At 36.8% G+C, this 57671-nt stretch carries 43 protein-coding genes (1 of these 43 running past the window's edge); 22 read left to right on the top strand and 21 right to left on the bottom strand.

Going from position 1 to position 57671, the window contains the following annotated elements; genetic code table 11:
• Positions 1-2052 (top strand): penicillin acylase family protein (locus tag B0X80_RS17400; RefSeq protein WP_175623977.1); only part of this gene is annotated, 2052 nt, incomplete at its 5' end.
• A 114-nt stretch (positions 2053-2166) separates the two neighbouring features.
• Entirely contained in the window at positions 2167-3942 is a 1776-nt protein-coding gene (locus B0X80_RS17405) for a M14 family metallopeptidase (protein ID WP_175623978.1), read from the top strand.
• A 220-nt stretch (positions 3943-4162) separates the two neighbouring features.
• Here the strand turns inward: B0X80_RS17405 and B0X80_RS17410 are convergent, their stop codons facing one another.
• Positions 4163-4396: a DAK2 domain-containing protein gene (locus B0X80_RS17410; RefSeq protein ID WP_077342620.1), complete on the bottom strand. Its 234-nt coding sequence runs from the start codon at positions 4394-4396 to the stop codon at positions 4163-4165.
• 73 nt (positions 4397-4469) lie between these two features.
• Positions 4470-4889, bottom strand: a complete 420-nt coding sequence (locus B0X80_RS17415) for a tetratricopeptide repeat protein (protein WP_175623979.1) — start codon at positions 4887-4889, stop codon at positions 4470-4472.
• A gap of 184 nt (positions 4890-5073) precedes the next feature.
• On the opposite strand from B0X80_RS17415, the gene B0X80_RS17420 reads away from it, so the two are divergent.
• A complete protein-coding gene (locus B0X80_RS17420) occupies positions 5074-5859 on the top strand; it encodes a PhzF family phenazine biosynthesis protein (protein WP_077342624.1) in 786 nt (261 codons plus the stop codon).
• A 73-nt stretch (positions 5860-5932) separates the two neighbouring features.
• On the opposite strand, the gene nhaD is transcribed toward B0X80_RS17420, so the two are convergent.
• The 4 genes from nhaD to B0X80_RS17440 all read right to left on the bottom strand — a co-directional run bounded on the left by nhaD (position 5933) and on the right by B0X80_RS17440 (position 10355).
• The gene (gene nhaD, locus B0X80_RS17425) at positions 5933-7174 is read right to left on the bottom strand and encodes a sodium:proton antiporter NhaD (RefSeq protein ID WP_077342626.1); all 1242 of its coding nucleotides are present in this window, start codon (positions 7172-7174) and stop codon (positions 5933-5935) included.
• A gap of 252 nt (positions 7175-7426) precedes the next feature.
• Complete coding sequence (locus B0X80_RS17430; RefSeq protein WP_076420156.1) at positions 7427-7618, bottom strand: hypothetical protein; 192 nt, start codon at positions 7616-7618, stop codon at positions 7427-7429.
• A 152-nt stretch (positions 7619-7770) separates the two neighbouring features.
• Positions 7771-8934 carry an anhydro-N-acetylmuramic acid kinase gene (locus tag B0X80_RS17435; RefSeq protein ID WP_089024910.1) on the bottom strand — a complete coding sequence of 388 codons (1164 nt, stop codon included), beginning with the start codon at positions 8932-8934 and terminating at the stop codon, positions 7771-7773.
• A complete protein-coding gene (locus B0X80_RS17440) occupies positions 8934-10355 on the bottom strand; it encodes a peptidoglycan DD-metalloendopeptidase family protein (protein ID WP_425439718.1) in 1422 nt (473 codons plus the stop codon). The genes B0X80_RS17435 and B0X80_RS17440 overlap by 1 nt, the downstream gene beginning before the upstream one ends.
• 140 nt (positions 10356-10495) lie before the next feature.
• Here B0X80_RS17440 and tyrS point away from each other — a divergent pair, with 140 nt between their 5' ends.
• The 4 genes from tyrS (at position 10496) to B0X80_RS17460 (ending at position 16741) form a co-directional block, all read left to right on the top strand.
• A complete protein-coding gene (gene tyrS, locus B0X80_RS17445; RefSeq protein WP_076420154.1) occupies positions 10496-11695 on the top strand; it encodes a tyrosine--tRNA ligase in 1200 nt (399 codons plus the stop codon).
• Between the two features lie 192 nt (positions 11696-11887).
• A complete protein-coding gene (locus tag B0X80_RS17450) occupies positions 11888-12256 on the top strand; it encodes a DUF2946 domain-containing protein (protein ID WP_139345346.1) in 369 nt (122 codons plus the stop codon).
• A 64-nt stretch (positions 12257-12320) separates the two neighbouring features.
• A complete protein-coding gene (locus tag B0X80_RS17455) occupies positions 12321-13547 on the top strand; it encodes an efflux RND transporter periplasmic adaptor subunit (RefSeq protein WP_077342632.1) in 1227 nt (408 codons plus the stop codon).
• Positions 13548-13564: 17 nt separating this feature from the next.
• Positions 13565-16741 (top strand): efflux RND transporter permease subunit, encoded by a 3177-nt coding sequence (locus B0X80_RS17460; protein WP_077342634.1) that lies wholly within the window; start codon positions 13565-13567, stop codon positions 16739-16741.
• 34 nt (positions 16742-16775) lie between these two features.
• On the opposite strand, the gene B0X80_RS17465 is transcribed toward B0X80_RS17460, so the two are convergent.
• Positions 16776-17336, bottom strand: a complete 561-nt coding sequence (locus tag B0X80_RS17465; RefSeq protein WP_077342636.1) for a helix-turn-helix domain-containing protein — start codon at positions 17334-17336, stop codon at positions 16776-16778.
• 69 nt (positions 17337-17405) lie between these two features.
• Here B0X80_RS17465 and B0X80_RS17470 point away from each other — a divergent pair, with 69 nt between their 5' ends.
• Positions 17406-18563 (top strand): benzoate/H(+) symporter BenE family transporter, encoded by a 1158-nt coding sequence (locus tag B0X80_RS17470; protein ID WP_245825491.1) that lies wholly within the window; start codon positions 17406-17408, stop codon positions 18561-18563.
• An 80-nt stretch (positions 18564-18643) separates the two neighbouring features.
• Entirely contained in the window at positions 18644-19888 is a 1245-nt protein-coding gene (locus tag B0X80_RS17475; protein WP_077342640.1) for a glycerophosphodiester phosphodiesterase family protein, read from the top strand.
• A 2-nt stretch (positions 19889-19890) separates the two neighbouring features.
• Here B0X80_RS17475 and B0X80_RS17480 read toward each other — a convergent pair whose 3' ends face one another.
• The 3 genes from B0X80_RS17480 to B0X80_RS17490 all read right to left on the bottom strand — a co-directional run bounded on the left by B0X80_RS17480 (position 19891) and on the right by B0X80_RS17490 (position 21899).
• Positions 19891-20697 (bottom strand): arylamine N-acetyltransferase family protein, encoded by an 807-nt coding sequence (locus B0X80_RS17480; protein WP_077342642.1) that lies wholly within the window; start codon positions 20695-20697, stop codon positions 19891-19893.
• Between the two features lie 22 nt (positions 20698-20719).
• Positions 20720-21175 (bottom strand): DMT family transporter, encoded by a 456-nt coding sequence (locus B0X80_RS17485; protein WP_077342644.1) that lies wholly within the window; start codon positions 21173-21175, stop codon positions 20720-20722.
• An 88-nt stretch (positions 21176-21263) separates the two neighbouring features.
• Positions 21264-21899: a Crp/Fnr family transcriptional regulator gene (locus tag B0X80_RS17490; protein ID WP_245825492.1), complete on the bottom strand. Its 636-nt coding sequence runs from the start codon at positions 21897-21899 to the stop codon at positions 21264-21266.
• A 229-nt stretch (positions 21900-22128) separates the two neighbouring features.
• On the opposite strand from B0X80_RS17490, the gene B0X80_RS17495 reads away from it, so the two are divergent.
• The 5 genes from B0X80_RS17495 to B0X80_RS17515 all read left to right on the top strand — a co-directional run bounded on the left by B0X80_RS17495 (position 22129) and on the right by B0X80_RS17515 (position 31439).
• On the top strand, positions 22129-25671 hold the full coding sequence (locus tag B0X80_RS17495) for an Ig-like domain-containing protein (protein ID WP_077342647.1): 3543 nt from the start codon (positions 22129-22131) through the stop codon (positions 25669-25671).
• A gap of 84 nt (positions 25672-25755) precedes the next feature.
• A complete protein-coding gene (locus tag B0X80_RS17500; protein ID WP_077342649.1) occupies positions 25756-26457 on the top strand; it encodes a hypothetical protein in 702 nt (233 codons plus the stop codon).
• A 177-nt stretch (positions 26458-26634) separates the two neighbouring features.
• Positions 26635-27099 (top strand): hypothetical protein, encoded by a 465-nt coding sequence (locus B0X80_RS17505; protein ID WP_077342651.1) that lies wholly within the window; start codon positions 26635-26637, stop codon positions 27097-27099.
• A gap of 108 nt (positions 27100-27207) precedes the next feature.
• Positions 27208-27708, top strand: a complete 501-nt coding sequence (locus B0X80_RS17510) for a DUF3016 domain-containing protein (protein WP_077342653.1) — start codon at positions 27208-27210, stop codon at positions 27706-27708.
• A gap of 149 nt (positions 27709-27857) precedes the next feature.
• Positions 27858-31439, top strand: a complete 3582-nt coding sequence (locus B0X80_RS17515) for an EAL domain-containing protein (RefSeq protein ID WP_175623980.1) — start codon at positions 27858-27860, stop codon at positions 31437-31439.
• A gap of 85 nt (positions 31440-31524) precedes the next feature.
• Here the strand turns inward: B0X80_RS17515 and B0X80_RS17520 are convergent, their stop codons facing one another.
• Both B0X80_RS17520 and epmB read right to left on the bottom strand, forming a co-directional pair.
• Entirely contained in the window at positions 31525-31836 is a 312-nt protein-coding gene (locus B0X80_RS17520) for a hypothetical protein (protein WP_076420144.1), read from the bottom strand.
• Between the two features lie 85 nt (positions 31837-31921).
• Positions 31922-32923 (bottom strand): EF-P beta-lysylation protein EpmB, encoded by a 1002-nt coding sequence (gene epmB, locus B0X80_RS17525; RefSeq protein WP_089024913.1) that lies wholly within the window; start codon positions 32921-32923, stop codon positions 31922-31924.
• A 353-nt stretch (positions 32924-33276) separates the two neighbouring features.
• Here epmB and efp point away from each other — a divergent pair, with 353 nt between their 5' ends.
• Together efp and B0X80_RS17535 are read left to right on the top strand one after the other, a co-directional pair.
• Positions 33277-33846 (top strand): elongation factor P, encoded by a 570-nt coding sequence (gene efp, locus B0X80_RS17530; RefSeq protein WP_076420143.1) that lies wholly within the window; start codon positions 33277-33279, stop codon positions 33844-33846.
• A 173-nt stretch (positions 33847-34019) separates the two neighbouring features.
• Positions 34020-36386 (top strand): right-handed parallel beta-helix repeat-containing protein, encoded by a 2367-nt coding sequence (locus B0X80_RS17535; RefSeq protein ID WP_077342736.1) that lies wholly within the window; start codon positions 34020-34022, stop codon positions 36384-36386.
• A 26-nt stretch (positions 36387-36412) separates the two neighbouring features.
• On the opposite strand, the gene B0X80_RS17540 is transcribed toward B0X80_RS17535, so the two are convergent.
• The 3 genes from B0X80_RS17540 to B0X80_RS17550 are packed head-to-tail and all read right to left on the bottom strand — an operon-like array spanning position 36413 to position 41077.
• Positions 36413-37753 carry a hypothetical protein gene (locus B0X80_RS17540; RefSeq protein WP_077342659.1) on the bottom strand — a complete coding sequence of 447 codons (1341 nt, stop codon included), beginning with the start codon at positions 37751-37753 and terminating at the stop codon, positions 36413-36415.
• 2 nt (positions 37754-37755) lie between these two features.
• Positions 37756-38583 (bottom strand): outer membrane lipoprotein-sorting protein, encoded by an 828-nt coding sequence (locus B0X80_RS17545; protein ID WP_077342661.1) that lies wholly within the window; start codon positions 38581-38583, stop codon positions 37756-37758.
• A 1-nt stretch (position 38584) separates the two neighbouring features.
• Positions 38585-41077, bottom strand: coding sequence for an efflux RND transporter permease subunit (locus B0X80_RS17550; RefSeq protein WP_245825493.1), 2493 nt, complete (start codon positions 41075-41077; stop codon positions 38585-38587).
• A gap of 209 nt (positions 41078-41286) precedes the next feature.
• On the opposite strand from B0X80_RS17550, the gene B0X80_RS17555 reads away from it, so the two are divergent.
• Positions 41287-41577, top strand: a complete 291-nt coding sequence (locus tag B0X80_RS17555) for an ArsR/SmtB family transcription factor (protein WP_076420177.1) — start codon at positions 41287-41289, stop codon at positions 41575-41577.
• 5 nt (positions 41578-41582) lie between these two features.
• Here the strand turns inward: B0X80_RS17555 and B0X80_RS17560 are convergent, their stop codons facing one another.
• Positions 41583-42590 carry a GlxA family transcriptional regulator gene (locus B0X80_RS17560; RefSeq protein ID WP_077342663.1) on the bottom strand — a complete coding sequence of 336 codons (1008 nt, stop codon included), beginning with the start codon at positions 42588-42590 and terminating at the stop codon, positions 41583-41585.
• A gap of 136 nt (positions 42591-42726) precedes the next feature.
• Between B0X80_RS17560 and B0X80_RS17565 the strand changes: the two genes are divergently transcribed.
• Complete coding sequence (locus B0X80_RS17565) at positions 42727-44628, top strand: beta-ketoacyl synthase (RefSeq protein ID WP_077342665.1); 1902 nt, start codon at positions 42727-42729, stop codon at positions 44626-44628.
• Between the two features lie 192 nt (positions 44629-44820).
• Positions 44821-45225 carry a hypothetical protein gene (locus tag B0X80_RS17570; protein ID WP_077342667.1) on the top strand — a complete coding sequence of 135 codons (405 nt, stop codon included), beginning with the start codon at positions 44821-44823 and terminating at the stop codon, positions 45223-45225.
• A gap of 196 nt (positions 45226-45421) precedes the next feature.
• On the opposite strand, the gene B0X80_RS17575 is transcribed toward B0X80_RS17570, so the two are convergent.
• The 3 genes from B0X80_RS17575 to folE2 form a co-directional block, all read right to left on the bottom strand.
• Entirely contained in the window at positions 45422-46837 is a 1416-nt protein-coding gene (locus tag B0X80_RS17575; RefSeq protein WP_077342669.1) for an FAD-dependent oxidoreductase, read from the bottom strand.
• Positions 46838-46865: 28 nt separating this feature from the next.
• On the bottom strand, positions 46866-51332 hold the full coding sequence (gene gltB / locus B0X80_RS17580) for a glutamate synthase large subunit (RefSeq protein ID WP_077342671.1): 4467 nt from the start codon (positions 51330-51332) through the stop codon (positions 46866-46868).
• A 499-nt stretch (positions 51333-51831) separates the two neighbouring features.
• The gene (folE2, locus tag B0X80_RS17585; protein WP_077342673.1) at positions 51832-52758 is read right to left on the bottom strand and encodes a GTP cyclohydrolase FolE2; all 927 of its coding nucleotides are present in this window, start codon (positions 52756-52758) and stop codon (positions 51832-51834) included.
• Positions 52759-53067: 309 nt separating this feature from the next.
• Between folE2 and B0X80_RS17590 the strand changes: the two genes are divergently transcribed.
• Positions 53068-53415 carry an Hpt domain-containing protein gene (locus B0X80_RS17590; protein WP_077342675.1) on the top strand — a complete coding sequence of 116 codons (348 nt, stop codon included), beginning with the start codon at positions 53068-53070 and terminating at the stop codon, positions 53413-53415.
• A 30-nt stretch (positions 53416-53445) separates the two neighbouring features.
• Here the strand turns inward: B0X80_RS17590 and arcA are convergent, their stop codons facing one another.
• Complete coding sequence (gene arcA / locus B0X80_RS17595) at positions 53446-54147, bottom strand: two-component system response regulator ArcA (RefSeq protein WP_077342677.1); 702 nt, start codon at positions 54145-54147, stop codon at positions 53446-53448.
• A gap of 330 nt (positions 54148-54477) precedes the next feature.
• Entirely contained in the window at positions 54478-55509 is a 1032-nt protein-coding gene (locus tag B0X80_RS17600; RefSeq protein WP_077342679.1) for a methyltransferase, read from the bottom strand.
• A gap of 213 nt (positions 55510-55722) precedes the next feature.
• Here B0X80_RS17600 and B0X80_RS17605 point away from each other — a divergent pair, with 213 nt between their 5' ends.
• A complete protein-coding gene (locus B0X80_RS17605; RefSeq protein WP_077342681.1) occupies positions 55723-56928 on the top strand; it encodes a DsbA family protein in 1206 nt (401 codons plus the stop codon).
• Between the two features lie 27 nt (positions 56929-56955).
• Positions 56956-57671, top strand: the 5' portion of a protein-coding gene (locus tag B0X80_RS17610; RefSeq protein ID WP_077342683.1) for a succinylglutamate desuccinylase/aspartoacylase family protein. It continues 412 nt past the right edge of the window; the window shows 716 of its 1128 coding nt (coding positions 1-716); it begins with the start codon at positions 56956-56958; the stop codon falls past the right edge of the window.

Here is a 57671-nt window from a genome sequence, read left to right on the forward strand (position 1 = left end):
ATCGATGAGGTAAATGCTGACCCAGAGAATAAAACGCCGATTGAGTTTATCCGTTGGGGTATCGAGCCAACGCGTTGGAGCCTTGTAGAATATCTCGCAATGATCGCTTCATTGCCACAAGGCCGTGATACGTTTGAGATCAACAACTTGAAATTCCTCACTGAAATGATAGCTCGCTACGGGGAGAAGCAGGGCTGGCAGATTTTCAACGATGTTGTGCCAATTTCCGACCCTGATTCCCCCACCGTCATCGCTGAGGGTGAAGATCTTGCGCCAACGCGGCCAATGCCAAAACCCGTTTTTTCACCTGTTCAGCTTGGACAGAAAAAAGGTGCCGACTTAACCAATGTTCGGACGTTACAATCCGATCTGCCTTCGGAAGCAAGCCGTTGCCTAGTGATAGGTCCAGAAAAATCCGCCAGCGGCAAGGTGCTGATGTTGCAAGCGACGTCAGATGGCCCTGAAATCCACCTCAAAGGTGGAGGGTTTGATAACGCAGGTTTTGTTACGTCAAACATAGGCTTGCCAATTATGGGCCGCGGTGCACAGCATGGCTGGCTGATGGTTTCAGGAAAGAGTGAGGCTGACACGGTATTCGCCGAAAAGCTCAATCCCAACAACCGCTATGAATATTGGTACAAGGGTGCTTGGAAAAAGATGGAGCATCGTACGGAGACTATTCAGGTTAAAGATGCTGCGCCGGTTACTCATGAGGTGGCAAGAACAATCCACGGCCCAGTGATCGCGTGGGATGTGAGCAATGGCGTCGCCTATTCTGAAAAGATGGGTCTGCATGGTAAGCAACTTGATACTTGGGCTGCTATGGCCGAGATGGGTCGGGCAAAAAACCTTGAAGACTTCAAAACCAAGGGCGTGGATAAAATGGGCTGGAATGTCGGCGTTTGCTACGGAGGCGAAGATGGACAGATTGCCTATTTTGAGGTAGGTGCCATTCCAAAGAAGGCCGCCAATGTTGATCCGCGGCTTCCGACTCCCGGTACTGGCGAATATGAATGGACAGGTTTTTTTACGCCAGATGAGAAACCAAGGGTAATCAACCCCAGTCAAGGTTACATTTACGCGTGGAACAGTAAGCCAACTACTTGGATGCCGGAGGGGAATAACTCCCGTTTTGGTGCGACTTTTCGTACCTGGCTCGGTGATCGCTTGGCGTCTACTGAGCAGCCACTGACCCTTCTTGATATGCGCGAATTTAATCGCAAAATATTCAGCGCTTTTGGTGCCATCGACCGCAACTTGGCTTCGCCAGACTTTTTCGCGCCTTATATAAGTAAAGCGATTGAGGTGAGCGACGATCCTGAGGTTAAGCAGGCAGGTGAGTTAATGCTGAGCTTTGATGGGCTGTATCAAGACCTTAATTTAGACCAGAAGTATGACAACCCCGGCTTGACGTTATACCGAACTTGGCTCGAAGTTGCGCCGAGTATGATATTTGAAGACGATATCGGCACTTGGTGGAAAACGATCGATGAGGGGCGTTATCTGACCTACCAGTCTAGCTTGTTGCTTCGTGCTTTCCAGGGCCGTGACGCGGGCGCACCACTTGGAGTTGATTATTTCAATGGACGGGACAGAAACGAGCTTATCGTCGATACGATCAAGGCAACTATTGCCAAAGTTAGCGGAGAATTTCCGAATAAGGATATGGCGGAATGGAAATTGCCCATCTTCTGGAAGTATTACGACCCTTCGGCGAAGACGCCTGAACGGAAGTCCGTTGATAATAATGCACGCAGAACACGTCTGTTTTCACAGCTGGGCCTCGGGCCAGCAATGGCACCTCACAACGGTGGCGAGTACTGGATTGGATTAATGGAGATGGACAGTAAGAATAGAGCGCTTTATTCGGTGGTAGAGACAGGAGGTCAGAGCAAGTTCATCGATCCTCAAGGCCGTGGTAATCCTCACCTTATGGATCAACTGCGGATGCATGAGGGAAGTGATTTAAAGAGAATTCCGCTTGAGGCCCGCGGTATAATATCCGCCGCCGAGTCGACCGAGACTCTCGAATATAGACCAAAGAAAAAATAATCTATATTCACGATAAAACGAGGCTCAAAGGTATAATTGCAGTTCATATTAACTTGTGGACTGCTCTGGAGGCCAAATGCCCTTGTAATGATAAACTACTCTGAGGAATTACTAATGTTGGCGAATATAGGTTCTAAAGCACGTGTCTTTTGGTTATCACTGTTGTTTTCTGCTCTGTTTAGCATACATACTGGCGTTGTGGCTCAGGACGTTCAATGGGCGGACTACATGGATTATAAGGAGATGACTAATTCTTTAAAAAATTGGACATCCAATAATCCAAAATTAACCTCGCTATCTTCCATTGGGAAAAGTTACGAGGGCAGAGAGCTTTGGCTTGTCACTGTTACGAATTCAGAAAAAGGGGCTAGTGAGGACAAGCCAGCGTTGTATGTACAAGGCGGCATTGACTCAGATGAGATAATTTCCACGCAGTCGGCAATGTACTTACTTAACAAATTATTGACCAAATACGGGATTGATGAAAATATCACCAGACTGGTTGACAATTATACGTTGTATCTTTTGCCAAACCTTATTCCGGATCAATCGGAGCGCTATCATCACCTTCCTATTAGTGTTCGGGATTCTACTACGCGTCCGTACGATAATGATAACGATGGTCTCTTTGACGAAGATGATCAGGAGGATATCGACGGTGACGGTCGCGTACTACAGATGCGTGTAAGAAACCCACAGGGCGCGTACCAGCTGAGCAAAGAAGATTCTCGTGTCATGGTTACTCGTGATCCTTTAGCTGTGAATCACGATGGCCCTTTTTATGATTTGTATCCACGAGAAGGGATAGACAACGACCAAGATGGATTGATTAATGAGGATGCTGTAGGGGGGGTTGACCCAAATAGAAACTGGCCAGCACATTGGAGGCAAGAGTATGCGCAGGAATGGGCTGGACCCTACCCGCTTTCTGAAATTGAGACTCGAAGTCTGGCTGAATTTTATTTTGATCACCCAAATATCGGTATGATTATCGATCTACATTCGACGGGAAACCATTTATATCGGCCCTCATCCGTCAATACTGACGACATGATGGATCTGCAAGATTTAAACTACTATAAAACTCTGGGAAAACTATATTCCAATGTTACTAATGGGCCCGTATGGACACCGTGGGAAAGGAGTAAGTCTGGAGGGAAACCAGGAACACCCCGTACGGGCATATTGATGGACTGGGCTTATGAGCACCTTGGTGTATTTTCTTTTGTACCGGAGTTGTGGAATTTCCCATTTGATAAAAATCAAAAAGCGTTAATCGGTGCACCAGAAGGCGAAAAAATCGATTGGGCGCTTAAGAATTTTGGCCGCGAGGTATGGACTGACTGGTATGAAGTTAAGCATCCTGATTTAGGGAAAGTTGAGCTAGGAGGTTGGAACAAACCCATGCCCAATAACCCAATGGGAAAATATGTGGAGCGGGTCGCTGATGAAATTACCACTTGGTTGCTACAAGTGTGGCAAAAACTCCCTTATTTAAAAGTTGATACCGATGTTAAAGTTTTAAAGAAAAATCAGTATAAAATAATCGTGAAAATATCGAATACGGGCTTTATGCCCACTAATGTAACAAATCGCGCGCTCACCACAGAAATGGTTATGCCAATATTTCTAACAGTGGAAAGTTCCGGTGCTTCTGTATTGGCTATGACAGGAGCAGAGACTGGTAAACTATATGGTCGTTCTGGATTAGTGTTGGGTCATTTGGCCGGTTGGAAAAATGCGAAAGTTACTCAGAAAAATCGTACCGAAGGTGGAAGAAACATTAAGTTTGTTGAATTGATTGTAGAGAAAACAAACGATGCGTCTGAAATTGAAATTACGGTAAATGGACAACGCGCAGGAGTAGTGCGTGAAGTAATCGCCTTATAAAGAAGATTTTATGAGGGGATTTGAATCTAATATCTAACTACTGCGAAATTAGGGAACTTATCTTGGACGTTAAATAGGGTTTTTCTTCAGCGATTACTGGAGTCAAACCCTAATTAAATGAAAGCGGTTTTGGTAAATTAATAGCTCATAGAATAACCGCTAATGTCTTATTTAGCATACTCTAAATTTGTGTCACTGGTTGTCGGTACCCATTCAGTTTTCAGGCATCTAAAAACTCTTTCCATAGGAGCGTTATCCTAGCCGTTACCACATCATTCGTTTGCGCTTTGTCCATTAATACAATCATCTCGCTGATAGAATCCAATACTGTTTTATCGCCTAAACTAGCGCCACCACGGCTCATCATTGCATCGAGTGCTGCCTGTAGTAATTTAGGAACCTCTGTTACCTTAATCGATTTTTGACCTTTAATTAATTTACCTGCAGCTATCATTGATGTGTCATTAAGGTACCAAAGCTTGAACCAAGTACTTTTTGGATTTTAGTATAATTACTGGGTTTTCTGTTTATGAATTTTTTAATTCTTCCAGTAAATCATGAATCTCAGCTTTTAATTCTTTATCTACAATTTTATTACAGCTAATTTTTGCTTTTTCTAAATGTTCAATAGCACCTGTTTTATCACCTAGTTCTATCTTTAATGTTGCAATTGAAAAGCTGATCGATGATCGAAAATCTTTAGAATTAATCGCTTCAGCTTTTAATAAGGCGCGTTCATAAATAGTAACCGCTAGAGTTAAGTCGTCAGTAAAATCACCAAGGGTTTCCCACTGTACAGGATGGTCTTTATCTGTATTGTCATGTTCTTCACACAGTTGTTTTAACTCTAAATAATAACCATCAAATCTTGTTTGATTTTCTTCTTCAGCAGCCGACATTAAGTTATCAGTGAGCGAAAGTACTCTTTTATATATTTTAGTATTCATGATTGTGGCCTTTTTAATTATGGTTAACGAAGAATCAAGTGATTATAGATGTTTTACCCAAAGTAAATAGGAACTTATTGAGATTAGCGCATAATAATAAAAGTATTGTGTACTTATATGTCTTTAGGTGAGGATTTTTATTATGCTATTTGATATTAGTAAATAAGCGAATGAATAAACTCTTATGAAATTGAAAATTTATCAAGTTGATGCTTTTGCATCGAATGCTTTTGAAGGCAATCCTGCGGCTGTTTGTCCGTTAACTGAATGGCTAGATGACGAACTACTACAAAAAATAGCGGAAGAGAACAACTTATCTGAAACGGCATTTTTTGTCATGTCAGAACAATCAATTCACCTACGTTGGTTTACGCCAATGGAAGAGGTTGATTTATGTGGTCATGCGACTTTAGCTACAGCGTATGTGCTTTATGAATACTTGGGTTTTACTAAGTCAGAAGTTACTTTTATAACGAAAAGTGGCGAGTTAGTGGTCAGTAAAAGTGCTCAGGGCTTTAGTATGGATTTTCCTGCCTCAATGCCCCAAACAGTAAAGGCTTCATCAGCATTATTAAAAGGTTTAGGAATAAATACTTTACCTAAACAGGTGATGGCTGCTTTTGATTATATTGTTGTGTTAAATAGTGAAGAAGAGATACGCAAGCTTACGCCTGACTTTTCAAAATGGTTAGATCTGGATTTACGTGGTGTGGTTGTTACTGCTGAAGGTAATAAGGCAGATTTTGTTAGCCGTAGCTTTTTTCCAAAATTAAGAGTGAATGAAGATCCTGTTACAGGTTCTGCTCATTGCGAGCTTGCTCCATATTGGGAGAAAGAATTAGCAAAGTCTAAACTTACAGGCGCACAAGTTTCAAAAAGAGGTGGAACTGTATTATGTGAAGTAAAAGCTGAACGTGTAGTTTTAACTGGAACCGCTGTAGGCTATATGGTTGGCGAAATTTTTATTTAATCTCGGCTGAGTGAATCATTATTTATAACGATAAATACCTCACATTCGTGAGGTATCAATCCTATTTGATCGCCTAATAGATATATTGCGCTAACCCTATAGTTACTAAATAACCAAAAGCGTAAGCTAAAAATAAAGCGGGTATGTATTTAGAGTATGACAAAAAGGTAATCTCTTTCATTTTGCTCATGGCAATAATACCTGCTGCAGAGCCTATAACAAGTAATGAACCACCTACACCCACCGCATAAGTTAAGCCTAACCATTCAGGTGTTGTTAACGTTGGTTCCGCTTTTAATAACGCGGCAGTTAAAGGAACATTATCAAGTAAAGCAGAGCCAATACCGGCTAAAAAGCTTGAAACATTAGGATCAAATTTGCTGTAAATTTCAGTGATTAATTCTAAAACCCCAATCTCTTTCAACATACCAACAATTAATAAAATGCCTAAAAAGAATAATAAAGTGTCGTATTCTATTTTGCGTACGTAATCTAATATTTCTGTTTCTTCAGTATCGGTTCTGTATGTTCTTCCCACTAAAAACATAATAGAAAGCCCCCCCATAAAGGTTAAAACGGGTGGTATTTTAAAGAAAATATTCAGTGCCATGGTTAATACGATCGTACTAAAAAAGATAGCAGCAATAATAATGTCAACTGGCTCATAGCTTCTTTCACAAGGCTCTATGGAGGCTTGACCTTTAGTTCCAAAAGAAAGAATAATCGCTAAAAAGAACACACTTGCTACGGCAGGAACAAGCAATATAAGTAATTCAGAAATTTGTAAGTGGCCATCTAAAAATATCATCAAGGTAGTAACATCACCCGTGATTAATGAAACACCGCCAGAGTTCACGGCAAAAATAGTTAATACTGCCATTTTGAGTTTGGTTTTTTTATCTAAATCGAAAGATTGCAATAAGGTTAAGGTAACTAGCGTAGCAGTTACGTTGTCGCAAATAGCAGATAAAACGAGTGAGAAGAGGGCAACTAATAGCATCAACCTGCGCTTAGATAGCTTAGCTGGAAATAGTTTTTGCACCGCTGTTTGTATTACGCCTTTTGCATTTAAATATGCAACAAAGGTCATTGTAGACATTAAGAATAACCACAATACTGCTATTTCTAATAGGTTTTCTTCAAGTTGATGATTAAGTAGTGAATGCTCTCCTGGTTGTGCATTGATGAATAATGCTATCCATGAAATACACCCAAAAAATAATGTTGTTTTAGCTTTATTTATGTGTGTTATTTCTTCAAAAACAATACTTAATAAAGCAAGGATAGCAAAAGAAATAAGAAGATATTCAACCATTTTAGTTAACTCTAAGTAGATGCGTTTTATAAGAAAAATAGTCCTAAAAAGGAGGTCTATTTTGAGTAGCGCGATTAGAGCATATATTCTAAAGTTATGCGAAATAATTAGAATGTATTTTTAATATTATTAAGGAATATAGGGTGTGATATTTAGATATAAGCATTAAAAATGCCCTTAGGTGATTTATAAACACTTAAGGGCATTGTCAGAATTCATTAATAGAGCTATTTTTGTGGGTGTTACTGTAAATTAATAGTAAGTATCTTCTCGGTTATGGGCTTGTGGATCGTCGATTAATTCTTCAAAATCAACGTCAAAATTTTTATTATTATTTGTATCGGCCATGTAAATTCTACGTGTTGAACCATCAATCCAGGTAACTGTACCACTACCTTTCTTGCTCCCGCATTTCATTCCTATGTGAATATCGTTAAATTGCATTGTTCCTCCTCAACCTTAATTATCATTAATTGCTAAAGGTACACATTTAGATTGTGAGTAATAATAATAGTTCAATCTAACCGCAATGTGCGTCTGTTTTTTAAACAGGGACAGATCATTATAGAGATAAAACTTTTTATATCTAGGCTTTTTTAAGGTTGGTATTCAATACCCAAGACGGCTTCTTTTCTAGCCCCTGTTACCGCTGGAATGTTGCCTGTAATTTTTTTATCAAAAGCATAGGCAAACCAAGCAAAAGCAGAAGCTTCTAATGCATCACTATTTATATTAATTGTGTCGCTACTGGTAACGTTAAAATTGATAAGATTTTGTTTTATAAGGTTAAATAGGTATGTGTTTAGGGTGCCACCACCGCATAAGTATACGTTGGCTTTCGTACTTAATAATCGTACTTGATCGGTTATGGTTTGCGCAGTTAACGCCGTTAATGTGGCTTGAATATCTTCAGCTAGTAGCTGTTTTTCTTGTGCTAAATTTGATGCGGAACTTTGTAAAAACTGAGATATATTCTTATTAACCCAGTCCATATTAAAATACTCTCTGCCTGTACTTTTGGGGGCAGACAATGTGAGATAATCGTCCTTTAGAAAGTGATTTAAAAGCGCGGTATTAACGTTACCTGATTGTGCCCATTCGCCATTATTGTCGAACCTTCCTTGTTTGTGAGTTTTATACCAATCGTCGATTAACGCGTTTCCAGGGCCTGTATCAAAGCCGAGTATAGATTTGCTTTTATCTACCGGGAGAAAGGTCACATTAGCAATTCCACCAATGTTTATAACAAAAACATCTTGTGGTTCGTTAGGAAACAAGGCTTTATGAAAAGCTGGCACTAGAGGCGCTCCTTGACCACCTAACACCATGTCTTTGGTTCTAAAGTCACCAATGACTTTTATGCCTGTTAAGGTAGCTAAGGTTTGGTTACAGCCTATTTGTAGTGTAAAAGGGGTGGCTATTTCTGAGGTGATACTTGGTCTGTGCCTGATGGTTTGCCCATGGTTACCAATAGCGGCAATTGTGTTTATATCTATATTTTCTTGTGAAACAAACTGGTTGATAGCTTGTGCAAACTGTTTGGCTAACAACACATCTAAAGTAAAAGCTTTATCTATTTCATTAGTATTAGGCTGATAAAGCTCAGTAATTTTTTTGTAGGTTGTTTCGTTATACCCTTGGTAATAGCTGGAAATAAGCTTAGGTTTACCTGTAGAAAAGTCAACTAAAGCTAAATCTATACCGTCAGCACTTGTGCCAGACATAATACCAATATAAAGCTGACTTTGGTTTACAGTCATTACGATTTAGAATCAGCTTTTTGCATCGTTAACATTGCTTGACGAGAGCCTTCAAGCTCAGCCATACGTCGTGCAGCTAAAGCGGCAAACTCTGCTTTATATTTTTTATCTAATGGATTGGCATTAGGTAATTTTACAGTTCTAGGGTTACGGTGTACGCCATTGAGTAAAAATTCGTAATGTAAATGCGGAGCTTGAGACATACCTGTAGAACCAACGTAACCAATAACTTGCCCTTGTTTAACACGTTGTCCTGCTTTAACTGTGCGTTTTGAAAAATGCAGGTATTTAGTCACAATGCCATTACCGTGCTGGATAAATACGTAGTTACCGTTGTATTTGTTATAGGTTGAATGAGTAACCTTGCCGTTACCCGCGGCAACAACAGGTGTACCTGTTTTAGCTCGATAGTCAGTGCCGTTATGTGGTTTAACTCTTTTTTGAATAGGGTGGAAGCGTTTAGGGTTAAAGTTAGAGCTTATGTATCTGAAATTAACAGGCGCACGTAAAAACGCTTTACGCATACTTTTACCCGTTGCAGAGTAATACTCTCCATCACTAAAACGTATTGCTTGAAAAGGTTCGTTTTGGTTAATAAATTCAGCCGCTAATATTTTACCTGCCCCAATAAATTCGCCATCCACATATTTATTTTCATAAACTACGTGAAAGCTGTCACCCGATCTTATGTCTAAAGCAAAATCGATATCCCAACCAAAAATATTTGCTAGGTTTATAATTTGTGCATCGTCTAAACCAGCAGCAATACCTGCACTCCAGAAATTAGACTTGATAACTCCATGCGCTGTTGCTTCTCTAATTTCAACAGTTTTTGTTTCAATATGAGACTGATATTGTTCATCTATCCAATTAACAAATAAGGTATCAGTTTTAGTTAGTGGGTAAGTAAGAGCAACGAGTTTACCTGTATCGTCTTTAGCAATATGAAGTGTGTCGCCTATATTTAATCTTTTTAGTAATTTTGTATCTTTACCTTCAGCAATACTTAGCTCATAGGTTGTGCGTGCGCTATAGCCTAAACGTTTAAGAATTTTAGCTAAAGAATCACCACTTTTTACTTTAGCGGTATCCCATGTATAAGTTTCACTAGCATCTTCAATAACCGTTTCAGGTTCTTGGTTATTATTAGGTTCATCTGTTTTTGTTGAATCGAGAGAATCGTTATTTGAACCAACAACTGTTTCATCTAACACAGGTACACCTGATTCAGGCACCGTTAATTGATATCTTTTACCTATTTCTAATGCGGTTTCTTGAGATTGACGACCGGCTTTAGCCTTTTCTGAAGGCAAAATTAGCAATACCATGAATATAGCAGTACATACGCTAATTATAATTTTATGTTTTTTAGGTAACTCTAAAAAGTAATTCTTTATAATATTCAATGATTTAACTTCTATTGTATAGGTTTTGTGTTTTGGCGAACTACTAACTATAACAAAAAAAAGCAAATACAACAGCTATAGGGTTTTATCCTAAGCAAAAAGTGCAGTAGAATTCGCCTATAAAATCTTACAAATTATCCCAATTGGAGCCATTAATGACTGATGTCAGCCAAGCGTTTGCCGAAATTAAACGCGGTGCAGAAGAAATCTTGCTAGAAGATGAATTACTTGCAAAATTAAAGAAAGGTAAACCTTTAAAAATTAAAGCGGGTTTTGATCCTACAGCACCAGATTTGCATTTAGGCCATACGGTTCTTATTAATAAGTTGCGTCAATTTCAACAGCTTGGACACGAAGTTATTTTTTTAATAGGTGACTTTACTGGTATGATTGGCGACCCAACGGGTAAAAATGTTACTCGTAAGCCGTTAACAAAAGAAGATGTGCTATCAAACGCTGAAACGTATAAAGAGCAAGTGTTTAAAATTTTAGACCCTGCTAAAACTACCGTAGCTTTTAACTCTACGTGGATGGATAAGTTAGGTGCGGCTGGTATGTTAAAGCTGGCTTCTCGTCAAACTGTTGCTCGAATGATGGAACGTGACGATTTTAAAAAGCGTTATGCTGGCGGCCAAGCAATAGCTATACATGAATTTATGTATCCGTTAGTACAAGGTTGGGATTCTGTTGCTTTAGAATCTGACGTGGAATTAGGCGGTACTGATCAAAAATTCAATTTATTAATGGGTCGTGAATTACAAAAGTCTGAAGGGCAACGTCCGCAAACTGTATTAATGATGCCGTTATTAGAAGGTTTAGACGGCGTTCAAAAAATGTCTAAATCATTAAATAACTATATTGGTATTACTGACAGCCCTACAGAAATGTTTGGTAAAGTTATGTCTATTTCTGATGTACTCATGTGGCGTTACTTTGATTTATTAAGTTTTAGGCCAATAGCTGAAATTGAAGCGTTTAAAACCGATATTGAAAATGGTACTAATCCTCGCGATATTAAAATTACGTTAGCGAAAGAATTAATCACTCGTTTTCATGATGAGAGTGCAGCAGAAGCCGCTCATCAAGAGTTTATTAATCGTTTCCAAAAGGGGGCGATGCCAGATGACATTCCTGAAGTAGACGTAACGGCTGAAGATGGAAGTATTGCTATCGCTAATTTATTTAAAGACGCAGGGTTAGCAGCAAGTACGTCTGAAGCGATGCGCATGATCAAACAAGGTGCAGCAAAAATTGACGGCGAAAAAATTGTAGATAACAAACTTGCCGTTGAAGTAGGCACGTGTGCTGTGTTTCAAATAGGTAAGCGTAAGTTTGCAAAAGTTACGGTAAAATAAGCTCTATTTTATCATTTAGCTGTACGTAACTTATCCACTAAAGCCAGTAATTTTACTGGCTTTTTGTTTTAAGCTTCTTTGACATACTTTGTAATTATTCTTTGTTGTTGAATATATCGCGACAGTGTTATGCTCAAGTCGTTGATTCTTAATACTCCTTATTTTATTACTACGTTTTTATAATTAAATTTTATGATTAAATCGTGCTTACATTACCTATTACTCTGCTGCATCGCTATGCAGTCGTTTATTGTGTTGGCCAACAATCAAGAAATTCATCAACCTGATTTACAGCATTTAAAGATAGAACACTCCCACCAAAGCCATTTAAATTCAAAATACTCTTCAGAACAAAGTTCATTAACGGGTAGTACTGATAGTGCCGACCACAATGAAAAAGATTGTCACCATTGTGGTCATTGTCATGGTTCTCATATGCATTGGGTACATTCAACTTCAGCTTTACCTGATGAAGTGCTTAACGGTGCCTTTGCTTTTTACTATATAGAATTAGCCAGAACCCATATTGTAGATAATAAGCTACGCCCTCCTATCGCTTAATTTAAATAAAACCAGTGGTTATCGAAAGTTAATCATCCTTTTTATATAAATTAAGAGAACAATCATGAACAACAAATTTGCTAATGGCTTATGTCGAGTCCTTACGTTATCTATAGTTTTACCTATTGTATGCGCTATTGTGCCAGCGGTTTCAGTTGCACAAGATGAACACCAGCATGATCATAATGATCATGCTGTAAAAAAAGAAACTAAAAGCACAACACCAAAAGAAGTTAATTACACTGAAAGTACGCCTGACGAACATGAAGAGGCTGGCGTTAAATTATCGTCAGAGCAAATAACTCTGGCTGAAATTAAAAGCGAAGTGGTTATCGCTAAACATCAAAATAGTCGTGTTTATGCGCCTGCCGAACTTAAAGCAAACGGTTATACAACCTATGTTGTTTCACCTAGAGTTGATTCGGTAGTAATAAAACGTCATATATCGTTAGGAGAGCATGTTAGTTTAAATCAGCCTCTTGTCACTTTATTCAGTGAAGTTATTGCACAAGAACAAGCTGATTATCGTATTAACTTTGCCGAATATAATCGGGTGAATAAACTAAGCACACAAGTGGTGAGTGAAAAATACGCTTCAGACGTTAAAACTCGCTACGAAGCATCTACCGCGCGTTTAAAAGCCTTTGGTTTAACAGATAAGGCAATTAAGCAATTGTCTGCTAAAAAAGACTCGCCATTAGGTGAATACACCTTAGAAGCTCAACAGACTGGACTGGTATTAAGTGATGAGTTTCAACAGGGACAACGAATGGAAGCAGGGCAGTCGTTAGTTGTACTGGCTGATGAAAGTTCGTTGTGGGTAGAGGCAAGCTTATCCCCCAATACTAAGTTATTACTAAGTGCTGGAACGGAAGCTGAATTAGTGGTGAATAACGCTATTTTTACTGCACAAGTTATTCAAGAAACTCACACCATAGATCCTAAAACAAGAACTCGTATTGTTAGGCTTTTAGTTAAAAATAATAACCATCAATTACATTCAGGTATGTTTGGCGACGTATATTTTAATACGTTAAGCCAAGAACCTATCTTAGCTGTTCCTGAATCTGCCCTTATGCGTAGTCCTGATGGTGATTGGGTAGTATTTATTGAAGAAAAACCACAACTGTTTGTCGCTAAAGAAGTCGAGTTAGGGCGTTCATTAGGTGATTCAACACAACCACTGCGTGAAATTATTGGCATAGCTTCAGGTCAAAAAATAGTGACTCAAGGTGCTTTTTTTATCGCATCAGAACAAGCTAAAGGCGGCTTTGACCCGCATAACCATTAAATAATTGGAGTTTTATTATGTTTAATCGAATGATCGATTGGGCTATAGCACACCGATTTTTAGTGCTTATTGCTCTTGGTAGCTTAATGCTTGCCGCTTACTTTGTGATCCCAAAGCTGAATTTAGATGCATTTCCTGATGTAACTAATGTACAAGTTTCAATAAATACCGAAGCCCCCGGTTTAGCTTCTGAAGAAGTAGAAAAGTTGATCACCTTTCCTATTGAAGCCGTTATGTACGCTTTGCCCAATGTAGAAGAAGTACGCTCTATATCAAAAACAGGTTTGTCGGGGATTAGTGTTGTATTTAAAGAAGGTACAGATATTTACTTTGCCAGACAGCTAGTATTTGAGCGTTTGCAATCAGCTAAAGAGCTTATTCCTGACTCTGTGGGAACACCTGAAATTGGACCGAACACTTCAGGCTTAGGGCAAGTTTATCAATATTTATTGATTGCTGATCAAGACTCTGGCTTTAACAGCATGGATTTACGTAGTTTAAACGACTGGGTAGTTAAATTATTACTTATGCCTGTTGATGGTATTACCGAGGTGCTGTCGTTTGGTGGTGAAGTTCGTCAATATCAAGTGGTTGTTAATCCGTCTAAGTTGTTGGCCTATGAGCTTTCTCAACAAGATGTGGTAGATGCGATTGAAGATAATAATACTAACGTAGGCGGTTGGTATATGAATCGAGGCCAAGAGCAGTTAGTTATCAGAGGAACAGGTTGGTTAAGTGCTAATAAAAAAGGCTTAGCAGAAATAGGGCAAATTCCTTTAAAAAGTATTGATGGTATCGTTGTTAAAGTTTCTGATGTAGCCCGTATTGAGTTTGGTAGCGAAATCAGACAAGGCGCTGTCACTATGTCGCAACGTGATGTTCAAGGCAATATAGAATCTCTTGGCGAAGTTATGTCGGGTGTTGTGCTTAAACGTATGGGAGCAAACACTAAAAATACGATTGACGGTATTGAAGAGAAAAGACAATTAATAGATCAAGCCTTACCAAAAGGTGTTTCTTTTAAGCCGTTATATAACCAAGCCATGTTAATTGAACAAGCCATTAAAACAGTAAGTGATGCACTGGTACTTGCTTTTGTTTTTATTGTAGTGATATTGCTGCTTTTTTTGATGGATTTAAAAGCCACCGTTTTAGTGCTTATTTCTATACCTATCTCTATCGCGATTGCATTAATGACCATGAGCTTATTGGGTCTTTCAGCTAACTTAATGTCATTAGGTGGTATTGCTGTTGCTATTGGTATGTTGGTAGATGGCTCGGTAGTTATGGTTGATAATATTGTTAAGCACTTAACCGAACAGGCTGATGCCGAAAAAACAGTAACAGATCCTTCTGCTAAAAAAGCTGATGAGTTCAAACCGAGTATTTCACTATTTCAAATAGCCTGTAAAGAAGTGGCTAAACCAATCTTTTTTGCTGCGATGATTATCTTAGTTGTTTTTACGCCTATGTTTACTTTTGAAGGGGTTGAAGCTAAGCTTTTTCAGCCTATGGCCGTAAGTATAATGATCGCAATTATAGCATCCGTGATGGTGGCGTTATTTGTGGTACCTGCGTTAGCGACTATCTTGTTTAATAAAAACATTGCGTTACCTAAAAAATCTATAATTTCGGTATTTGAAAAAGCTTACGCTAAAAGCCTTAATTGGTCTTTACTTCATAAAAAGTGGGTACTTACCTTTACAGTTATTCTAGTGGTTATTACGCTGGTTATTATTCCTCGAATGGGTACTGAGTTTGTACCAGAATTAGAGGAAGGCACGATTAATTTACGAGTCACCTTTTCACCTTCTTCAAGCTTAGATACGGTATTAAAAACAGCCCCCAAAATTGAAGCTATTCTATTGGCTTTTCCTGAAGTTAATTATGCTCTCAGTCGTATTGGTCGTCCTGAAATTGGTGGAGATCCCGAACCGGTTAATAATATTGAAATATATATAGGTTTAAAACCTATATCTGAATGGGAAAGTGCATCAAATAGAATGGCATTACAGCAATTAATGGAGGTAAAGTTAGAGCAACATCCAGGGTTACTTTTTAACTTTTCTCAGCCTATAGCAAATAGAGTTGATGAGTTACTTTCAGGTGTCAAAGCGCAATTAGCGATAAAGTTATTTGGATCTGATCTCGCTGTTTTGGCAAGTAAAGGGCAAGAAATAGAAACGTTAGTGAAATCGGTTGAAGGCACTAAAGATGTCGCCATGGAACAAATAGTGGGAGAGTCGCAACTGGTTATTTCGCCTAAACGTCAGCAGTTGTCTCGTTATGGATTATCCGTAAATGATGTCATGTCGTTAGTGAAAAATGGCGTTGGCGGCCAAGTAGCAGGGCAAGTTATTAATGGTAATGAGCGCTTTGATATTTACGTTCGGTTAGATAAAGCGTTCCGTAAAAATCAAGAGAGTCTTGCTGAGTTACGATTACAGTCACCGTCAGGTGCTTGGGTACGATTGGGAGATGTAGCCACGATAAATATTGAATCTGGGCCACCTCAAATTCGTCGAGACGACGTACAAAGACGTGTTGTTATACAAGCTAACGTACAAGGACGAGATATGGGCAGTGTGGTTAAAGACATTAATACTCAAATTAAGCGTAATATTAAATTACCAGTTGGTTACTCTGTTGCCATTGGTGGACAGTTTGAAAGCCAACAGCGAGCACAAAATCGTTTAATGCTTGTAGTACCTGTTTCGCTAGCCTTAATCGCTTTGTTGTTGTATTTCTCTTTTGGTTCTGTAGGCCAAGTAGGGCTTATTTTACTCAACGTACCTCTGGCTATTATTGGTGGTGTATTCTCATTGTATTTTTCAGGGCAATACTTATCAGTGCCAAGTGCTGTTGGCTTTATTACCTTGTTTGGTGTCGCGGTATTAAATGGCGTTGTTATGGTTGAAAGCATTAATAGAAGGGTTAAATCAGGTGAGTCTGCTGAAGAGGCCACACGCTTCGGTGCTATTTCACGATTAAGGCCTGTTTTGATGACGGCTTTCACCTCGGCTTTAGGTTTAATTCCTATGTTACTTTCTCAAGGTATTGGCGCCGAAATACAAAAACCGCTCGCAACGGTTATCGTGGGTGGTTTATTTAGCGCAACCTTTTTAACTCTGTTTATTATTCCTCTGTTGTATAAGGGGTTTTCTAAACAGATGTTACTAAATAACCCAAGTTAGAGTTAAATAAGTAGCGCTTATTAAAACGGCCAACTCAGGTTGGTTGTTTTTCTTCACCCGTATAAAAAATCATATTATGAAAAGTGGTTTTTTTATCCGAAAGGTTACGATAGCCATGTTCTACATCAGCATTAAACTTAACAAACTCACCTTGTTTTAAATGATGCCATTGGTTGTTAATGTAATATTCCATTTCACCTTCAATGACGATGAGATGTTCTATTACACCCGTATTATGCGGTACCGACATATGTTGATGTAAGGGTTCTAATGTAAGTAAGAAAATTTCACTTTTAGTTTTAGGATCAAACGGAAACAAGGTTGCAATCGCGATACTTTGTTCGGTAATAAGCTTTTCAGGCAGGGTATTGTTTGTGGCTAATTCACCGAAAAAATATGTCAGTGGTAGCTCAAAGCCATTTGCTATTTCCCACAATTTACTTACCGTAGGGCTAGACTCTCCGCGTTCTATTTGTCCTAGCATGGCCTTTGATACACCAGTATGTTTACTGGCAGTGTCTAGGCTCCAACTTTTGTTACTTCGTGCAGACTTTAATTGAAGACCGATAATGTTATGTGGAAGGCTGATCTTAATTCTCCTTGTGCGCTATTGCGCACAATGTTATAAACAATACATATAGATATTATTATGGGAGGCTGCACTTTGTTAGTCAATCGAGTATTAAATTCTGTTATTGCAGGGTTTGTAGCTGTACTTATTGGTTTTGCGAGCACTATTGCTCTCATTTACCAAACGGTTATTAATTTGGGTGGTGATGCTAACCTTGCTGCGAGTTGGCTGCTGGTGTTGGGGCTTTCATTGGGTATTACTTCAATAGGGTTATCCTTTTTTTACCGTATTCCTATTCTTATTGCTTGGTCAACTCCAGGGGCTGCATTACTCATTAGTAATGCCCAAGGTGTTAGTATTAATGAGGCTATAGCTGGCTTTATGTTTTCAGCGGTGCTTATTTTACTTTGCGGTGTTACCGGTTGGTTTGAAAAGTTAATGAATAAAATTCCTTTTCAACTCGCAACGGCTATGCTGGGCGGCGTGCTAGTTAACTTTGGTATTGGTGTGTTTAATCATATGAACGAAGCGCCTTTTCTTATTTTTTCTATGTTTATGGTATACCTTGTTAGTAAACGTTTTTTTCCAAAATATTCAATGATATTTGTTTTAGCGGTAGGTGTATTGGTTGCGTGGCAAACAGGGTTAATATTGCCCACTAATACACAATTTACAGTAGCTGAATTTTCTTATACTGCTCCTGAGTTATCTCTTGAAGGTATACTAAGTGTAGGTATTCCTTTATTTATTGTTACCATGGCTGCACAAAATTTACCGGGTATTGCCGTGTTAAAAGCGCACGGTTATAAAGCTCCTGTTTCAGCAACACTAACGGTAACGGGAGCGACTAATTTAGTCACTGCACCTTTTGGTGGTTATGCGTTAAATTTAGCGGCGATAACTGCGGCTATTTGTATGACCGAAGAAATAGATAAAGATCCGCAAAAGCGTTATTGGGCGGCTATGGCAGGTGGTGTTTTTTATATTTTGATGGGTTTTTTTTCAGGGTATTTAATTGGTGTGTTTTCTACATTTCCATCTGCATTAATTTTTGCTTTAGCGGGAATTGCATTATTTACCACCATCTCGAATAGTATTCAGCAATCTCTATCTGACACTAAGTATGTTGAAGCGTCGATGATTACGTTTCTTGTTACCGCGTCAGATCTCATGATGTTAGGTATTAGCTCTGTACTCTGGGGCCTTATTGCAGGCATACTGACTTTGTTTATTATGAAGAAACGAGAATAAAGTATGTGTCATATAAAGTGCTTAATACTGTCATGTTAACGTCTTATTCTTTAAGACTTTTATTTATACGATGCTATGTTATGTTTAAGTATTTGTTTTTATATTGTGTGTTATTTCTTTCTTTAGTCTTTGTTTCAGCTTGCGATCCTTTAAATGCCAAGTCTCAAAAAAATAATGTGCAAGTGGGTTCTAGACCTTATTACCTAATTGATAAACTTGCTGATGGCGAACTTAAAGATAAATTAAAAGGATGTAGTGAGGGCGAGTTTTATAAAACTGATTTTTCAATTAGTCACCGTGGCGCACCATTACAATACCCCGAACATACCAAAGAATCTTATATTGCTGGCGCAAGAATGGGGGCGGGTATTTTAGAATGTGATGTCACTTTTACTAAAGATAAAGAACTTGTGTGTAGGCACTCCCAGTGTGATTTACATGCCACCACGAATATATTAACTATTCCCTCATTAGCGGCAAAATGTACTACGCCTTTTACACCTGCTGATATACAAAAAGGGGTTAACGCCTCTGCCCAGTGCTGTACCAGTGATATCACCTTAAATGAATTTAAAATGCTAAAAGGCAAAATGGACGGCGTTAATGCTAACGCCACAACAATTAAAGAATATATTGCAGGAACACCTAAGTTTAGAACTAATCTATACAGCAATAGCGGTACTTTGATGACTCACGCAGAAAGTATTACTTTGTTTAAGCAACTGGGTGTAAAAATGACCCCCGAACTAAAGGCGCCTCAAGTAAGTATGCCGTTTAACGGTTTTTCTCAAAAAGACTTCGCCAATAAAATGTTAGCTGAATATAAGCAGGCTAATGTATCAGCCGATCAAGTATTCCCTCAGTCATTTAATTTAAGTGACATTAAGCATTGGATTAAAGAATCACCTGAATTTGCTAAACAAGCAGTGTTTTTAGATGAACGTGAAATAAGCGATAGTTTTGACCCCACAAAGCCTGCAACCTTTAGCCCATCGATGGATGAATTAGTTAAAGATGGAGTAAAAATATTAGCGCCACCTATTTGGATGTTAATTACCACCAATGAAAACAATCATGTTGTGCCTTCAGCATACGCTAAAGAAGCCAAACGAGCAGGTTTAGATATTATTGCATGGACCTTTGAGCGCTCTGGTAATTATGTAGAAGGTGGTGGTTGGTATTATCAAACGGTGAACAAAGTTATAAAGCACGACGCAGATCAGCTGGTAGTCTTAAACGTGCTGGCACAACAAGTAGGTGTAAAAGGCGTATTTTCAGATTGGCCCGGTACGGTAAGCTATTATGCCAGTTGTATGTCTTTATAAATTTATAGCTGTATATGCTTTTTAAACAAATTAGAGCAATCATCAATCGTTAAATTTATAGTAAAGTGTTTAAGTAAGAGCGATTGTAAAAGAGAGGGGCTTGTTATTCTTACCTCTGTTTTATTATCTTTTGTAATATGGAAAAATAGCCCATTACGTAACGAATAAATGTCGTTTTCAAGCTTATTGCATACTACTAAGTTATTCACAAATACTGCTTCTGGGTATTGGTACGAATAGAAATTGCTCACTGTGCAGTCTGCCTCGGTATATGTCTTTAAGTTAAAACAATAGAGAGTAGAAAATTCACCATTTTTTTCTATTTCAAAGCTATACTCTTTAGTTTCTGATTGCTGAACACGGTAATGATAAAAGCCTTGAGATTGCACTTTATCTAACGCTAGCTTGATAGGATAAATAGAGCCCAAAGGGCCAAAACCTGCATCTACAATATAGTATTCATTGTTTAAGTTAACTAAGGTTATACGATGAGTTCTTGGTGCTTCTTGTTCTACATTGCTTACAACTTTTGCTAATAATAGTCGAACGTTGTAACCGAGATCTTGCAGCGTATCGTACACCAGTTTGTTGTGCTCAAAACAATAGCCGCCTCGGCCTTCAATGACTATTTTTTTAAAGACGCTTTCACTGTCTATTTTTATATTTTCACCTAACAAAACCGCGAGATTATTAAAACTATATTTAGCGACATGAGCACTTTGTAGTTTATTCAAAAAGCTTAGGTCGGATTTATTAAAACTTAACTTTAACTCTTTCAGGTAAGTATTGGTGTTTTGATTAAAGGACATGAAAAACCTATTTTATAAGAAGTTAGCGTTCGTAATTGATCATGGTAATACTCATAACCAGTGTAACTACACCTAAAACCTTTGTGATTGATAAAGGCTTAATGGGTAAATTAAACCAGCCAAAATGACTAATAATAATAGCCATAATTATTTGCCCTCCTAAAGCGTACGACATTAAAGAACCAAGCCCTATCTTAGGGGCTAAATAAAAAAACATACTCACACCAAACGCACTAAATAGGCTTCCTGTAAACCATAAATATAAGGGAATTGTTTCTACAGTTGTTAATGTTATAGAGGGCATTTTCAATAGTAATAAGGTAGAAAAAGAAAATATTCCACTTAAGATAAAAGCAATACTACTTGCCATTAAAGGACTGTTTAATAGCATGCCTAACTGTGAGTTTAATGCAGACTGAAGTGCAATTGCAGCACCGGCTAAAATAGCCAATGCTGCAATTAATAATAAGTTATTCATTGTGGTTAACATGCCTATGTAAGGTGACGATACCTGTTATCAATCATATCCTTGTTATTTTTGTAAGGCATTTACATAGGTTGATAATTTAGGTTTTATTATTTTTTCTAATTCTACTCAACTGTGTTGGTGTAATACCTAAGTGCGATGCAATATGGTATTGGGCTAATCGTTGATTCAGTTCAGGAAACTCTTGTAAAAATCGTTGATAACGCTGGGTGGCGTCTTCTTGAATTATTTCGTTTTCACGCGCATCTTTTGTTAATAGCCAGTTTTTTTCTAAATAATAAATTTGGAATAATTTTAAGTCTTCGCTGGTTAATAGTAGCTGACGGTATTGTTTAAAGTTAATGGTAATAATAATTGAAGACTCTAACGCATCAATGGTGGTTGCAGTCGCAGAGTTGGTGAGTAAGGCCGTCATTGAACCAGGAAAACACCCTTCATAAAAAAAGGTTTTATTATATTCATGTCCTTTGTCATCTATATGAAAAGCACGAAAAAGACCTTGGTATACAAAAGCAAAAGACTGAGGTACTTGACCGCTTGGGTACAAAGCTTCGTTTTTATTTACGTTTATACATTCGCAAAATTTGATGAATGTATTCCAGGTTGAATCCGACAGTGGATAATATGCATTCATGGCTGTTTTTAAAGCTAAAAAAGCTTGGTTTTTAATGGCATTGTTTATCATAAAAAACTTGTAAGACTCTGTATTTGTCATGGCATAGCTCATTTCCCCATATATGCTATTTAATGTCTAATACTTTCGGCCAATTATGATCAACAGGAAATAAGTTAATACGCTCAAACTATCACTTCAAACTATGTTAAATAAGCACATTTGTCGTTTATTTTTTGTTCTGTGTTGTTAAGTATAAAATCTTGTGTTTAAATATAAAATAACAAGGTGTTCGCAATGGAGTGTGAAATTTATAGTTAATCGAGAAAATATGAAAATTAATAAAATAAAAAAATGTTGTTTAATAATATCTTTCACAATACCCAGTAGTATGCAATTAAGTTATGCCGCAGAAGCTGAAGTAAAAATAGATCCCAGTGTTCAGAAATATATTGGCGATAGTTCGGTATTAAATCGCGATAAATTTTTTAACTTGCATACCTCGCCTACTAGTTCGGAATTGACTACTGCCGACCTTCAAACTATTACTGAAGAATTAAATGCGGGTTTTGGCCGCTCATTTTGGAGTCCTTTATCAGCAAGCGGTGAAATTCTATACCCTTCAACAGACTTTGCTATTACTCAAGGTGCAATAAATATTGAGCAGCAAAAAAATAATGTTTTATATCCATACTCAGATCGCCGTATGGTGGCTACTGATCACCCCAAAAATATTATGAGAGAGGGAAATAACCCTGTTGAAGGCGCTCGTTGGGCTGCAGATTATTTTGAAAACTATTATACAGATGAAACACGACCATTATTTTATGAACCAATGAATGAACCTTTTGTTCATGCCAGTGACTTTGTAGATGGAGGTTGGGATGCAGAAAAAAATCTAGTTGTTCAAGGTCAAATGACTGAATGGTTTAAACAAATCGCATTAGAGTTTCATCGCAGAAATATTGATACGAAAGTCATTGGCTTTTCATCCGCATGGCCATCTGTAGAGCTAAATGATTTTTCACATTGGGAAGAACGTCAAAAAAGATTTATGGATGTTGCTGGTGATGCAATGGATGCCTTTTCGTTTCATTTATATGACGGTGTAAATGTTACCGGACAAGACAATATACGTTCTGGTAGTAATGCTGAAGCAATAATGGATTTAATTGAAACTTACAGTCATTACAAGTGGGACACGGTTAAGCCACATGCATTAACTGAGTATGGTGGGATTATTGATGGGTATGAAGGTGTTGATTATAGCGATGCTAGAAGTTCACAAGAGCTTCCATCATTAAATCATTTATTATTTAGTGCTCTAGAACGTGAAGATCGTATTTTAACATCGATACCCTTTATTACTGCTAAGGCAGCTTGGTTTTATCAAGCGAATAATTTTCAACCTTATTCAGCTGCTATTTGGCGACCAGATCCAAGTAAAGTTGTAGGCAATAAAGTTAATGGCTTTTTGTTAACTGAAAAAGCTAAATTTTTCCAGTTATGGTCGGAAGTCAAAGGTACCCGCATTGATGTACAAGAGTTAGATCCTGATTTAGCCGTACAAGCTTTTGCTTATGGCCCTAAAGTTTATATTGCACTGAATAACTTCGAAGATACTAATAAATCAGTTTCGTTAGATTTTATAACGTCTATGGGGGAGTTAGTTTCATTACGTACAAAACGCTTACATGTGCCTTATGGTGAAGCTGCAATTTATAGTGATGAAACCAGCCTTATAGCACCTAGCGAGCTAGTGCTAGCAGAGCATGAAGCTGTAGTTTTAGAGTACGAGTTTGCTCAAAAATTTGCTCCATCAAGTGTTGTACGTAAGCAAAGTTATTATGCTGATGAACATCTACAGAGCATTGTTGCAGAGCAAGCAATTAACTTTTCAATTAATAACGTTGCATTAAATAAGGACATGAATTCGTTTACGGATTATATCGCTGACATGTTTGAATACAATGAGGTATTGGCTAAAACGGTTTCGTCTAAGCACGAAAGAAAAATGTTATCGTTAATTACTAGTTTGAATCGAAATTTCGCTAAAATCAAAGCAACTTATCCAAATGATTGGGAAAATAACCGTCGTACTGAAGTGTTGATTAAAAATAGTAAAACAAATAAAAACATGAACTTAGCGTTAAACTATTATTTTTATAAAAATGGATTCAATTCTGATCAAGGTACAGCCATGTTACGTATGGGGATTGCACGTAAACATGACAAATCTAAACAGCCAGAGCTAAAAGTTAATGGACATGTAGTTAACGTACCTAATGACTGGAAAGGTTATGACCAAGCGACACGGGCTGACTTTTTTGGATCTATAGAAATTCCTGTACCGGCTAAATTTTTAAAACAAAATAACCAAATTTCAGCAACATTTCCTGATAGCGATGGCCGCATCAGCTCGATGATTTTAGAAGTCGATAAGCGTGAATTATTAACCAATATTCCTGTATCAGGAATTGAAGTGAATAAAACTGAAATGCAAATCAATAAAGACAAACCACGCCGTCTTCATGCTCAAGTTCTACCTGCTAATGCAACAGACCAATTTATAGTTTGGAGCTCATCAAATTCAGCTGTTGTTGAGGTTGACAGTAATGGTGTATTAACGCCTAAACAAGCAGGTTTTGCAATAATTACTGCGATGGCAAATGCGAATAATAACCAAGTGGTTACCACTGCTATTGAAGTGTTAGACAAAATATCACTGCCTAATACTGTTACGATAATTGAAGACACAAGTGATGAAATTACGAGTAATAGTTATGCGATTAAAGTGGCTTACTCTACTGATGAAGACCGTGATATAGCGTTTGAGATGCGTTCATCTACCAATGAATGGTTAGGCGAAGCAAGAACGACTGTATATGCAGGTGAAGGCGAAGTTGAAATTGCATTCAACCTAACAGATGCATTACCTGTTGGTGGTGGTTATCGCTGGACGGCTGGCCTTCGTTCAATTGGAGGTAATTGGCGTACGAATGTTGATTCACATAGCGTTAGCGGCATTGTTATTCATCCGGCAGATTGGGAATACACAGACGATTCGCAAGTCACTATTGTTACAGGTACTGAAAACTTAGTTTTAGCACCTAGTTACAAGGTAACTGTTCAATACAAAGCTGTGGTTGAAAGTGATGTAACGGTAGATTTATCACACGCTTCAGGCTGGAAAGCCGGAGCACGTAAAACAGTTCAGCCTGGTACAGGTGAAGTGGAGTTAACCCTATGGCCAATAGATATTACTGCAGACTCAGGCTATAAATTTATTTCTACAATCAGAGAAGTTGGTGGTAATTGGCAAACGGATTATGCCAATACCGTAGTCGAAAATATTACGATATCAGATCCAAATGTTGAACCTGAACCAGACACAAATTTATTAGTAGGTTTAAATTCAGGTTTTGACAATGGTGTTATTGCACCTTGGGGATATGGATGGGATACCGCAGGTTCAGTTAATGTCACTGTAGATGCAGCTCTTAATAGTGATTTTGGTGTAGCAATAGATACTAGTGCAGGTAAGGTAGGCTTAGTGCTAAGTAATACCAGCTTACCGCAAAATATTTACAAACCGGGTAAACGCTTAAAAGTCACATTTGATGCTAAGCGGGCCAGTAATAGTGGTTGGGTTGGTGGTTATGCTGAATTTTGGAATAACGCTAATACTTGGGTCAGTTCAGGCCAAAAATGGTTTGAAGTGAAAAACGACTGGACGGCTATCGAATATTTTATTGATATTCCGCAAGATTCAACGGAATGGCTATCAGGTAGCACGCACTTCCAAATCAACTTTAATAAAGGTGGCGAACTCTTTTATTTTGATAATTTAGTGATTGAAGACGTAACACCCTAAATAAAATAGGCCAATTTATTTTAGTACGTTGGCCCTTATTAAAAAATTAATCGTATTTTAAAAATTTTAAGTAGTGAGTTTATTATGTTGAGTTTTAAAAAAGGTGTTATGTCGTTGTTACTATTGACGGTATTTACAGCACAGGCAAATATTGTTGGAACAGAACAAGTATTACTCGGTGAATACGCCGATAATTTTTGGGGTGGTGGTTATTACACTATCGAAAATAACAGTAGCAGTGCAATTACAGAGTTTGGTGTAACCACAGGACAGTTAAATGCATTAGGTTCGTCACCCTGGATTGATGATTTTTATCCATACAACGGTGAAAATGTTCCTGCTGCTTATAGTGATGACGGTTGGGATTATTATTTAGGAGATGCTTGGTCAGCTAGTTTTTTTGATGAAACCTCTTGGAATAATAACTTTCTTGAATCACATGGCAGTTATGCAAGCCTGTATGGTGAAGAAGAGGGCATTGCAGGGGTTAATTGGTTTTATTTTGATGAAATAAAGTTTGAAGGTTTATGGGTTGAAACCAATAAAAATAATTTTTACATTGATAGTGGTGATATTGTGGGTAACGAGTTAGGTAGCTTCTTTCGTTTTGGTAGTGAGCTTGCCTCAAACTTCGCGGCATTTAATTCAGCTAAAGGCGTAACACTTGTCGGTACTGGTAGTGCTAATCAACCAACAACGGTACCTGAACCTTCTGTTTTTGTTCTTTTCGTTTTTGGTTTACTTTTATTATTACGTAAGTCGAATGGGCTTTTTAAGCATAATTAAATCATAATCATATAAGTTTTTTGAACAATTTTACTCGTCAAAATAAGCCTTTAACGTAATTTTGTTCAAAAAACCTCTTTCCTATCAGTAATACCAAACGCATACCTCATATAATTGATATAAGATAATCTTTGTTTTATTAGCAAAAGTAGATATATCTACTTTTAGGAGAACCTTATGTATAAATGGCTAACGGTTATGGGTATTGTATGTTTAGGCTTTGTAATTATTTTATTAAGCCTAGGATATTTACTAAAAGAAAATGAAGTAGCAACTACAGCATTAAAGCAAAAATTAGATCAACAAAAACAATTGAACTCTTCTGATAAAAACACCTCTAAAGCAGTATTAACTTTAGTTGATAAGCAGCAAGAACAAGAAAATAAACTTAATCATTTTAAGAGTGTCATTATTAAAAACCTCACCTGTGCAACATCACAGCAATGTGTTTTAGTAAATACTAAAGAACCCGATCTTAATTGTATTGTTGCTGTAAATACCATAGGTGCTTCTTTAGTGAAAAAAGCTTTAAAAAAAGAAAAAGGTAAGGGCATTGATAATGGAAATGTGTGTGCTTCGTTCAACCAAAACTTAAACAGCGTGTGTAAACAAAATATATGCCAAATAGAAGCTGGCTTTTAGTAAGTTTGTGAACGGTTTCTAGTAACAAATATTAACAAAGTTATGATTCGATTCGCAGCAAAAATACGACATGCTGTATATTTATAATTCAATAAAATAGGAGGCGATATGAAAATATCAAATGTATCTAATGTGTCTATAGTAACGTTTTTATTGCTTGTTATTACATGGAATGTTGCTGCAGGTGAGTCAGAAGTAATATGGGAAAATTCAGATAAATACACTGATATACGTGCAGGTAATGAAAATAAGTCACGATTTGAAGCGAGAGTTTTTGAGCAATTCGAAAAGCACTTTGTTAAGTTAGCTGAAAAATTACCAGAAGGACAAACTCTTAAAGTTAAAGTAACTGATCTTGATTTAGCTGGAGACGTTCGTTTTGATACTATGGATAGAATTCGTGTTATTCGTGATTTATATATTCCTCGTATCGAGTTTTCGTATCAGTTAGTTAATGCCGATAAGTCGATTGCTGGGTCGGGCGAAATAGATTTAAAAGACATGGGGTTTATGCTCTCTTCGCCTTCTCGTTATAAAACTAAAAGTTTTAGTTATGAAAAACGCATGTTAGATAAATGGTTTACTGATACTTTTATAGATAAATCGTAGCTTGAATGAATATTGTAATCATTATCTCTTCAAATATTGTAACGAGCATAACTTAAGCTATTCCTTTGTATTATTAAAAGGAAGGGGGAAGAAAATAAGGTCAAACTCTGCTAGGCTTAATTTAAATACCAATTGACCTAATGTCTTTAATGCAAAAAATTTTTTTAGGGATTATTCTTGTCTGCTGCATGGTATCCAATGCATTTTGCGCAGATAGAGTTGTGTTACAACTTAAATGGGAGCACGAATTTCAGTTTGCAGGCTATTATGCCGCACTCTGGCAAGGCTATTATAAAGATCTGGGTATTGATGTTGATATCAAGCCTATCAGTCGCCCTGACGGAACCTTAGTTTTTCCTGTTGACGAAATACAAAATGGCAATGCTCATTTTGCTGTTGGCGGACTAGATATTTTAACAGCCAAAGATAATGGCTTAGATATAGTGGTTTTAGCTTCAATTTTTCAACGAAGCCAAACGGCTATATTTTCTTTAACCGACACACCTATTTCCAACCTCTCACAATTAGCGCAATTACGTATTGGTGTACCTCTTAGTGGCACGACTAGAGCCGAAATTGAAGCGGTATTTATGACACAAGGATATGATATTAAAAAAATCAACTTTGTTCATTCAGATAATACAGTAGATTCTTTAATTAAAAACGACGTTGACGCTATTGTAACTTACGATATTTCTGCCACATTTGAGGCCAAAGAAAGAGGTGTAACACTTAACAAACTTGACCCCGCAGACTTTGGTATTAACTTTTATGGCGATACTCTGTTTACTTCTCAACAACTGGCCCAACGTGATCCTGAACTTGTCGCTGACTTCATTTCTGCATCCATTAAAGGTTGGCACTACGCATTACAACATAAAGAAGAGTTAGTTAAAAAAATATCAAATGAGTTGCCCAGACACGCTTTTAATTATGAAAATAACTACAAATATAATATGGCTTATGCCGAATTAATTGATGATTTAATTAATTATCCAACACTAAATATTGGAGATACCGATCCTAATCGCTGGATCGCCATGAATGATAAAATGCGTGAATTGGGTCTTGTGCATTCTCATATAGTTAAAGAAGAGTTTTTTTTCAACGCACCTGATACTGAAATAAACTTATCAACCAATATTTGGTTATTTGTTCTTCTGTTATTTTTACTGATGATTACCTATATTTCTTGGCATAAGCAAAGTATTACCTGGAGCATAATATGCATTTTATTATTTGCGTATGTTATCGATATGCAAATAGGGAAAGTGCTAGACAACGAACATAAACAGCGTACTAAGCTTAATTTATTTCGCCAACTTACTTCTATTAGCGCAAAACTTGAAGGTGATTTACAAACCAATTTATCAATGCTGAGTGGCTTTGGCGCTTATATTTCTGCAGAGCCTGAATTGAATAACAACGATTTGAATAATTACGCTCAAGAAGTCTTTAGAAAAGAGACTATGCTGATTAACTTTGGTGTGGCTAAAGACCTCGTGATTAACTTTGTTTATCCTCTTCAGGGGAATGAAAAAGCAATCGGTTTAGACTATCGAAAAAATTCATTGCAAAAAGATATGGTAATGCAAGTTGTAAACACCGGACAGTTATTGGTTGCCGGACCTGTTGAGCTGGTTCAAGGCGGTACAGCATTTATAGGAAGAGCGCCTATTTATACCGGACAAGGTGCTAAACGTGAATTATGGGGGGTTATTTCTGCCCCTCTTGATGCTGATAAGTTGTACCTTCGTTCAGGTATGTTAGCTAGCGTAAAACACTTTAATTTAGCTATACGAAGTTTAGATATAAAAGGAATAAAAGGACCTGTATTTTTTGGTGACGAAGCAACGTTTAATGACCCTAATGCTATTCAAATTGCCATTAATGTGGGGGCGGGTACGTGGCAATTAGCTGCATCACCTTTTAAAGAAGTAGACGGAAATCATACGAATATCACCATATTTAGAATGGTACTAATTATCTCTGCATTCATTATTTGTATTTTTGCAGTGGTGCGTATTAGGCAACAAAAAGAAAAATTTCGTTTACAAGCCACCATATTAACTAACCAACAATTATTAGAAAATGTGGGGCAAGTTGCTAAAATTGGTGGTTGGAAGTTAGATAAAGATTTAATGTTTTTAGAATGGTCTAAACAATCCTCTGCTCTATTAGGTAAGCCGCTAGACTATCAACCAAGAAGTTTAGAAGATATATCGAGCCTTTTTGATACAGAAGCTTTTAGTACTTGGAAAGATAATATACAACAAGCCATACACACAAATTCCCCTTTTGAACTGGACTTAGAATTAAATAGCGACAAAGGAAATAAGGTATGGCTACGGATTATTATTAGTGTATTAGAGCAAGAAGGTAATAGCGTTGTAACGGGAACAATGCAAGACGTTACAGACAAAGTTCTCAGTGCAAAAATCATTGAACGTCAAGCAACGTATGATGCATTAACTAATTTACCTAATCGTATTTTATTTAATGATCGCTTAGTAAACGCGATGGAAATAGCAAAAAGAAAAGATAATAAAGTTGCCGTACTCTTTATTGATTTAGACCGATTTAAACCCATTAATGATAACCATGGTCACCCAATGGGTGATAAGTTACTGATTTCTTCAGCCAAACGGATCAGTCGTTGCGTGCGTACATACGACACGGTATCAAGACTAAGCGGCGATGAATTTGGAGTTATTCTTGCTGATATTCATCAGTATTCAGACGCTTTAAGAGTTAGTGAGCAAATACATTTATCTATGCAAGAAAGCTATAATATTGATGGCAAAGTACTGCATTGCAGTGCGAGTATTGGTATTGCTTTATATCCTGATGACGCTATTGATGCTGATGCTTTAATTCAAAAAGCCGATCAAGCTATGTATGAAGTTAAAAATAGCGGAAGAAATGGTTGTCAGTTTTATACGCAAGAAATGCAGACTAAATCAGAATATCGCCATGATTTATTAAATGATCTTATTGTTGCTTTAGAAAATAACGAAATAAAACCTTATTTTCAGCCTATTATTGAATTGGGCACCAATAAAGTGTGTAAATGTGAATCATTGGCAAGATGGCAAAAAAGTGATGGTGTTTTTATACCACCGTCTGAATTTATTGATTTAGCTGAAGAGTCAGGCTTGATCAATAAGCTTGATCTAGCCATGTTAGAAAACTCCGCGCGTGAGCTGATCATGATTAATCAGCAAGGCCATAATGTTGGACTTACCATTAATATATCTCCTCGAATCTTTCATACAAAAGATGGTGCTTTAGATAGTTGGATGACGGCTATTTCTAAACTTAGTCAAGAGTTAGATATTACTATTGAAATAACAGAGCGTTTATTAACTAGTGATTCTGAAAAGGCGCTTAATGTATTAAATATATTAAAAGGCTATGGGATAAAAATTGCGATTGATGATTTTGGTACGGGTTACTCATCACTTAGCTACTTAATTAAATTTCCTGTAGATATTATTAAAATAGATCGTAGTTTTGTCGATGCTATTGGTAAAGAACCGTCAGCAGAAACATTGATAGAAACTATATTGTTAATGGCTAAAAAGTTAGGTATTAAAGTTGTTGCTGAAGGTATAGAAACAGAAGAGCAACTCGGGTTTTTAGACGCATATCAGTGTGATTACGGACAAGGTTATTTATTAGGGAAGCCTATGTCTACAGAACGTTTTTCTACTTTTATTACAAGAAGATAGAAGATATAAATAGGATGAGCTTATCAAGTTGTACTTAGTGTAATAACTTAATAAGCTTAGCAATATTGATGAAGGTTTTATGTTGTTAATGTGTTTGTTGGTGTGCTTGTTCAAAATTTCCCAATACAATAAACAGCTGCTCTATTTTCTTTACAATACTAATTAATAACGTTTTGTCGTTATTTTTTTGCCATAACATAAAGTCATCAGCAAGCTCTTCAACGTAAGGCTGAAAGGTATTAGCACTAGACTTAAACCCCGCATCTTTTTTAAATACAGCTTCAAAACCTGCTTGTTTTTTTTCTCTTAAATCAGCTAGCGTAGCATCTGCCGCTAATGATTTTTTTAACACAAGTGAAATATTATCGAGTAATTGTTGATTTACTGAGTTGGTCATAAATTAAAGCTCTTTATTGTGTCGCCAAACCGCAGAAAATTATATCTTTATCTGATTTGGGCTATGTACATATATTTTGCGAGTATTATGTCAAATTAATAGGGGTTTTGTTAGCTTCGCCCGCTATTTCTCTAACTAATTTAGGCATTAAAAATCCCGGTAATATTGCCATCGTTTCGTTAACAATATTAATTGCTGTTTGTTCTTCTACCTCAAAATGCGCTACACCTTGTACTTTATCAAACATGTGTAAGTAATAAGGCTGAATACCTGTATCAAAAAGCTTTTCACTTAAGCTTGATAATGTTTGTGCATCATCGTTAATGCCTTTTAATAAAACGCTTTGATTAAACAAAGGAATGCGTGCAGCCTTTAAAGGCTCTAATGCATCTGCAAATTCTTGGTTAATTTCGTTAGGGTGATTAATGTGTAGCACTATCGTTGGTTTCAAACGACTATTTTTTAACTGTGCAACTAATGCTGGTGTAATACGTTGCGGTATCACAACAGGCAGGCGAGTATGCAGTCTAAGACGTGATACGTGTGATATTGCTTCAATACGTTCTATTAGCCAAGCCAAATGGTTGTCGTTTGCCATTAAAGGGTCGCCGCCACTAAATATCACTTCGTTAATTTCATTGTGATCAGCAATATACGTGAGGGCCTCTTGCCAATCAGCTTTACTTGGGCTGTTATCTTGGTAAGGAAAATGGCGTCTAAAACAATATCTACAATTAATGGCGCAACCTGCTTTTACAATCATTAATACTCTATGTTTGTATTTGTGTAATAAGCCTTTTGCAACAGTGTCATGTTCTTCAAGTGGGTCTGTAGTAAAACCATCAGTGATCACAAACTCATTATGTAATGGCATTACTTGCTTTAATAGGGGATCGTTAATATCGCCTTTTTTCATTTTTTCAATAAAAGGACGGGGCACTCTAACGGGAAATAACTGCCTTGCTTTAAAATGTTGAAGGTAGTTATTTGGCTCAATACCGAGTAATTCAAGTAACTCTGTGGGCTCAGTTACTACATTGGCCAATTCTTTTTTCCAAGTGTGAGGCGTGGTACCTGTAATATGAATTTCAGTATTAACTAGACTGCTTACTTGAGTATTTATTTGCGACAAAATAGTTTGCCCTTGTTGGTATGATTTGTTGTTTATGAGCCTTACATTAGCGCGCTAATTTTAGTCTGATGCGTTACACAAAGCAACGAACCTTAGCTGAAATCAATTCAATAGCGCTAATTAATTACGCTTAACAAAATAATTATTTTTAATTGATTTGCCTTTCGTTGTAGGGCTTTTTTAGCCATAAAAACCCATTAAATATAACAATTAGTTAAAAAGCAGGCAAAAGGCCGTGAAAAAAAGCGTCATAAAGAGTATTATTTGCGGCATTAAAAATCTCAGCATTTATATAGAGCACAATTATCATGGCTAATTACAGTACAAACCAATTTAAAGCTGGTCTTAAAATCATGCTTGATGACGAACCTTGTAACATTCTTGAAAATGAAATCGTTAAACCGGGAAAAGGCCAAGCATTCAACCGTGTTAAAATCCGCAAGCTTGTTTCAGGTAAAGTACTTGAGAAAACATTTAAATCTGGCGATTCAGTAGAAGGCGCAGATGTAATGGATATAGAACTTGCTTACCTATATACAGACGGTGAGTTTTGGCATTTCATGAACAATGAAACATTTGAGCAAGTTGCTGCTGACGAAAAAGCCGTAGCCGATGCGACTAAATGGTTAGTTGAAGCTGATCTTTGTACTATCACATTATGGAATAATTCACCTATTTCGGTAGTACCACCTAATTTTGTGGAGCTTGAAATTACTGAAACTGATCCTGGTTTGAAAGGTGATACAGCAGGCACTGGTGGTAAACCCGCTACATTATCTACTGGCGCTGTTATTCGTGTACCTTTATTTGTTCAAATAGGTGAAGTAGTAAAAGTTGATACAAGAACAGGCGACTACGTATCTAGAGCGTCTAAATAAGTTAAACTAAAAATTTTTATTGTTTAAAATGATAAAATAAAATGCCGTTCACTTAGGTGAGCGGCATTTTTTTATGCTTCGCTTTATTTTTTAGATTTAAATGTTGTTGTTTGTATATAAAATAGGTGTTACATTATTTGTATATAATAAATACAAATAATGTAACCACAATTATGAAGTTTTATGTTAAACACTCCTTTTTAATCGCCTCCATTCTTTTATCCAATATTTCAACAGCTAAAGATATTTATGTAGCAAAAAATGGTAACGATGATTCGTTAGGTACTCAAACTCAGCCATATTTAACGCTAACTAAAGCAGCAAATACTGCTGTTGCAGGTGATACAGTTTATATACGTGCAGGAACATATGAAGAAACATTGGCTCCAGTAAATTCAGGAACTGAATCTTCACCTATTGTGTTTCAGTCTTATGAAAATGAAAAAGTTGTTATTACTGCAATGGAAGCTCTTTCTGGATTTCAACAAGACAAAGGTGCAATTTATGTCACCAATGTTGCGTGGGATTTAGGTCAAAAGAATTTTGTTATGCAAAACCGTACAGCGATGGATTTAGCGCGCTGGCCTAATAATATTGATGGTGACCCATTTACTCAAAATTCGTTAAGAAATACAGGAGGAAGCCCTGCTAGCGAAGCTTTTAATGCTTACTTAGATTACAGTGTAGGCATACCTGAAGCTGACTGGAGTAAAGGGGGATCTATTTATTTTTATGGAGATAAACCTGGTTCTGGCTGGACTACTTGGCGTGCATTTATCACTGGCAATACCACAACACGCGTAAACTTTGAATTAAATAAAAGCCCCGCTTGGATAAGAACATTTCACGCCCCAGCCGATAAAGGGGACTTTTTTCTTCAAGGTGTCAAAGAAGTCTTAGATTATCAAAACGAGTGGTTTTTCGATGCTGAAAACCAAAAGCTATACGTTCAATTACCCGAAGGAAAAGCCCCAGAAAACGGTCAAATAAAAATGCGAAAGCGTGATCTAACCGTTAATTTATCCGGTAAACATTATATACATATTAAGAATCTTGCTGTTTTTGGGGGATCAATTGCATTAGATAATAATGCCTCTAACAATAAGCTATACGGTATAACTAGTTTATACGGTAATTATACTTTAGGTGTGGTTAGTGGTTTTAGTTCAGGTAGCCAAAGTGTTTACATTAATGGCGATAATAACGTTATAGAAAAAAGTGAGATTGGCTTTGGTTCAGGTTCTGGTATTTGGGATGCAGGAACAAATACAAAAATTATTAATTCTTACCTGCATGACTTTAATTATTTAGGAAATTACGACTCAATCATTAGTGCTCGTGGAGGAAGTGCATTACAAGTCCTACAGAATACTATAACTCGAGGCGGACGAGATGCTATTCAATCAGTTAAAAGTGATTCTGAGTTTGCTTATAATGATGTATCGTTTAGTAATTTAATTGCAGATGATTGTGCTTTGTTTTATACCGTTGGTGGGCCAAGTAATAGTGTTATTCATCACAATTGGTTTCATGATGCTTATTCAAGTGGCTCTAAGAAAAAAGCAGCAGGTATATATTTAGATAATGATTCACAAGCTTATTCTGTACATCATAATGTTGTGTGGAATACTGAATGGTCGAGTATTCAAATTAATTGGAATGGTGTTGACTTAGATATATATAACAATACCTTATGGGATGGCGATGTTGTTATGGGAGCTTGGCATAAAGAAGGCACCGCTTTTTCTAACGTAAAGGTTTGGAACAACTTGGCGAACGATAATAGCTGGGAGCCACAATCAGATAAGCAGAATAATATTGCGACTAACACGGATCCATTTATAGATAGTGTAAATGGCGATTTTAGGTTAAAAGAAAGCTCAGCACCTATTGATATGGGTCGTCAAATAGACAATATAACTACCGATGTAACAGATTCAAGACCCGATGTTGGCGCATATGAACGTGGTGGTAATGATGCTAATTGGGTTGCAGGCATTGACTGGGAAAGAAAGTATGGACCTACAGGAAATGGATGTTACGGTTTACCAGGTGAGTTTTGTGAAGAAGTACCAAGCGTTAACCCTATTGTAAGTATTAACTCAGACCAAAATGCGGATGAAGGGAGTACGGTTTCAGTTACGGTATCGTTAAGTTCGTTGGCACTTAATTACCCCGTAACAATACCTTATACTATTTCAGGTACGTCTACATCTTTTGATCATGATGCCGAAAATGGTGAAATTGTTATTAATACAGGTACGACAGGATCTTTATCTATTGCGATACTCGCAGATAACGTTACAGATGAGACAAATGAGTCTTTAATTGTAACACTAGAAACACCAACTAATGCGACTTTGGCAGCAATAAATAGTCATACGATTACCCTTGTTGATAAAACACCTAGCGTACCTGTTGCTCTACCAACAAAGCCAGAAGAAGAGCAAAAAAATACAGCAAGTAGTGGAGGTAGTATGCCTATTTACTTCATAACCTTATTAATAGCGGTATTAGGTCTGCGAAGGACGTTGAGTTAATTCTTTCGTTCTATATTGGTTAGGTATTAAAACTGATACCTAACCTTTGCCCAAATGTTTGAATTTTTTTGATGTTGACCAAAAAAACTAAAATCTTCTTTCCCCCAAAACACATTCGCTCCCACACTATATAACCAATGGTCGTCTTGTCTATAGCTTATTGAAGATTTCAAATAGCCGTCGTGATCCGTAGGTGAATAAAAGGTAAAAATAGAATACACCAAGGTTTGTTGTAGAGCGCGTATAGTTAATCTTGCCGTTAATAGCTGCCTATTTCTGTCTTTTAGTTGTTCGGGGTAAGCATACGAGCTAGCGAGCTGTGCATGGTTTTTAGTGTGTTCTACGTAATATTGAGTATTTAGCGTTACGTTTTTTATTAATTCAGTTTCGTAACCGATTAAAAAGCGTTGTTGGCTATAGGGGGCGAAGTACGTGTTTGAGTAATAGGCCTCAGTATTTTCTATGCTGTTGTAGTTAACTATTTCCGCGTTAAAAAGTCCTTTGTACAAAGGTGCTCTAATGCTGGCGCCTACTGAGTTCATTTTAGGAAAGTAGGGGAGTTGACTCGAGTTTATCCCTTCAGGCGTGGTCCATCTTCCTTTATAGCCGTATAGCGCATATTCAACACCTTGTTGTGTGGTAGATAAGCGAGTAAACCATTGTTCATCGTTGGGTTCTTGATAAGTAAAACTCTCGGGTGCAATTTGTTGCTGTAATTGTGGTGAATAAAACGAGAAACGTTCACCACGAATAAAATTGTCTTCGGTAAATTCAGGAGTCCACACAACATCTAAGGTATAGCCGTTTATAAACCAAGAGGTTTTAACACTGTTAGACGGAGCTTTTAGGTATTCGTCGTCTCGCCCTGAAAAAAATGACTGCCAATCTTTAGGAAATAAGTCGTTAATAAATAAGTAGTCGGCTGTTCCCCAAGTGAGGACTTGTTTACCTATTTTTATATCAAGAAAATCGAAAGGGCTTGCTTGAATATTAAGTTCGCGCACTAAGAACTTATTGTTGTTAAGTACCTGATCAAACAATAATTCCCCTTTTGCGGTTATGTCGAAATGTAAGGTGGAATAATTAACATTTATTCTCGCTCTTATTTCTTCAAGAGGACTATTGGAACGGGAGTTTGAATAAAGGTTTTCGCTTTCACTTAATGTATTTATTTGTGTTTGGTTTTGAGTGAAACGCCCATAAGCCCCCTCAATAAAGCCTGATACTTTCCATGGCGATACGACTTCATCGTCGCCCCAACCATCGTCAGCCCAATCATCTGTAGTGTTTTGTGCCGCGTGGAGAGGGTAGGAAAATAATATTAATAAACCCAGTATTTTTGTAGCGTAACATGAATGTTTTAACATGTTTATTGCAGCCATGCTTTAGGAGGGTTACGTAAACTACGCTCTGAAAATATGCTATCAGGAAAGCCTAAATTGTACTCTACTTTTCTAAATTGCATTTCGGTGTAACTACCATCCGATAGTTGTGTGATTTTAGAATGTAACACGGTAGTAAAACCGTCAATAAGTTTTGTTTTTAGTACTTCCATTCGACGTGTGTTTTCGTTGTTACTATTGTAATAATTTACTTCAACGGGAAGAAAGGTCGTCTTATCGATTTTTATCTCATAATGGGCAAATTCAACACTGTTTGGATCGTTAGGTATTGCCTTAATAACATAATACTTATCGGTTGTTTTCACTAACGTAAAGGTGTCTTCTTTTGGGTTTCTGCCTGAAACATCTTCGTAAAGAAAATGTGAACCTACAAACGACGTACGTTTGTCGCCTGCTGATATACGTTTAACTAAGTCTAATGCAGGTAGATATAACCAACGATCGTCATCATCATTAATTTTTTTATTCACGCTAAAAACGGTACCTTCTACATCGGTAGGGCGAGAAAAAATCACTAACATGTTTTGATCGCCTAACTCTTTTTGGTCTTTACGTAGAATTGTAAATTGTCGCATTTGTTTATTGCCTTGGGCGTCTACAATAATCATACGTGCTTGAGCTTTGCCATCGTCAGCGTTGTAATACGACACACTATTGGCCTTAGCAATAATGTTATTTACATCCATTTCAGAATCAGCGGCATTAGTACTCACGCTATACAAGCTGAAAGAGAGTAAAAGTAATAACGGGGTAAATAAAACCTTAGATGAAAATAATGAATAAGATGGTTTCATGTTAATTATCCTTTTTGCTGTTAATGGCAATGCTTTCAGAAGAAAACAGCGTCATTAATGTGGGTAATAAGACTAAAGTGACTAAAGCTGATAATGCCATAATACTTGCTAAAAACACGCCAACGGTAATGTAGGGCATTAAAGGCGAAAGTAATAATGGAGTAAACCCTATGGCTATAACAATTGCATTACGTGAAATGGCTCTAGCGGGTTCGTTAAACATCAAGGTTAATGCAGCTGATAAACTTTGCGTTTCTTTTTCTAGCTCTCTAACTCTTTGTAAAAAGTGAATAGCAAAGTCGATAGAAAGCCCTAAGGTAAGTGCTGATAATACGGCGATAGGCATATCGTACGCTTTACCTGTCCAGCCAATGAGCCCGTAAATCATGGTGATAGTAAAGGTAAGAGGTAACATGGCTAAAATACCATATTTAAGGGATCTAAATAATAATACCATCATTAAAAATACAATCACGAATGATGAAATTAAGCTGTCGATCATGCCGTTTACCATGGCGTCTTGCCACACTATATTGAGATAAGACTTTCCTGCCCATTGATAATTGATGCCTGCTGGGAGTGGATTTTTATCAATATATTGCTTAACCCAATTAACCACTTTGGTGGTGTGTTGGTTGTCTCCGCTGGTCATTTGTAGCCATAATAAAGATTGTTGGTAGTCTTTAGTTACGAAGTGCCATAAGTCTTGTGGGCGATGAGATGATTGATATTGTAATAACGTTTGAGCAACACCATTAGCACTTTGCGGAATAACAAAGTCGCTCGCTTCGCCCGAGTTTAGTTCTCGGTTTACTGTTTTTACAATATCAGTTAAGCCATTCACTTTACCTACAAGTTCAGTTTGTAGTAATTCGTTTTGTAACGTACTCATCCATGCAAGTAGGTTCGGATCTAAAAACACTTTACTTTGATTGAACTCTGCATCGGTTAGCGTAATTAATTGCTCTACTCTATTTTGATCTGCTTCATCAATAGAAAAACTTAAGTCGTCTATTAACATGAGTAATTCTTGGCTGAAAAACGCTTGTTGTTGAGGTGATTTGTGCCATTGTTTTACAAATTGTTGAAGTGCTTTTGCTTCGTCAGACTCATTTGAGATAGTAGAGAGTATTTGTGTAAATTTTTCGTATGACTTTTCTGACGTCTTTTTGGTATTAGTAAATACTAACCATGCGTCGTAGGTACCTGCAAAATGTTCATTTAATACTTTATCCGCAATACGTATTTCATGATCTGATTTAAACCAATTTACAGGATTGTCGTTAATTTCAATGCGTGTAATACCTTGAATACTTACAACAAATAACGCGACAAAAGTGACTAAAATAAATTTACTTTTTGATACTGAAAAAGCACCTAATTTAGTCAGAAATGAAGAAAGTGTTCCTTTTGCTTCTAAGCGAATAATGGCCACTTGTAATTTTTCTAATGTTTCGGGTTTTAATCGAGAAATATAAGCAGGAATAAAGGTAATGGTTAAAACAAAAGCCAGCAATATACCTGTACCAATAAAAGCACCAAATATTTTTACCGGTGGAATAGGCGTTAAAATAAGTGAGTAAAAACCTACGGCTGAGGTAACTGAAGTAAATAACATAGGCGTATATAAGTGGCTCATTACTTGGGTTACTACGTCATTTGCGTTATCCCCTTTTTTAAAGCGATCGGCAAATTCTGAGAGAATATGAACCGAGTCAACAACGGCAATAGGCATAAGAAAGATGGCAATCATAGAAGACATGATATGCACGGTAAAACCAAAACCAATAAGCGAGCCCATTATAATAATTACCGTTGCCATAGCGACAATCATAGGAGCAATAATCAAAGGAATGTTTCTGAAAAAGTACCAGAGTAAAGCAAATATGGCTAAACCCGCTAACGGTGCCGCTACGCCCATTTGCACAAACATTTCATAACCAAATTGATCTTCAGCAATAGGTAAACCTGTTATGTGAAAGTTTAAGTCGGTTGTGTAAGTGGCAGTAAAGGCTCTTATTTTTTCAGCGATAGGGTAGCTTAAATCTTTTGCTTTTATAGGAACATAAATTGCGATGGCTTTATTGTCGCCTGATACCAGCGTATTTTTCAGCATAGGTAAACGCTGTACAGCATCTTGTATATTTTTACTGGCTTGTAATGTAGCTGGCGCTTGTTTCATTAAATATTCAAAACGAATAATGCTTGCTGAGCTATCGGTTATATTGGAGCTTTCTTGCGTAATATTGTCTACGACACTTAACGATAATAAATCTTCTTTTATGACTCCGTCGATACTCAATATTTCATGAGTTAACTTGTCTACCACCTGTAACGATTCAGGGGTAAAAATATTACTATTACTGACAATGCCCACCACAATCATATCTTTAATAAGAAAGTTACTTTTTGTTTGATTGTGGAAAACGCGTGCAGGAGCTTCTTTGCTCAACATGTTTTCAGGATCTGTATCAATTTGTAAGCTTGGCATCATAAGTAAACTTAAAATGACCATAGCTATTACAACCGAGTACACCCATTTAGGTTTAGTGATGGCTAATTGTAAAACGCGTGAATAGAACAAAATGGACCTTTATGTATATTAGTAAATGCTAATGTACTTTTATATTAGCACTTTCTAATGTAATATCAAAAATTATTCACTAAAAATATTTTAAGAGTTAACTTTTGCCGATCCCCACTATTGATATTGCCGAAATGCGAACAAAAGCAACGCAGGCTGCAGAATTGCTAAAAGCGATGAGTAATGAAAACCGGTTACTTATTCTTTGTCATTTAGGTGAAAAAGAGATGTCGGTAACGGAACTTAATGGTTTTATCGATTTAAGCCAGTCGAGTTTATCCCAGCATTTAGCTCGATTACGTAACGATGGTTTGGTAAAAACGCGAAGAGAATCGCAAACTATTTTCTATAGTATTGCAAACCCGGCGGTTGTTAAGTTGATTGGTTTTTTACAAGCTGAGTTTTGTTAACAGATTTATTGTTGAGTAAATAGTTTTTTCCTCACCGTTGCTCGGTATGATCTGGGTGTAATTTTTAAGGTTTGTTTAAACAAGCGTGTTAAATTTGCCTGATCATGAAAACCAATTTGAAACGCTACTTCTTGAATAGATAGGTTACTTGACGCTAATAACTCTTGTGCTGTTTCTAGTCTTACCTTTTTCCAGTACTCTAAAGGGGTATTACCTGTAGCTGCCTTAAACCTGCGTGTGAATGTTCTTTGGCTAATACTAAACTTATTTGCCAGTTTGTTAATAGAAAGGGTTGATGACAAATTAGTGCGCATCCAAAATTGAATTTGCGTGATTAACTCATCTGGGTGTCGGTCTACTCCCCCCTCTAAATATCGCTGCTCTTCGTACGGTTTTCTTATTTCATGCGAGAAGTTTCGCTCTACATGTTGTGCGGCTTCTTCGCCATAGGTTTGATGAATTATATGTACAACAATATCTGCTAGGGCATTCAAACTCGCTGCACAATACATACGATCCGACTGCGTAATAAAAAAGTCGGGTTTTAAAGTAACCATAGGATAATCACGTTTAAATTGTTCTACATAATGCCAATGGGTTGTTGCAGGGTGATTATTTAACACGCCTGACTCTGCCATGAAACAAACACCTGTTCCTCCTCCAACTAATGTAGCTCCTTTTTGCCACATATTCTTTAACCATGAAATCATCTTAGGATATTTTTTTAACAAAGGTCTTGGGTTTCGCCATAAGCTGGGAATAAAAATAAAATCAGGCTTACTAGCTAATTCAATATTAAAATCAGGCTGGAGTTTTATTAATGCTCGAGTAATAACGGGTGATAGATCTTCTCCCACCATTTCAATAGATAAGCGTTTTGCTAACTTATTTTTACGTAAAGCAAAAGCTTCACCTGCTCGTAACATTTCTACAGGTAAACTAACACTTGTAGATAACATATGGTCATAAAGCATTAGAGCAACTTTAACTCTATTTAATTTTTTAGCGTTCATAAGGTGAAATATCAGCAGATATAATAATGTTTGGCTATTATTGTATTATTTTTGGCTTTATATGTATGTTTTTTGTTTAGGTTTAATCATAGAATAATGTTAATTAATTATTTAGATCACTATTTTAAGGTTTGTTATGACTGCTTTACCTCTTATTGTTGGCATGGGTGGCATTAATGCTTCGGGTCGCTCATCTTTTCATCAAGGATTTCGCCGTATTGTTATTGATAAATTAAATACAGAAGCAAGACAAGAAACTTTCGTTGGCTTAGCCACATTAATGAATTTAGTAAAAACGGACAATGGTAGTTTAGTTGATTCAGAAGGTAACATTGTTGCTAAGCAAGATATTGAAAAAATATTTGGACAACAAATACTTGATGGAACTTTGATCCGAAAAATTGAAAAAAATCATTTTGATCCTGATGCAACGCATTGGCATCAAAAAATTACCATGCAACAAGCCGATAACGCTATTTGTTTTGAAATGCGTAAAAGAGACTTACCTGTACCTTTACCTAGCGCATGGAAAATCACTGAATTAGAAGATAAAAAAGTACGTGTTGAAATTGAAGGCGAGCTTGAAGTAAAACACGATACTGTCCGCAATAACCCAATTAAAGCGGCTGGTCAGTTACCGACAGGTTTTGAGCCGGCTAACTTATACAATAGCCGTTATCAGCCTCGTGGTTTACAAACTACTATTTTTGGTGCTGCAGATGCTATTCATTCAACGGGTTTTTCGTGGGATGAAATTATTGCCAAAATAAGCCCTGATTTAGTGGGGACTTATTCAAGTTCAGGTTTTGGTCAAATGCAGGCTGAAGGTTTAGGCGGAATGATGAAAAACCGTTTAAATGGTGAACGTGTAACAACTAAAAACTTAGCCCTTGGTTTAAATAGTATGTCGTCTGACTTTATCAACGCTTATGTAACGGGTTCTGTTGGTACTACATCAACAGCAACAGGCGCTTGTGCTAGTTTTTTATATAACTTACGAAATGCTATTCAAGACATGAAAGCAGGCCGTATTCGTGTTGCTATTGTAGGTAGTAGTGAAAGCCCAATCACTCCTGAAATTATTGAAGGCTTTGGTAACATGAGTGCCTTAGCTAATGAAGAAGGTTTGAAAAAGCTTGATGGCATTACTGAAGGTGAAGCCGATCACCGTCGCACTAGTCGTCCGTTTGGCCAAAACTGTGGGTTCACTATAGGTGAAGCGGCACACTTTTTTGTATTGATGGATGACGCTTTAGCGATTGAATTAGGTGCTAAACCTTTAGGTTCTGTTGCTGATGTATTTATCAATGCTGATGGCGTTAAAAAATCGATTACAGCTCCAGGTCCAGGTAATTATATTACTATGGCTAAATCAGTGGCATTAGCGAATAGTGTTTTAGGTGAAGAGTCAGTACAAAAGCGTAGCTTTATTTTAGCTCACGGTTCAAGTACACCACAGAACAGAGTGACCGAATCGTTAATTTATGATCGTATTGCTAAAACCTTCGATATTAATGATTGGCCAATAGCTGCACCAAAAGCTTATGTAGGGCACACCATAGCACCTGCAAGTGGTGACCAATTTACTATGGCGTTAGGAATATTTGCTCATAATATTATGCCGGGTATTAACACCATCGATGCTGTAGCTGATGATGTATACGACGAGCATTTAAAAATTACTACAGAGCATTGGGATTGTGGTGCAATGGATGTCGCATTTATTAACTCTAAAGGCTTCGGTGGTAATAATGCGACGGCAACATTATTTTCGCCGTCCGTTACTTTATCAATGTTAGAAAAACGCTATGGTACAGAGGTATTTAATGCTTATATTGATAAAACAGAACAAGTGACTCAAGCTCAAAAAGTTTATCAAGAAAAAGCCGATAATGGTGAATTTGATTTAATCTATCGTTTTGGTAATGGCATGATTCAAGAAAGCGATATTGTGATGACGAAAGAAAGTATGAACATACCGAGTTTTGAATTAGCGATAGAGCTACCTAATCAAAACCCATTTGAGGATATGTTTTAGTTTTATAAACTTGGTTTAATATTTAAGCTTGAATGTTACGCATTCAAGCTTTTTTTTACTTAAATATAAGTAATTGTTGATTTTTCATACCCTAATGTTATATTTTTGTTAACGCGCATGTGCCAGATAAATAAAATAACTCATTCAATAGCTGCTAATGTGCGTTTAACATTCATATAACTGGAGAATATTATGAAAGGAATAATTAAAGGTTTAATTACTGTAGCTTTTGGTTTTAGCTTAACGCTAACTTCAGCAAATGCGGCAGATTGTAAAGGGATGTCTGCGTCTGCTTGTTCAAGTAGCTCATCGTGTAGTTGGGTAAAAGGCTATAAACGTAAAGATGGTGCTTCGGTTGCGGCACATTGTCGAACAGCTAAAGGTAAAAGTACACTTGAGAAAAAAGCTAAATCTAAAAAGGATGCGGCAACATCTAAAAGTAAAAGTACTAAAGCTGATATGACTAATAAAGCAAAATCAAAAAAAGATAAAGCTAAGTCTTCAATGAGCGATAAAAAAACACAGATGAAAGATAAAGCTAAATCGAAAAAAGATGCGGCTAAAGCTAAGAAAGCAAAAATGGAATCTAAGCTTTAATTGTTTCTCTATACATAAAATTGATTTCACTTAGCAAGCTCAATATTTATATTGAGCTTTTTTATTATTACAGAGCTACATTTTTGATGGTTTCAATTCGTAGTAATGACTAATGGAGTTCGTATTTTTTGACTAATAACTAAAAAAGCCTAAGCAACAGAGTTACTTAGGCTTTTTAAATATTGTGAGGTTTTATTTAATTACATACGTAATCAAGTATACCCAAAGCTGCTTTTCTGCCTTGGTCTACAGCAGTAACAACAAGGTCTGAACCTAATACCATATCACCACCAGCAAAGATGTTTTCTTTACTTGTTTGTAGCGCAAAATTACTATTTTCAACAGCGACAACACGGCCTCTAGAGTCAAGTTCTACACCGGCATCTTTCATCCACTGCGGAGGGCTTGGTAAGAAACCAAATGCAATAACAACAGCATCAGCTTCCATAATAAACTCAGAACCTTCAATGGCTTCTGGGTTACGTCTGCCATTAGCATCAGGAGCACCGAGTTGCGTTTTTACAAACTTAACACCGCAGGCGTTGCCATTAGCATCAATAGCAATATCTAAAGGTTGAATGTTAAAGGCAAAGTTTACACCTTCTTCTTTAGCATTTTGTACTTCACGTGGAGAGCCAGGCATGTTGGCTTCATCACGACGGTATGCACAGGTAACTTCTGTAGCTCCTTGGCGTACTGAAGTACGTACACAGTCCATCGCAGTATCACCACCACCAAGTACAATCACTTTTTTCTTATCAAAGCTAACATAAGGCTTAGCGTTTTCAGTAATACCCATTAAGTTTTGAGTATTGCCAATTAAGAAATCTAGTGCGTTGTAAACACCTGTTGCGCCTTCGTTATCGAAGCCACCAGTCATATCAGTGTAAGTACCTAAAGCTAAAAATACTGCATCGTATTCTTCGCTTAATGATTCAAATGTAATATCAACACCAACGTTAACATTTAATTTGAATTCGATTCCCATACCTTCAAAAATTTCACGACGTTTTTTGATAACCTCTTTCTCTAATTTGAATGAAGGAATACCAAAAGTTAACAAACCGCCAATTTCAGCGTGCTTATCGTAAACTACAGCGTCAATGCCATTACGTGTTAATACATCAGCACATGAAAGCCCTGCAGGGCCTGCGCCAATAATCGCTACTTTTTTACCTAGTTTTTCAACACCTGATAAATCAGGTCTCCAACCTTGGGCAAATGCAGTGTCAGTAATATATTTTTCAATATTACCAATGGTTACAGCGCCAAAGTCTTCATTTAATGTACAAGCCGACTCACATAATCTATCTTGTGGACAAACACGTCCACACATTTCAGGTAAGCTATTGGTTTGGTGACATAAGTCAGCCGCTTCAAAAATTTTACCTTCTGTGACTAGCTCTAGCCATTGTGGAATATAGTTGTGAACTGGACATTTCCATTCACAATATGGGTTACCACAATCTAAACAACGGTCAGCTTGACCAGCACTCTGTTCAGTACCTAGCGGCTGATAAATTTCAACGAAGTTAATTTTACGATCTTCGATTTTCTTTTTCGGCGGATCGATACGTTTAACGTCGATAAATTGATAAACATTTTTACTCATTCTGTTTCTTCCTCAATTCGCGTTCAGATTACTGTGCTTGAACGCGAAGTTCTGCAGATGAACGGCTACGATGGCCCAATAAAGTTTTCACATCAGTAGCTTTTGGTTTAACTAATTTAAATAATGGCGCAAATGCATCAAAATTAGCTAGAATTTCTTGTGCACGAATACTACCTGTTTCTTCAACGTGCTGACTGATAATGCCGCGTAAGTGTTCTTGGTGAATCGTTAGATCATCATTATCAATAGATAACATTTCGATAGACTCTTTATTCAAGCGAATATCTAAATCGTTTGCTTCATCAAGTACATAAGCGAAACCACCGGTCATACCTGCACCAAAGTTTACACCTACGCTACCCAGTACGGTAACAACACCACCTGTCATGTATTCACAAGTATGATCACCAGTACCTTCAACAACAGCATGACAACCAGAGTTACGAACACCAAATCGTTCACCAGCGCGTCCACATGCGTATAATTTACCGCCTGTCGCACCATATAAACAGGTGTTACCCATAATCATAGTTTCGTGTGAAAGGTAAGCAACACCTTTTGGTGGTTTAACTGTTAACTTACCACCAGCCATGCCTTTACCTACATAGTCGTTTGCATCACCCGTTAATGAAAGCTCTAAACCGCCAGCATTCCATACGCCAAAGCTTTGCCCAGCCGTACCTGATAAACTAATCTTAATTGGTGAAGCAGCCATACCTTGATCGCCATGATGACGAGCGATTTCACCAGATAAAGAGGCACCCACAGAGCGATCAGTATTTTGAATAGTAAATCTATATTCTCCGCCTGTACTATGCGCTATAGCATCTGAAGCCGCAGCTAACATTTCTTGGTTAAGCTTACCTTCGTCATACGCCACGTTATCTTCTGTTTTGTATTGAGCGGTATTAGGGCCTGCAATAACAGGTGCAATAATCGGAGATAAATCCAATTTCTGCTGTTTAGCTGTAATACCTGCTAAAGGTACTAATAAATCAGTTCTACCAATAATATCAGTTAAGCTTTCAACACCTAGTTTAGCTAAAATTTCACGTACGTCGTGCGCAATAAACTTGAAATAATTCATTACTTGATCAGGTAAGCCTTTAAAAAATTGCTCTCTAAGCACGTCATCTTGTGTTGCAACACCTGTAGCACAGTTGTTTAAATGACATATACGTAAGAATTTACATCCTAACGTTATCATAGGAGCTGTACCGAAACCAAAGCTTTCAGCACCTAAAATAGCAGCTTTAACAATATCGATTCCAGTTTTTAAGCCACCATCAACTTGTAAGCGTACTTTATGGCGTAAACCATTTGAAACAAGTGATTGATGAGCTTCAGCTAAGCCTAACTCCCACGGACAACCTGCATATTTTACAGAGGTTAATGGACTTGCGGCTGTACCACCGTCATAACCTGAAATAGTAATAAAGTCAGCGTAAGCTTTAGCTACACCAGAGGCAATAGTCCCAACACCTGGGCCTGAAACTAGCTTAACGGATACAACGGCTTTAGGGTTAACTTGTTTTAAATCAAAAATGAGCTGAGCTAAATCTTCAATTGAATAAATATCATGATGCGGAGGAGGTGAAATTAATGTTACACCTGGAACCGAGAATCTTAATTTAGCTATTAATGGCGATACTTTATCACCCGGTAATTGTCCACCTTCACCTGGTTTAGCACCTTGCGCTACTTTAATTTGTAGTACGTCAGCATTCACTAGGTAATGTGGGGTTACACCAAAGCGACCTGAAGCGATTTGTTTGATACGTGAGTTTTTCACTGTACCAAAACGTCGTTCGTCTTCGCCACCTTCACCTGAGTTTGAATAACCACCTAGGCGGTTCATTGCAATCGCTAAAGCTTCATGAGCTTCGGGACTCAATGCACCAATAGACATAGCTGCACTATCAAAACGTTTAAACATTTCGCTATCAGGTTCAACACGGCTAATATCAATGCTTTCAGTATCATCTTTTAATGCAAGAAGATCACGTAACATAGCAACTGGACGATTATTTACTGTATCTGCGTATGCACGATAGTCAGAATATTCACCCGAACGAACCGCTTTCTGTAAAGTACTTACAACATCAGGGTTATACGCATGGTATTCACCATTATGTACATACTTTAATAAACCGCCATGAGGTAGTTTTTGATGTGGTAAAAATGCTTTACGGGCCAAGTTAATGTTGTCTTGTTCAATATCTTCAAAATCTGCACCTTGAAGACGACTAGGCAACTCAGGGAAACAAAGTTTCATGATGTTATCGTTTAAGCCGATAACTTCAAATAAGCCTGCACAGCGGTAACTTGCGATCGTTGAAATACCCATTTTAGAGAGTATTTTTAACAAACCTTTGTCGATACCATTACGGTAGCTAACAACAGCTTCTCGAACAGGAAGATCAATTTGACCTTGTTCAACAAGTTGTTCAATAGTTTCATAAGCTAAGTATGGATAAATTGCTGTAGCGCCTAAACCAAGAAGTACGGCAAATTGATGCGAGTCACGTACTGAACCTGTTTCAACAACCATATTAGAATCACAACGTAGTTGTTCATCTACTAAACGTTTTTGTACAGCACCTACAGCCATGGCTGCAGGAATAGGTAACTTACCTTTTGCAATTTTACGGTCAGATAATATTAAAATAACCGTATTTTGGTTGCGTACTAAATCAACAGCTTCGTCACATACGCGAATTATAGCGGCTTCTAAACCCTCTGCTTGATCGTAATTTAAAGCTATTGTGTGACTTTTGTAATGTTCAGGGTCAAGTTCACGTAATTGCTTCAAGCCTGTGTACATAAGTACTGGCGTTTCAAATAAAATGCGATCGGCGTGACCTGTTGTTTCATTGAAAACGTTATGTTCACGACCAATACATGTGCCTAAAGACATAACGTAACGCTCACGTAATGGATCGATAGGTGGATTAGTGACCTGCGCAAATTGTTGACGGAAATAATCATACAAAGAACGAGATTGACTAGACAATACTGCCATAGGTGTATCATCACCCATAGACCCCGTAGCTTCTTGACCATTTTCAGCCATGGTTTTAACTACTTGATGAATTTCTTCATAGCTGTAATTAAATAATTTATGGTATGTAGCTATTTCTTTATCGTCAAAAACACGCTTACCAATAAGATCACCCGGTAATTCACCAAATGGTACTAAGCGGCGAATATTACTATCTAACCACTCTCTGTATGGATGACGTACTTTTAATTCATTATCGATAGCAGCAGAATTGAATACTTTACCTGTATAGGTATCTATAGCAAGCATTTCACCTGGGCCTACACGGCCTTTTTCTACTACTTCATCTTCGCCGTAATCCCAAATACCTACTTCAGAAGCGAGCGTAATGAATCCATTACGTGTAATAACGTAACGAGCAGGGCGTAAGCCATTTCTATCGAGGTTACAGGCAACATGGCGACCGTTAGTCATAACAACCCCAGCAGGGCCATCCCATGGTTCCATATGCATAGAGTTAAATTCGTAAAATGCTTTTAAATCATCATCCATACAAGGACTATTCTGCCATGCAGGAGGCATAAGTAGACGCATTGCACGGTATAAATCCATGCCACCAGCTAAAAATAGCTCAAGCATGTTATCTAATGATGAAGAGTCAGAACCACTTTCATTAACAAATGGTGCAGCATCTTGTAAATCAGGTAACAAAGGTGATTGGAAGCGGTATGTACGCGCTCGACTCCATTGTCTGTTACCTTTAATCGTATTAATTTCGCCATTGTGAGCTAAAAAGCGGAAAGGCTGCGCTAGGTGCCACTGTGGAGATGTATTCGTAGAAAAACGTTGATGGAATACACAGATCGCACTTTGTAAGCGTATATCAGCTAAATCTAAGTAAAAATTAGGTAAATCTACAGGCATAACTAAGCCTTTGTAGATAATTACTGAGCAAGATAAACTTGCAACGTAAAAACGCTCATCAGTAATACGTTTTTCAGCTCGACGACGTGCCATGTATAGACGACGTTCTAGATCACGGTTACGCCATCCTGGAGGAGCATCAACAAATACTTGTTCAATAGTAGGCAAGTTACCTGCTGCAATCTCACCTAAAATTGATTTATCAGTAGGAACAACTCTCCAGCCAACTAATGTTAGCGTTTCTCTTGATAATTCTTCTTCGAAAATCCTTTTAGAAAGAGCAGCTTCTATTGGATCAGGATTTAAAAATATCATCCCAACCGCATATTTACGACCTAATTGCCAATTATTTTCTTCGGCAATAGCACGAAAAAATGAATCGGGTTTTTGCATTAATAAACCACAACCGTCGCCTGTTTTACCATCGGCAGCAATACCGCCACGATGTTGCATACGGTCTAAAGCATGAATAGCGGTTTTAATGAGCTTATGGCTCGTTTCACCATGTTGATGAGCGATTAAACCAAATCCACAATTGTCTTTTTGGAAGTTGGGATCATAAAGCTGCATGTTGTCTCTCCTAATTATTATATCGTCTTGGCAATACAGGAATTAAAAAAAGAATAAAGTTATGTAAAAAATGCATAAACACCCTATTTTCTAGCCAAGAGGAACCCGCTAGATTAAACACTTTTTATAAAAAGGTCAATAAAAATAGAGCATTTGCTCGTAATTTACTTACATTTATTTATCCTATTGATTCTATTGTTTTTATTTTGATTTATTTTGTAGTTTTATAAGAGATAAAGGCCTGAAAATGATCGATTTAGTGCATTTATGCGTTATCTTATTCAATTATATGTAAATTTATTACATAGTTAGTTTGGTTATAGGTTATACATTAAATATTCAGTTTTTATTCATTTACGAAGGTGGTAATGAATAAAAACGAAAAAAAAGGAAAGTAATTATTAGTGGTGATCTTGTTAAGTTTTTGTAATATAAAAATAAAATTTTAGTTAGCCACAAAGTAGTTTTCTATGCAGAAAACTACTTTGATAAAAATACTTTAGGCTTGATAACCATTCGGTATACCTTTAGTGGTAACACTAACAGCATCATGCGCATGTAAAGATTCTAAATGGTTTATTTTTAGCCAAAAGTCATCGATATTACTTGTTTGATGCATTGCATGTTGTAATCGACGAGCTGCATCCTCACAAAACATTAAGTTTTGTCCGTTTAAACGTGCAAACTCTTGTTCATCTTCACGCTTTACTGCTGCTTGCACGGGAGTTTTTAATGCATTTTCTACAAGATCAACAAGGTAGGTTATTGGAAATTCTTGAGACTCTTTATTTAACAGCACTTTGATTTCAGCAACAGAACGTTGGCTATGCGGTGTAGCAACAACACCCTCAGTTGTTCCTAACCAAGCATGTACATCTTCTAAATCTACTTTATCTTGCGCACTAAATTTATCGGTGAAGGCTTTTTGGATAAGTTGCCTAGCAAGTGCTGCAGAACATGGACAGGTAGAAGAGTATCTGATATCAATACTTAATTCTATCGTTAATTTGCCTTTATTAACTCTACCTGTAATCGTTACAGGGTAAGCTTTCCAGCCTTGCTTTCCGCTAATCAGTGATTTTCTACGTAAATGATAATCAAAACTGAACTTCACTTTGGCATTATCACTTAAATCTTGATGGCTACTAATAAAGCCATCAAGTAGCGAAACTAAACTTGGTTGATCAAGCACACCACTATTAGATAGATCATCTAGTAGTAGATATAAACGAGACATGTGTATGCCTTTTGCTTTAGGATCTTTTAGATTAACAAATGCGTCAACATGTGCCGAAACCATACGTTCCGATTCGTTTTTCGATGCAACTATGATAGGCATCTCGATATTGCTCATACCTACCCAATCTAAAGTACCTTCAGTTTGTGCTGTAGTGTGATTGGCAATATCAGGCATTGATGTTGGCATTTATACTCCGCTATTTATAGCTAAATGTTGTAATGGCTTATTATGTGGTTACTTAAGCATTAAAATTCAAGGCACAGAGTTTATCGTATTTTTAATATGGATAAAGAACTAAAAATTTATCGTGTAGAACAATAAGTAATAATGGAATACTGTGCCCATATCTAAATCGCGGCTATTCTGACGGAAAGCTCATTTAAAATCAATATTTATGCAGGTTATCGATGATAAAAGTAAATGTTCGTATAACTTTTTTAACTGGCTTGATACAATAGTTTCTATTAAAAGTAGATCAAAGAAAAAGGAATAAAAGTGAATCAATCTGAGCACTTAGATTTAAGTTTGTTGCAAGGTTATATCGATAATTTAGGTAAATCTGTTGTACAACAGATGCTAGAACTTTATATCGGTCAATCCGCCATCTATATTGAAGAAATTTCAAATACAGTGGCGTCTGAAAAACAGAAGCTTTGGCAGGAAAGTTGTCATAAGATGAAAGGTGCTGCTGGTAGTGTAGGCCTGTTACTTGTACATAAAAAATTGGCTACTATTGAAAAAAGTGAAGAAGTTGAAGAAACGAAAAAATTATACTTAGAAGAATTAAGCGATTTAAATACAATTGCCTATAATGAATTTAGTGAATGGTTGAGTAAAGCATAGTAAATGCTTTACTCAATTATTTGAGAGTAATTAATCAACAGTACCGATGAATCGATATCCTTCACCATGAATGGTATTGATTAATTCAGTTGACCCTTCTATAGATTCAAAATGCTTACGTAGACGTCTAATTGTAACGTCAACCGTCCTGTCATTTGAACGTAAATCTCGACCAGTCATTTCTTTAATTAATTGTTGTCTTGTAACAATTTGTCCAGCATTTTCAATGAGAAGATGTAGTGCTCTATATTCACCTCGAGGGATCGCAATAACATCGCCATTCGGTGAAGTCATTTTTCTCGAGTTGCCGTCTAATGTCCACTTGTTAAATGTTATCACAGCATTATCTGACTCGGTATTAGTACTCGATATACGGCTTAGGATGTTTCTAGCTCTTATAGTAAGCTCTCTTGGATTAAATGGTTTTGTTAAGTAATCATCAGCCCCAATTTCTAATCCGAGTATTTTGTCTATGTCGCTATCTCGTCCAGTTAAGAATATTAAGCCCATATCTCTATTACTTGCCAGCTCTCTAGCAAGTAATAAACCGTTCTTTCCAGGGAGATTAATATCCATAATTACTAGGTTAATAGCATGTTGCTGTAGTTGTTGATCCATACTCTCGCCATCTGTTGCTTCAGATACAAGATAACCTTCTGCTTCAAATAAATTTCGTAGGCTAAATCGTGTAACTTCTTCGTCTTCTACGATAAGTATATGAGTTTTTTGCATTTGATTTCGTCCAGGTAAATTCTGTCTATCTATAGTATTTGTATGCTATAAAACGAGAATTAGTTTGTTTATTATTGGTTAACTAGCCGATTGTATATTATGTTATATAACCCTGAGCTAAAACACAATGCTGCTGCAGGTTTATAGAATATAAAAAATATTCATATTGGCTAAGAAATAATCTAACCTTCCTCTAATACTATTTAAGTTAACACAAATTTTACATTTTGCATTAATTAGCGACATTAATTTTTAAGATATTTGTAAAAGAAGAGTGTTTACCTATGTTTTTAGCAATAAACGTATGTATTTTATACAAGTGAGAAGGTCTTATATTGTACATTTATAAATAGTAAATCCTTTTTCTGAAACGAGGCGAGATGTTGTACCTATCGCTGTTTTCATTATAGGTTCGTATTTTAAAAAACTATTAGCAACTATGAAAACATGAGCTTTATCATGTAAGTGTTTTTTAATACCTGTTAAAAAGCTTTCTGTGGCATGGTAGTTCGTTGATATTCCCTGATGAAAAGGAGGGTTTGAAACGATAACATCGTATTTGTTTTTTACTTCTGACAAACTATTCGATGCGAATACATTACCGTTTAAGTTATTTACTTCAAGTGTTTTTCGTGATGATTCAAGAGCCAGGGCACTTACATCCAACAAATTGAGTGTAACTTCGGGGTGCTTTTTCCCAATAAAACTTGCTATAACGCCTGCACCACAACCAAAGTCTAAAGTATTACCGTTTTGAATGGTTGGTAAGTGCTCTAATAGTATTCGGGTGCCTTTATCTAAGCCTTTCTGGCTAAATACGCCTGGTAATGCTGCAACCTTTATTTTTATGTTGTTTATTTCAATGTCGTAATATCCATACCAATTTTCTAATGTAAAGGTGGGGATATTTTGTAATAAGTTTGCTGCAAATAATAAACAATGCCGAGCAGAATCAAATTTCTGACAATTGATTAGCGTGTTACTTGTGGTTTTTTCTATTGATTTAATCCCGCTTTTATTTTCTCCGACTATAATTATTTTTGTGTCAGCATTTGTGGCGTGCGAAATCATGTTTAAAGTAAAGTTTAGCTCTGCTTTACTCTTAGGAAATGCGATAATAACCAAGTCGTGTATTTTTTCTGTGTGATAATGAGCAGAAAAAGTACAGTGAATATTGTTATTTTGTAGATGAAGGGAATAATCTTCAAAATTTGTATTGTAGCAAAAGAGTTGAGTTTGAGAGTATTGAGTTAAGTATTCATGAATAAAACTATCATGTTTTAGGTTAATAAATAAAGGTGTTTTGGCCTCTAAGTTGTTAATGTTTCTTGATAATATTTGGTTTATATTGTTCGACGACATACTGTTTCACTAAGCACACTTTATAATTATTGCTCATTCTACTGTAATCATTACCTTGATCCTAATGACTTGAACAATTGTAAACGTAATAAAGCATTTCATTTACATTTTTTTAACGTTAAAATAACATTATATTGTTGATCGACAACTACGGAGTAGCGTATTTTTAGTAAATTAAAAGCATGGGTCAAAGTACATTGGTTACAAAGTCACATGCGTCGGTCTTTTTTAACCTATAAATTTTATACTTTACCTCTTTTTTTTGGTAATACGCCTATCGCAGATGTATACCTTTCTTTAAATGATCCTCATAGTTTCATGTTGGTACAAGTACTTGCAGATATTGAAAAGCGCTTTAATTTAACGTTTAGATTGTACTTAGTTGCTGAAACAACACCTAGCCTTGAAGTCAATATCCCTTTGTTAAAACAATGGGCGATAAAAGACGCTAATTATATTGCTGATAAATATAATTTATCTCGTGTTAATTCATTTCCAAATACACAAGCTTTAGTGACCGGACAGCAAACATGGCTACTAAATGTAAAAAATGTACAAGATGCCTTAAATGTTTTTAATGATACTTGGTTTGATAATTATACTGAGCATTTTCCTTTGTCGACACCTGTTATTACGGCACAAATAAATAATCAACGAAGACTTTTTAGAAGAGGGAGTCATTCAACGGGGTCAATATTTTTTTGTGGTGAATGGTTTTTAGGTATAGATCGTTTAGAGCATTTAGAATTTCTCTTCAATGATAAAGGATTGTCTAAAGAGAATGAAACTGTTGTATACAATAAAAATACTCTGCAGTTGTTAGATAATACAACCATAAAATCTAAAGAAAATTCGCTCGAAGCTTATATTTCATTGAATAGCCCGTTTTCGTATATAGGATTGGTACAAGCAAAAAAATTAAGTGATAAATACCAAGTACCTCTGACGATCAAGCCGCTTGTACCAATAAGTATGAGAGGTGTTGTAATTCCAGAATATAAACAGCGATATATGTTATTAGATGCTGCTAGAGAAGCTAAAAAATTAAATATTAACTTTAAAGGTTATGTAGATCCTCTAAAGCAAGGAGTCATCAATATATATGAAATCTTTATGTATGCTGAGCAACAAAAGAAATCTTATCAATTTATGCAAGCCGCATTTGAAGCTGTATTTGTTGGAGAAATTGATTTAGCGCTGGATAAACATATAAGAAAAATTTGTGCACAGATCGATATAAATTATGAAGATGCTATTGAATATGGAAAAATTAATGACTGGCAGTTATGGTCTGAAAAGAACCATCTTAGCTTAAATAATATGGGCTTGTGGGGTGTTCCTTGCTTTAAATATAAAGAAGTTAGTTGTTGGGGACAAGATAGATTAGTGCAAATAGAAGATGCTATATTAGCAAGCTAGATGTAATCGTTTATTACGGGTAGTGAGTTGAATAATATTTCTAAAGAAGTCATGCACGTTGGTGAAATGGCAAGTGGTGCACAGTTAACTGTTCCAGTATATAGAATTAAAGGTCGTGAAGGTTTTCCTAGTGTGTATATTCAAGCCAATATGCATGGGGCTGAAGTTCAAGGTAATGCAGTTATATTCCAATTGCTTGAGATTTTAAAAGATACAAAAGTTAATGGTGACATCACCTTTGTTCCTTACGCAAACCCTGTAGGTTGTAATCATAAAAATGGTGAATATACGTTAGGCCGATTTGATCCTATTACGGGAGTGAATTGGAATCGTATGTATTATTTTGATGAAAGTATCATTGCTCCTTTTGTTGAACAATATAAAAATGCACAGCCGTCTGATATTCAAGCTGCATTCAAACAACAACTGATCGAGAGTATTGATAAAAAACTTCAAAATAATGAGTTTGGTCTTACAACAGGACAAAGAATTGCTTACCAGTTACAGCAACTCGCACATCAAGCTGATATCGTTTTAGACCTACATACAGGGCCCATTTCTAGTAAACACTTATATTGCCCTGAATACGCACAAGAGAGTGCATCGTATTTTAATATTCCTCATACCATATTGATCCCAAACGTTTTTAGCGGCGCATTAGATGAAGCGACATTTTGTTCGTGGTGGACACTACAAGAAGCACTGAATAACGCAGGAAATACTTTTTCAATTAGTTCACAAAC

It is taken from the genome of Pseudocolwellia agarivorans (assembly GCF_002000085.1).
In the GTDB taxonomy this organism is placed as follows: Bacteria; Pseudomonadota; Gammaproteobacteria; order Enterobacterales; family Alteromonadaceae; genus Pseudocolwellia; species Pseudocolwellia agarivorans.

Bases quoted from the DNA above. Each gene is read 5' to 3' on its own strand.
- B0X80_RS17405 (WP_175623978.1), top strand. From the start codon at position 2,167: ATGTTGGCGAATATAGGTTCTAAAGCACGTGTCTTTTGGTTATCACTG.
- B0X80_RS17410 (WP_077342620.1), bottom strand. From the start codon at position 4,396: ATGATAGCTGCAGGTAAATTAATTAAAGGTCAAAAATCGATTAAGGTA.
- B0X80_RS17415 (WP_175623979.1), bottom strand. From the start codon at position 4,889: ATGAATACTAAAATATATAAAAGAGTACTTTCGCTCACTGATAACTTA.
- B0X80_RS17420 (WP_077342624.1), top strand. From the start codon at position 5,074: ATGAAATTGAAAATTTATCAAGTTGATGCTTTTGCATCGAATGCTTTT.
- nhaD (WP_077342626.1), bottom strand. From the start codon at position 7,174: ATGGTTGAATATCTTCTTATTTCTTTTGCTATCCTTGCTTTATTAAGT.
- B0X80_RS17430 (WP_076420156.1), bottom strand. From the start codon at position 7,618: ATGCAATTTAACGATATTCACATAGGAATGAAATGCGGGAGCAAGAAA.
- B0X80_RS17435 (WP_089024910.1), bottom strand. From the start codon at position 8,934: ATGACTGTAAACCAAAGTCAGCTTTATATTGGTATTATGTCTGGCACA.
- tyrS (WP_076420154.1), top strand. From the start codon at position 10,496: ATGACTGATGTCAGCCAAGCGTTTGCCGAAATTAAACGCGGTGCAGAA.
- B0X80_RS17450 (WP_139345346.1), top strand. From the start codon at position 11,888: ATGATTAAATCGTGCTTACATTACCTATTACTCTGCTGCATCGCTATG.
- B0X80_RS17455 (WP_077342632.1), top strand. From the start codon at position 12,321: ATGAACAACAAATTTGCTAATGGCTTATGTCGAGTCCTTACGTTATCT.
- B0X80_RS17460 (WP_077342634.1), top strand. From the start codon at position 13,565: ATGTTTAATCGAATGATCGATTGGGCTATAGCACACCGATTTTTAGTG.
- B0X80_RS17475 (WP_077342640.1), top strand. From the start codon at position 18,644: ATGTTTAAGTATTTGTTTTTATATTGTGTGTTATTTCTTTCTTTAGTC.
- B0X80_RS17480 (WP_077342642.1), bottom strand. From the start codon at position 20,697: ATGTCCTTTAATCAAAACACCAATACTTACCTGAAAGAGTTAAAGTTA.
- B0X80_RS17485 (WP_077342644.1), bottom strand. From the start codon at position 21,175: ATGAATAACTTATTATTAATTGCAGCATTGGCTATTTTAGCCGGTGCT.
- B0X80_RS17490 (WP_245825492.1), bottom strand. From the start codon at position 21,899: ATGACAAATACAGAGTCTTACAAGTTTTTTATGATAAACAATGCCATT.
- B0X80_RS17495 (WP_077342647.1), top strand. From the start codon at position 22,129: ATGAAAATTAATAAAATAAAAAAATGTTGTTTAATAATATCTTTCACA.
- B0X80_RS17500 (WP_077342649.1), top strand. From the start codon at position 25,756: ATGTTGAGTTTTAAAAAAGGTGTTATGTCGTTGTTACTATTGACGGTA.
- B0X80_RS17505 (WP_077342651.1), top strand. From the start codon at position 26,635: ATGTATAAATGGCTAACGGTTATGGGTATTGTATGTTTAGGCTTTGTA.
- B0X80_RS17510 (WP_077342653.1), top strand. From the start codon at position 27,208: ATGAAAATATCAAATGTATCTAATGTGTCTATAGTAACGTTTTTATTG.
- B0X80_RS17515 (WP_175623980.1), top strand. From the start codon at position 27,858: ATGCAAAAAATTTTTTTAGGGATTATTCTTGTCTGCTGCATGGTATCC.
- B0X80_RS17520 (WP_076420144.1), bottom strand. From the start codon at position 31,836: ATGACCAACTCAGTAAATCAACAATTACTCGATAATATTTCACTTGTG.
- efp (WP_076420143.1), top strand. From the start codon at position 33,277: ATGGCTAATTACAGTACAAACCAATTTAAAGCTGGTCTTAAAATCATG.
- B0X80_RS17535 (WP_077342736.1), top strand. From the start codon at position 34,020: ATGAAGTTTTATGTTAAACACTCCTTTTTAATCGCCTCCATTCTTTTA.
- B0X80_RS17540 (WP_077342659.1), bottom strand. From the start codon at position 37,753: ATGTTAAAACATTCATGTTACGCTACAAAAATACTGGGTTTATTAATA.
- B0X80_RS17545 (WP_077342661.1), bottom strand. From the start codon at position 38,583: ATGAAACCATCTTATTCATTATTTTCATCTAAGGTTTTATTTACCCCG.
- B0X80_RS17550 (WP_245825493.1), bottom strand. From the start codon at position 41,077: ATGATGCCAAGCTTACAAATTGATACAGATCCTGAAAACATGTTGAGC.
- B0X80_RS17560 (WP_077342663.1), bottom strand. From the start codon at position 42,590: ATGAACGCTAAAAAATTAAATAGAGTTAAAGTTGCTCTAATGCTTTAT.
- B0X80_RS17565 (WP_077342665.1), top strand. From the start codon at position 42,727: ATGACTGCTTTACCTCTTATTGTTGGCATGGGTGGCATTAATGCTTCG.
- B0X80_RS17570 (WP_077342667.1), top strand. From the start codon at position 44,821: ATGAAAGGAATAATTAAAGGTTTAATTACTGTAGCTTTTGGTTTTAGC.
- B0X80_RS17575 (WP_077342669.1), bottom strand. From the start codon at position 46,837: ATGAGTAAAAATGTTTATCAATTTATCGACGTTAAACGTATCGATCCG.
- gltB (WP_077342671.1), bottom strand. From the start codon at position 51,332: ATGCAGCTTTATGATCCCAACTTCCAAAAAGACAATTGTGGATTTGGT.
- folE2 (WP_077342673.1), bottom strand. From the start codon at position 52,758: ATGCCAACATCAATGCCTGATATTGCCAATCACACTACAGCACAAACT.
- arcA (WP_077342677.1), bottom strand. From the start codon at position 54,147: ATGCAAAAAACTCATATACTTATCGTAGAAGACGAAGAAGTTACACGA.
- B0X80_RS17600 (WP_077342679.1), bottom strand. From the start codon at position 55,509: ATGTCGTCGAACAATATAAACCAAATATTATCAAGAAACATTAACAAC.
- B0X80_RS17605 (WP_077342681.1), top strand. From the start codon at position 55,723: ATGCGTCGGTCTTTTTTAACCTATAAATTTTATACTTTACCTCTTTTT.